Source organism: Citrobacter sp. 21OH12SH02A-Citro (genome assembly GCF_027919895.1).
In the GTDB taxonomy this organism is placed as follows: Bacteria; Pseudomonadota; Gammaproteobacteria; order Enterobacterales; family Enterobacteriaceae; genus Citrobacter; species Citrobacter braakii.
This window is the reverse complement of sequence record NZ_CP114801.1, coordinates 1,614,421-1,672,091: the sequence shown is the minus strand read 5'-3', so window position 1 is coordinate 1,672,091 and position 57,671 is coordinate 1,614,421. Positions and strand designations below refer to the sequence as shown.

Sequence of the window (57,671 nt, the reverse complement as noted above, 5' to 3'; positions counted from 1 at the left end):
TCGGCGTTCCTGCTTGTCGCATTTCTGACGGGTATCGCCGGTGCGTTGCAGACGCCAACCCTCAGCCTTTTTCTGACGGATGAAGTCCATGCCCGTCCCGGCATGGTCGGGTTCTTTTTTACCGGTAGCGCCGTAATCGGCATTTTGGTGAGTCAGTTTCTGGCCGGACGTTCAGATAAAAAAGGCGATCGCAAAAACCTGATTGTGTTTTGCTGCGTGCTGGGGATGCTGGCCTGCGTGCTGTTCGCCTGGAACCGTAACTATTTTATTCTGCTATTTGTCGGGGTATTCCTCAGCAGCTTCGGTTCGACCGCCAACCCGCAAATGTTTGCTCTCGCCCGCGAGCACGCCGACCGTACGGGTCGGGAAGCCGTCATGTTCAGCTCGATATTACGTGCGCAGGTTTCGCTGGCCTGGGTGATTGGCCCGCCGCTGGCCTACGCGCTGGCCATGGGGTTTAGCTTTACGGTGATGTACCTCAGCGCGGCGGTGGCGTTTGTTGTCTGCGGCGTAATGGTCTGGCTGTTCTTACCCTCGATGAGTAAAAACGTGCCTCTCGCGACAGGCGCGGTAGAAGCCCCGCGCCGCAATCGACGCGACACGCTGCTACTGTTTGTTATCTGCACGTTAATGTGGGGGACTAACAGTCTCTATATCATTAATATGCCGTTGTTTATTATCAACGAACTGCATCTGCCGGAAAAGCTGGCGGGCATCATGATGGGAACTGCCGCGGGGTTGGAAATCCCAACCATGTTGATTGCCGGATACTTCGCGAAGCGTCTGGGCAAACGCCTGTTGATGAGAATCGCCGTTGTCGCCGGATTTTTCTTTTATGCCGGCATGCTGTTGGCCCACTCTCCGGCGATATTGCTTGGCTTACAGCTGCTGAACGCGATTTACATCGGCATCCTCGGCGGGATTGGCATGCTCTATTTCCAGGATCTGATGCCGGGACAAGCGGGTTCAGCCACAACTCTCTATACAAATACCATTCGCGTGGGCTGGATTATTGCCGGATCGTTGGTGGGTATTGCCGCTGAAATCTGGAACTATCACGCGGTATTCTGGTTTGCGCTGGTGATGATCGTCGCCACCGTCGCGTGCCTGACGCGCATCAAAGACGTTTAAGGTGCGGTCAGCGCCTCGAGCTCGATGAGATAGACCATGGCCTGGTGCGTCGTCTGTCCGCACATTTCCGCACTGGGCTGTAAACCGGCGCACACTTTTGGCCGCAGAGGCGAAGCAAAAATTTTACAGCGCAGGGATTCATCCAGCTGAACGCATGGTGTATTAGCGGGCTTGCCATCAGGCATGCCGGGGATGGGACTGGAAATTGAAGGCGCGGTGCAACATGCACCACAATCCGGACGGCATTCCATACAGTACTCTCTTTATCGTAAACCATCGGATTGTGCAGGAAGCGCACAGTAACACCTTTTTTGCACCAGCAAAAGCATCAATTCCGCTTGCCTGAATGCCCCGGCGCGAGTAGTTTTACGCGATATTTTAGACACTCCTCATTACAGGATTTTTTCGATGCCAAGAGCGAACGAAATTAAAAAAGGTATGGTACTGAATTACAACGGCAAACTGCTGATTGTAAAAGATATTGATATTCAATCACCAACCGCACGTGGCGCCGCCACGCTGTACAAAATGCGTTTTTCTGATGTTCGTACCGGTCTGAAAGTTGAAGAGCGCTTCAAAGGCGATGACATCGTTGATACCGTCACCCTGAGCCGTCGTGGCGTTGATTTCTCCTATGTCGATGGCAACGAATACGTCTTCATGGATAAAGAAGACTATACCCCGTATACCTTCACCAAAGACCAGATCGAAGAAGAATTGCTGTTCATCCCGGAAGGCGGAATGCCGGATATGCAGGTACTGACCTGGGACGGTCAGTTGCTGGCGCTTGAACTGCCGCAAACGGTAGACCTGGAAATCGTTGAAACGGCACCGGGCATTAAAGGCGCGTCAGCAAGTGCGCGTAACAAACCAGCGACCATGAGCACCGGTCTGGTTATCCTGGTTCCTGAATATCTGAGTGCAGGTGAAAAAATCCGTATTCATATCGAAGAACGTCGCTATATGGGCCGCGCAGACTAACTTTTCTGCTGCGACACCGGCGAAAAGGGACAGCATTTGCTGTCCCTTTGTTTCTTTTCAGCCCTGGCTGCTGAGGTAAAAATCATCCACCAACAGAGATTCCAGATACAGCTCATCCTCACGCATAAAATGCGTTATGACGTTAACCGCCTGAGGATAAACCCCCTCTTCGTCCCGGTGTAAACAACTTTCCCGTAGCAGGGGTGCCCAGCACATAATGTGATGATGCAAAAAGTAATATTGCGCCGATAACGTCTCCTTTTTGGTAACCATTCTCGCCATCAGTGCCAGCTGTACAGCAATATGGTCGGCAGGCTCGTTGTCCTGCGGGGTCAGCCCATACTCGACTAACAGCACATTCATTTCCTTGCGTTCATCAGGCGCGGTCGTATGCGGATAATGCCCCGCATAGGGAGAAACGCCGCCGGGAGGTGCCAGCAAAAACAACGAGGCATAGTCCGCCGCCAGCTCCAGCTGTCGGCTTTCCCGGCGCAGCGCCCGAACGAGACTACGTTCCAGGTTTTTGACATCAACGGATAACCCAGGGATAGCCGTCAACGACGCCAGCCACTTTCGGCTTTCCCCACTTTCCAGGCGGATGAGTTGCTCCTCGTCCAGCTCGCGGAACAGCAGTTGCGAAAACCACTGGTACACCGCCGCCCGCTGTCGATGAATATGATTATGCTGCACTTGCCCCCTCCTCTTTCACAACCTCCGGCCCGCCGAAGCCTGTGACCTGCGGGGCATTCTCCTGGTACCGCTCCACCTCGACCAGCACCGTATGCGCCGAAGGCCCCTGCGCCAGTTGTGATGTACAGATATCCGCACTCAGCACATTCGGATCGCCATAAGTGCATAATGTGCCCGCTTTCCCGCCTTCCTGCGGCGAATACCACGCGCCTTCATGAATCCGGACGACGCCAGGCGCGTAATCCGGGCTGATCACCACCCCGGCCAGCACCTGGCCTCTGGCGTTAAACACGCGCGCAATATCCCCGGCTTTCAGGCCACGTGCGCGGGCATCCGACTCGCTCATGTACAGCGGCTCTCTTCCTGCCACCGCATAGGTGTTACGAAACGCCTCGCTTGAGCACAGCTGGGAGTGCAGACGTTTATCCGGATGGCAGGACTGCAGATGCAGCGGATATTTATCTGTTTTGCTGCCATGGGTACGCTCAAAGGGTTCCATCCACACCGGATGCCCCGGGCAGTCATCGTAGGCAAAGCCCGCGATGGTTTTGCTGTAAATTTCAATCAGACCAGAGGGTGTTCCTAACGGGTTGATATCCGGCTGTTCGCGAAATTCTCCGTGACGCACCCACGGCTTCCCGGCAGGATATTCAATGTATCCTTCGCCCTGCCAGAAGCTCTCGAAGTTCGGCATACTCACGCCAAGGGACGCTCCCGTTTTCGCGCCCTCATCATAAATGGCTTTTATCCACTGCATTTCATCCCGCTTTTCGCGGTATGTCTCTTCCTGACCAAAGCGTTTGCACAGACCGGCAAAGACATCAAAGTCATGTCGCGCTTCAAACTGCGGTTTAACCACCTGATGTATCGCCATCAGCCCTTTATTCGAGTGTGTACCGAACTGCTCAATGTCATTACGCTCAAAGCGCGTGGTCACAGGCAGGACGATATCGGCAAAACGACAGGATGCTGTCCACTGATGATCCAGAACGACCACGGTTTCCAGCTTCTTCCACGCTTCGATCATGCGGTTACGATCCTGCTGCGCATGGAACGGATTGGCGGCGCTGAAAATCGCCATTTTGATATCAGGGAAAGTTAATGTTTCACCGTTGAAAGCGATCTTTTTGCCTGGCGCCAGCAGACAATCGATCATTCGCGAGGTAGGAATATGCTCTGAAGCGCCGCGGAAATCCGCTTTGTATTTCGCGGCCGGGGGATTGTTGATGCTCCCGAGGCCGGACAGGACGGGACCGGCAGAGGTGACCGTCCCGCCGCCGTTATAGTGCCAGCCAAACCCTACTCCGCCGCCCGGCAAGCCAATTTGGCCAACCATGCTGGCCAGCACCACCAGCATCCACGGATACTGCTCGCCATGGTGCATACGCTGCACGCACCAGCCGCCCATAAACTGTGTCCGGCCTTTGACCAGCAGGCGGGCGAAGTCGCGGATCTGCTCCGCCGTCAGACCGCAGATTTCCGCCGCCCATTCGGCGTTTTTCGGCTGCTTGTCGCTTTCCCCAAGCAGATACGGCAAGAACTGTTCAAAGCCCACGGTATAATCGTTAATGAACGCCACGTCATACAGTTTTTCTTCGTACAGGGTATGCGCCAGCGCCAGCAATAACGCGACATCCGTTTGCGGTCGCAGCGCCAACTGCTCACAGCCAAGATAGTTTTGCGACTTGCTACGCACCGGATCAACGCTGATAACGCGCATCTTACCCTGCGCAACCGCTTCTTTAATCTGCTGCCAATAGCCAAACGCATCGTGATCGGGAACCAGGAACTCGATCTGCAGATTCTTGATAGGATCGCAGCCCCACAGCACGATGGTTTGGGTATTTTCGATAACCATCGGGAGTGACGTTTGCTGCTCATAAACTTCCAGCGAACCAATCACATGCGGCAAAATCACCTGCGCTGCGGCTGCCGAGTAGTCGCCGACGGTCGTTACATAGCTACCGTGCAAGCCGAGTCCCCGATCCATCGCGCCGCCGGCCTTATGAAATTTGCCAACAATTTGCCAGTCCGCCAGCCCGGTAAAGACACCAGAAGATCCGTAGGTCTTTTGTACCCGCTCCAGCTCTTCATAAACCAGATCCAACGCCTGATCCCAGCTCACACGGACAAAGCGATTATCGCCGCGCTGGTTGCGATCTGACTTTTCACGCTTGCGCAGCCAGTCCAGCCGCACCATCGGGTAGCGCACGCGCGATGGGTTGTAGACCACTTCACGCACCGCATTTAGCATATCGCAGGGGTATTTGTCATGTTTGAAGGGGCGGGTATCGACCCATTCACCGTTCACGACTTTGGCTTCAAAAGCGCCAAAGTGCGAGCCAGACTGGATCCATTGCTCCGGGTTTTCACCCGCTGCCCAGACCTTTGAGATCAGTGGATTTGGCCCTAAAGCGCTGACGGCACCGACTGCCAGCATTCCGCTTAAAAACCGTCGACGTGACGGATTAAAATCATGAATATCCATAAATTATCCTTTTGAATTGTTAGGTTGAGGTATATCGCTGGCGTGAGTCTGGAGATATTTCAACAACGTACGGTCTTCCACCGGATTAAGCCGGTAGTAGGTGGACATGGATTTCAGTCCGGCGATCCAGCCATTCGCGGAATAACGGGTCGGCGGCGGCGTGCTGTGGCAAGCGCTACAGGTGGATTGCAACATCTGATCGGCGTATTGCCAGAGGGGGTCAATATTGTCGGTAAAACCCTCCGCCGAACTCCAGGCCATCACGCTGACCTGCTGCCACTCCTGATGTGACTCCGGATCAACCTGTGTTTGCTCAACCTTCACATTGCTCATCAGCGAGGCATCTAATACGGCAGCAAAAACGCGTTTACCCATATACTGGGTAATCACCCGTCCACGTCCTTTGCTTTCCCGCCAGCCGGTCAGCTCTATCTGAACGTTTTTTCCTTCTCTTTTCAGCACACGCACTTGCGTTGCCGGGTACAGCATGGCTTTACCTGCCGGGCTCTCTGCTGTCACAGTCAGTGATTTTTCGCCTAACGAATACAGCGTCGTCGCCGTGGGTAACTGCTCTCCCTGACGCTGCAACTGCTTGTAACGATCGCGAAAACCGCTGCTCATATCGGGTTTGTGATGGGCAATGCCTTTGTGACAATCGATACAGTTACTGTCTTTTGCCGCCGCCGCGGTCATTTGCGCCGCTGCATTTGCCGATTGCTTACCGTGATCCATCGCCTCGTAGCTATGGCAGGATTTACACACCGCTGAATTATTCGCGCTCATGCGCGCCCATTCTCGCTGGGCCAACTCCGCCCGCTTTGCGGCAAATTTTTCCGGGGTATCGATCGAAGGAGAGATAAAGGTGTGGTAGAGGTCGTTTAAGGCTTGCGTTTTACGAACCAGCGTTGGGACGATGCCTGGCGGAATATGACAATCCTTACACTCCGCACGCACACCAGAAGCATTGCGAAAATGCATGCTGGTTTTATACTCCTCGCCAGATATGCGCATCGAGTGACACGATAAACAAAACTCGGTAGAACTGGTGTAATGAACGCCTTGCCACGTTCCCCAAATAGCCAGGGCCATTGCTACCGCCCCGGCGAATGCGCACCATAGTGCGTTTTTTCTTATCCACGACATGCTTGCCTCCATTTTTTTAATAGCGACACGCTAAGGGATAATAAAAATCAAAAATAGAGACAGCGAAGGCAGATTATAGGAACAGCATCCACTCTATGAGGTTCGTCAAATAGTAAAGAGCAGAAGTCCGTAATATAATTACCATCTATAAATAAGGAATTTATCATGCTCAAACTGACTCTCGATAGAGAAAGCCGGACTCCGCTGCAGTTGCAGATATTTCAATTTTATTTACAGGCCATTCAGCGGGGGGATTTGCTGTGTGGAGATAAACTCCCCTCTATTCGCGAGCAGGCTCAGGCATTGAACATTGCCAAAATAACGGTAGTGATGGCCTATGATAAGCTGATGGCGGCTGGATTAATTAAGAGCCGACACGGCATTGGCTATGAGGTGATATTCACCACGCCTGTACGTGTAACCCCAGCGCATGTGTCCGTACCCCAGGGCTCTCCGCCAGTAACACCAAAAGCGGCCGGGGTCTCTACCGATGTTTACGCAGAGCCTGGGCGGGAGTGCTACTGCCGGATGGGCGTCCCCGATCCCAATGCTTTTCCCTGGGCAAGCTGGCGAAAATGGAATAACGCGCCAAGCGTACTTAAAGAGCAATTGTTTACCCGATATCATTCATCAAATGGATTATTTTCACTGCGTGAGCAACTAGCCAGGTACCTTAATTTATCTCGCGGCATTAATACCCGGGCGGAGAACATCATCATTACCAATGGGATTCAGGAAGGATTGTCGCTGCTCAGTCAAATATTTATTGTTCATCATGCCGTCAGTCAGCAAAAAAAGTGCCACGTTGTGGCCGAATCCCCTTGCTATTCTGGCGCATGGCATCTGTTTAATTATTACGGTGCAGACATTACGTCAATTGCTGTAGATAACCACGGGCTGCAAACAGATAAATTACCCGAATATGAAACCCAGCTTTGCTATGTGACTCCGGCTCACCAGTATCCAATGGGAAGCGTCCTTTCGCTAGAGCGCCGTCAGTCATTATTGACGTGGGCGCAGCGCGTCGGCGCTTATATCCTTGAAGACGACTACGATGCTGTTTTTACCTATGGCGAGAACCCCCTTCCTGCACTGAAAGCTATGGATTATCACAACCGGGTTATCTACATGGGGACATTTTCCAAAACGCTGGGGCCGGGAACGCGTCTTGGCTATCTCATTTGTCCTGATGAACTGCTCCCGGCAGTAAAGAATATGAAAGCACTCAATAACAATGGCAGTCAGTGGTTATTGCAGCAATTTTTAGCCGAATTAATGCAAAATCAGGTGTTTTACTCGCACATCAGCAAGCTGGCCTGCAACTATGCGGCGCGCCTCAATCTGTTACGCGATGGCCTTTCTGTTCTGTTTCCGTCAGGGAAAATCGCTGGCGCAACGGCGGGTCTGCACCTCTCGTTACGCGTTGACAGACACCCAGATATGATCGCCAGACTGCAACAGCGCTGCCTGCTGGCAGGGATCCGCTTTGACACTCTGCCAGATATAGAAAATGGCTCAGGAGCCGCATGGCGTAGGGAGAACAGCGATGCTGTTATGTTTTTCGGGTTTGGCGGATTGCAGATACAGCAGATCAAAAAGGTGCTGTCGGTACTGGAGCAGGCGCTAGCGCAGCCTTGATGAATTTCAGGGATCGCGCCTGCGGCACAATCCCTGTTGTTAACCTTACAGCAGATCGCGGAACTGCGTTTGTTTTAACGCCAGTTCAACGCCGCGAACTTCCGCCAGCCCTTTCAGGCGACCAATCGCGGAGTAGCCTGGGTTGGTTTTCTTGTGCAGGTCGTCAAGCATCTGGTGTCCGTGATCCGGACGCATCGGGATAGGACGCAAATCGCCCGCCTTTTTACGGCGCTGTTCTTCGCTCAGGATGGCAGCAACCACCGATACCATATCCACATCGCCTTGCAGGTGCGCACCTTCGTGGAAGGTTTTCGGGTTATCTTCACGGCAGGTGGAGCGCAGATGCGTGAAGTGGATTCGATCGCCAAAGGTTTCGATCATTTTCACCAGATCGTTATCGGCGCGCACGCCGTAGGAACCGGTGCACATGGTGAAACCGTTATTGATGCTGTCGACGGTTTCTTTCAGCCACTGCATATCTTCGATAGTCGAAACAATGCGCGGCAGGCCGAGGATCGGACGCGGCGGATCGTCAGGGTGGACAGCCAGACGCACGCCGACTTCTTCCGCCACAGGCACAATCGCCCGCAGGAATACCGCCATATTATCGCGCAGATCGTCTTTGCTGATGCCGTCATATTCAGCGAGACGCGCACGGAACTGATCCAGCGTATAGCCCTCTTCCGCACCGGGCAGGCCGGCAATGATATTGCGGGTCAGCTTTTCGATATCGGCATCGTTCATAGCATTGAAGTAATTCAGCGCCTGGCGTTGTTCTTCTGCGGTGTAATCCGCTGCGGCGCCTGGGCGCTGAAGAATATGCAGTTCGAAGGCCGCAAAAGCAATCTGGTCAAAACGTAGCGCTTTGGAGCCGTCCGGCAGCTGATATTCGAGATCGGTACGCGTCCAGTCGAGGATCGGCATGAAGTTATAGCACACGGTATCGATGCCGCAGGTCGCCAGATTACGGATACTCTGCTGATAATTGGCAATCCACGTTTGGTACTGGCCTGAACGCGTTTTGATATCTTCGTGGACAGGAATACTTTCCACCACCGACCAGGTCAGCCCTTTTTCAGCCAGAATAGCCTGACGCTGTTGAATCTCTTCTACCGGCCACACTTCACCGTTGGGAATGTGGTGCAAGGCGGTCACAACACCCGTTGCGCCAGCCTGACGCACATCATCAAGCGATACCGGATCGTTAGGTCCGTACCAACGCCAGGTTTGTTCCATTGTTTCACCCCACAAGTTGTTATACCAAATTAAACTACCTGAATGACGACTACCATACAGCCATCCTGGGGATGTTCAACAGATGGCCTATCATTGATTGATCCAGCTCACATTCCCCGGATAAATGAGGCACACCAATTCAATTTGCTGTCATATAACTTTATACTGCCATTGTTAATTAATGGTTAATCAGGTGTATTTAATGAAAACTATTGCCTCAGCGCCTCTGGCGGAAAATGTCATGATGCCGCAGTACGACCGCCAACAATTAAAAACGCGGATTGTACATTTTGGTTTCGGTGCTTTTCACCGCGCCCATCAGGCGTTATTAACCGACAGGGTGCTGAATGCGCAGGGCGGAGACTGGGGGATTTGCGAGATCAGTCTGTTCAGTGGCGATCGGCTGATGCGTCAGCTTCGCGAACAGGATCATTTATTTACCGTGTTAGAAAAAGGGGCTAACGGCAACCAGCCTATTGTTATCGGTGCCGTTAACGAATGCCTGAACGCCACGCTGGATTCGCTGGCGGCCATTATTGAAAAATTCTGCGAGCCTCAGGTCGCGATTGTCTCGTTAACCATCACGGAAAAAGGCTACTGCATCGATCCGGCGACGGGTTCGTTAGATCTCTCTAATGCGCGTATTATTCACGATCTGCAGACACCGGCTGAACCGCACTCCGCCCCCGGTATAATCGTAGAAGCGCTGCACCGCCGACGTGAACGTGGACTGCAGCCATTTACCGTCCTCTCCTGCGATAACATCCCGGACAATGGCCATGTGGTAAAAAATGCCGTACTGGGGATGGCGGAAAAACGCTCTCCTGAGCTGGCGCACTGGATCCAGGAACACGTCAGTTTCCCGGGTACTATGGTGGATCGGATTGTTCCCGCCGCCACCGAGGAGTCGCTGGCTGAAATCGCCCACGAGCTGGGCGTTGCCGATCCTTGCGCAATCAGCTGCGAGCCGTTTATTCAGTGGGTGATTGAAGACAACTTTGTCTGTGGTCGTCCGCAATGGGAATCTGCGGGTGTCCAGATGGTTGAAAACGTCTTGCCGTGGGAACAAATGAAACTGCGGATGCTGAACGGCAGCCATTCGTTTCTCGCTTATCTCGGCTATCTGGCCGGATTCCAGCACATCAGCGACTGTATGCAGGATAGCGCATTTCGTGAAGCCGCTTACCGGCTGATGCTCACCGAACAGGCCCCCACGCTGCAAATTACTGATGTTGATTTAAACCAGTATGCCTTAAGCCTACTGGACCGCTTTGCCAACCCGGCGCTGAAACACAAAACCTGGCAAATCGCGATGGATGGTAGCCAGAAATTACCCCAGCGAATGCTGGAAGGGATCCGCGTGCATTTAGCACGTCAAAGCGAGTGGCCGCTGTTGGCGCTCGGCATCGCAGGCTGGATGCGCTACGTGAGCGGTGTGGATGATTCAGGCGCTACGATTGATATTCGTGACCCGCTCAGTGAGAAAATTGCCGCTCTGGTGGCACAGAGCACTGAATCAGAACGCGTCAACGCCCTGCTTTCTCTGCATGAGATTTTCGCCGCCGATCTCGTACTGAATCCGCAGTTTGTCGCGGCCATTCAACAGGCCTGGCAACGTATTGCCCAATACGGTGCGCATCAGGCTGTCATTGAAACGTTAAAAAATTAACGATTTCTGCCATTAAACAGGACGAAGCACGTCTTCGTCCCCTCCCCCCTTCTCTTTTTCCCCATTTTTCGCCAGGATTGTTAAATGCCATTACGGTAATTTATGATTCTGGAGTAATTGTGACTAAAACCAATCTCATCACTGGTTTTCTCGGCAGTGGCAAAACCACCTCTATTCTTCATCTATTGGCGAACAAGGATCCCGCAGAGAAGTGGGCCGTGCTGGTCAATGAGTTTGGTGAAGTAGGTATTGATGGCGCCCTGTTAGCCGACAGCGGCGCATTGCTAAAAGAGATCCCCGGCGGCTGTATGTGCTGCGTTAACGGTCTACCGATGCAGGTTGGCCTCAATACGCTGCTGCGTCAGGGAAAACCCGATCGATTGCTGATTGAACCCACTGGCCTCGGACACCCTAAACAAATTCTGGATTTACTCACCGCACCGGTTTACGAACCGTGGATCGATCTGCGCGCGACCCTCTGTATTCTTGACCCCCGGCTGTTAATGGATGAAAAAAGCGTCGCCAATGACAATTTCCGCGATCAGCTGGCCGCCGCAGATATCATTGTTGCCAATAAAGCCGACCGCGCCACAGCGGAAAGCGAAAACGCCTTGCAAACCTGGTGGCAACACTACGGTGCCAATCGCCAGTTGGTTCATGCCGACCATGGGCAAATTGACGGGCAGTTACTGGATTTACCCCGACTAAACCTGGCAGAGCTTCCTGCAAGCGCAGAGCACGCCCATAGCCATGCAGACAAAAAGGGACTGGCGGCATTGAGTCTGCCGTCACAGCAGCGCTGGCGGCGCAGCCTGAACAGCGGCCAGGGCCATCAGGCCTGCGGTTGGATTTTTGACGCCGATACGGTGTTCGATACCATCGGTCTGCTGGAATGGTCCCGTCTTGCCCCCGTGGGGCGCGTGAAAGGTGTCATGCGTATAAAGGAAGGGCTGGTGCGCATTAACCGCCAGGGAGACGACTGGCATATTGAGACGCAAAACGTCGCGCCACCGGATAGCCGTATTGAACTCATCGCCGATACTGAGACCGACTGGAATACGCTACAGAGTGCATTGTTGAGACTTCGTTTAGACGCTAACGCGTAAGGTTGCCTTCGTTTTTATAGCAATGGTAAACGATGATGAAAACCCGATACCCTCTTATTCTCCTACTCAATATTGCGGGGCTGGCGCTGTTTCTGTCCTGGTATCTTCCTGCCGGACATGGGATCTGGTCTTCATTGGATACGGGCGTTTTCCGCTTCTTTAACCAGAAACTGGTGGAAAGCCCGCAGTTCTTGTGGATTGTTGCTATTACCAATAACCGGGCATTTGATGGTTGCTCATTGCTGGCAATGGGAGCCTTGATGCTGCATTTTTGGCTGAAAGAAACGTCGGAAGGTCGCCGACGCATTGTCGCTATTGGCCTGGTTATGCTGCTCACCGCAGTGGTATTAAATCAGTTAGGCCAGGCGCTTATTCCCGTTAAACGCGCCAGCCCTACTCTGATGCTGGATAATATTTATCGCGTCAGCGAACTGCTGCATATTCCGACTAAAGATGCGTCCAGAGACAGTTTCCCCGGCGATCACGGTATGATGCTGCTTATTTTTTCCGCATTTATGCTGCGTTATTTCGGAAAAGTCGCCGGAATAATCGGCCTTATTATCGCTGTGGTTTTTGCCTTTCCACGCATAATGATTGGCGCTCACTGGCTCACCGATATCGTGATCGGTTCCATGACTGTCGTCTTGATTGGTCTGCCCTGGTGGCTAATGACACCGTTAAGCGACCGATTAGTCACTCTGTTTGCGAATTATCTGCCCGGTAAAAACAAACATTTTTTAAACAAATAACGCACAGTAATTAACATCATCAGGGAAAACTCTGATTCCCTGATGATGCTTGTCGATATTTCATCATTCTGGCTGCCATTCTCCCGTCATCTTATTCATCTTTAAAATGATTGGGTTGCGTCTTTTTTATCCCGATTGTTCTTAATTTAGGCAATGCCGGTTATTCACTTTCTGTATCAATTTTTCTTATAAGAAATCACGTAAATTCACTCGCAATGACCGGACCGATCGGGTAATCTCGAACTCGTTTTGCCTCGCGGGATAATTATTCTCTTCAGGAATAAATTTGTGCGTTCTGCCACAGATTTGACCTTAAAGAATTGTCTCATCGTGCGATGGTAATTAGTCTCGTCACGTTTGGCATTTTTTATAACGATATTTATCGTTAAGGACTTCAAGGGAAAACAAACAAAATGGTCAAATCTCAACCGATTTTGAGATATATCTTGCGGGGCATACCCGCGATAGCAGTTGCGGTTCTGCTTTCTGCATGTAGCACAACGAACACCGCCAGGAATATGCATTCTGAGACGCATGCTGTGGGCAATGGAGATAACTCTTCACTGCAAGCCTCTCAGGATGAATTTGAAAATATGGTCCGTAATATCGATGTTAAATCACGTATTATGGACCAGTATGCTGACTGGAAAGGCGTGCGTTACCGCCTTGGCGGCAGCACCAAAAAAGGCATTGATTGTTCAAGCTTCGTACAACGTACGTTCCGCGAGCAATTTGGTTTAGAGCTTCCTCGCTCAACCTACGAACAACAGGAAACGGGTAAATCCGTTTCGCGCACTAACCTGCGCACAGGCGATCTGGTTCTGTTCCGTGCTGGCTCCACTGGCCGTCACGTCGGTATTTATATCGGCAACAACCAGTTCGTACACGCCTCGACCAGCAGCGGCGTTATCATTTCCAGCATGAACGAACCTTACTGGAAAAAACGTTACAACGAAGCTCGCCGGGTCCTGAGCCGCAGTTAATTTCGTTTGGCAGCTATCCCTTGGCTATCCTGATGAGACATTTTGAAAAGCACTGCTTCGGCGGTGCTTTTTTTTGCTTTGTCTTGTGACTAAGAAAAATCTCACAAGGTGAGTCATTTCAGGTTATATTCATACAGAATAAGCGGTTAACTCAGGTAAACATAAGGAACTATGTTTAAACGCTCCTCTTCATCCAATCAGAAAATCCTGCTTTCCTGTATGTTAACGGGGCTTATCGTCGCGCTCCTGGTGAGTACCCTGCAATTTTTCGTGACCTGGCATAAACGAGACATTAAGTACGACACGCTCCTTTCCGATATCCAGAATTATGTCAGCAGCTACTTCGCCGATCTCAAATCCACCACAGATGACCTTCAGCCACTGGTCGCCAACAGTTGCCAACAAGTCGCTGCTCAACTGACCTCCAGCGCGGCCTTTAGCCTCAACGTTCGCGCATTTTTACTGGTCAAAAACGGCATTGCTTTCTGCTCCTCCGCAACGGGCGCAATGTTCACCCCGATTTTAGATCTGGTCCCAAGCCTCGATATCAGCAGAAATATTGATGTGGAATTACTCCCCGGTACGCCCATGATGCCGAACAAGCCGGCGATAATGATTTGGCACCGGAACCCATCGTTCACTGATAGCGGCGTGTTTACCTCACTGAATATTAATCTGGCCCCTTATCTGCTTTATACCGCCCGACAGGATGATTTTAACGGTATTGCCATAGTCGTCGGTGATAACGCGATTTCAACATTTTCATCACGGATTATTGATGCCTCCGCTCTGCCCCACTCTCACTGGCGGCAGGCGACCCTGGAAGGTATTCCGCTACAGATTCGTTTATATGCCGATGAGTGGACCTATACCGACATCTGGTATTCGATTATGTTGGGATGCATGGCGGGGATTATTGCTGCACTTCTTCTCTGGTACTACATCTACACCATCCGTTTACGTCCGGGCAAAGATATCCTCAACGCTATCAAACATAACCAGTTTTATGTGGTGTACCAGCCCGTCGTTGAGGTGCAGACACTGGAGGTGAAAGGTGTAGAGGTGTTATTACGCTGGAATCATCCGACAACGGGTGAGATCCCACCGGATGCTTTTATTCACTACGCCGAATCCCAGAAAATGATTGTCCCGCTGACCCAGCATCTCTTTAAGTTGATAGCCCAGGACGCACCGATGCTGCAAAAAGTGTTACCCGCTGGTGCAAAATTGGGGATCAATATCGCGCCAACGCATCTGCACGGCGAGACGTTTAAAGACGACATTCATCACCTGCAGGCCTCGCTTCCCGCAAACCATTTCCAGATGGTGCTGGAGATCACCGAACGGGATATGCTTAATCAACACGAGGCCACAAAGCTTTTTGAATGGCTTCATTCCGCAGGTTTTGAAATTGCCATTGATGATTTTGGCACCGGTCATAGCGCGCTGATTTATCTGGAACGCTTTACCGTTGACTACCTGAAAATCGATCGCGGGTTTATTAACGCCATTGGAACAGAGACCCTGACCTCTCCGGTTCTGGACGCCGTGTTGACACTCTCTAAGCGTCTTAATATGCTGACGGTGGCTGAAGGGGTTGAAACGCCTGAGCAAGCCCGTTGGCTGCGCGATCGTGGGGTGCATTTTTTCCAGGGATACTGGATTAGCCGACCATTAAAACTTGCTGATTTCGTGCGTTGGATGGCGCAGCCCAATAAGCCGACGTGGTGATCGCAGTATGCGAATCATATACTCTCACTCGCCGCCACATCCCTTATCTTTCAGGCATGATGCCCGTCGGGTTGTGGCAGGAAAAGGAAATCGCTTTTAATGATCCCTCGCGTATTGCTGCTGTTTATCGCCCTTATCGGGTTTAGCGCCGAGGCGCAGTCCATCAAAGAAAGCTATGCTTTTGCCGTACTGGGCGAACCGAAGTACGCGTTTAACTTTAATCACTTTGATTACGTCAACCCTGCGGCCCCCAAAGGCGGGCAAATCACCCTCTCCGCCATCGGCACATTCGATAACTTCAACCGCTATGCGATGCGCGGTAACCCCGGAGCACGTACCGAAACGCTTTACGATACGCTGTTTACTACCTCTGACGATGAACCTGGCAGCTATTATCCGCTCATCGCCGACAGCGCACGCTATGCTGATGACTATTCCTGGGTAGAAATCGCCATCAATCCGCGAGCGCGTTTTCACGATGGCTCCCCCATTACCGCCAGCGATGTCGCATTCACCTTCCACAAATTTATGACTGAAGGCGTGCCGCAATTTCGCCTGGTCTACAAGGGAACAACGGTAAAAGCGATCGCGCCATTAACTGTACGTATTGAATTAGCCAAACCGGGTAAAGAGGACATGCTCAGCCTGTTTTCATTACCCGTGATGCCAGAGAAGTACTGGAAAGATCATAAGCTCAGCGATCCCTTATCATCGCCTCCGCTCGCCAGCGGTCCTTATAGCATCACGAAATGGAAGATGGGTCAGTACATTGTCTATTCGCGCGTCAACGATTATTGGGCCGCTAATCTGCCCGTCAACCGTGGCCGCTGGAACTTTGATACCATCCGCTACGACTACTATCTGGATGACAACGTCGCCTTTGAAGCGTTTAAGGCCGGGGCGTTTGACCTGCGTCTTGAAAACGATGCTAAAAACTGGGCGACACGTTATACCGGTAAAAATTTCTCGAATCATTACATCATCAAAGATGAGCAAAAAAACGAATCCGCCCAGGATACGCGTTGGCTGGCGTTTAATATTCAGCGCCCGGTGTTCAGCGACCGACGGGTGCGAGAAGCCATCACCCTGGCATTTGATTTTGAATGGATGAATAAAGCTCTGTTCTATAACGCCTGGAGTCGGACCAACAGCTATTTTCAGAATACCGAGTATGCCGCTAAAAATTACCCCGATGCGGATGAACTGGTGATACTTGCGCCCTTGAAAAAAGATCTCCCTCCTGAGGTCTTCAGCCAAATTTATCAGCCGCCGAAATCAAAAGGCGATGGCTACGATCGTGACAACCTGTTGAAAGCCGATGCCTTACTGGAGCAGGCCGGATGGGTACTTAAGGGACAACAGCGCGTAAACAGCGCCAACGGTAAACCCCTGAGCTTTGAACTGTTGCTCCCGGCGGGCAGTAACAGCCAGTGGGTGCTGCCGTTCCAGCACAACCTGCAGCGCTTAGGCATTACAATGAACATCCGCCAGGTTGATAACTCACAAATCACAAACCGGCTGCGCAGTCGTGACTATGACATGATGCCGAGATTGTATCGCGCAATGCCGTGGCCAAGTTCGGACCTGCAAATTCTCTGGGCCTCTGAATATATTGACTCCAGCTATAACGCCCCGGGCGTGCAAAGCCCGGTGATTGATAAACTGATCAACCAAATCATCGCGGCGCAGGGTGATAAAGCCAAACTAATCCCACTCGGTCGGGCACTGGACAGGGTATTAACCTGGAACTACTACATGTTGCCGATGTGGTTTATGGCAGAGGATCGCATCGCCTGGTGGGATAAGTTTTCGCATCCAGCTATTCGCCCCATTTATACCATTGGTCTCGACAACTGGTGGTACGACGTTAACAAAGCGGCGAAACTGCCAGCAGCCAGACGGCAGGGAGAATAAATGGGCGCTTATCTGATTCGACGTCTGCTACTGGTGATCCCAACGCTTTGGGCCATCATCACCATCAACTTTTTTATCGTGCAGATTGCCCCCGGTGGTCCGGTTGAGCAGGCCGTCGCCGCCATTGAGTTCGGGCAAAGCGGGGCATTACCCGGCGCGGGTAGTGAAGGCATTCGCGCCAGCCACGCGCAAACCGGCGTCGGCAATATCAGCGACAGTAATTACCGAGGTGGCCGTGGTCTTGACCCGGAAGTGATCGCCGAAATCACTCGCCGTTACGGGTTCGATAAGCCCATTCATGAGCGTTATTTCAAAATGCTCTGGGACTATATTCGTTTCGATTTCGGCGACAGTCTGTTTCGTAGCGCCTCAGTGCTGACGCTTATCAAAGACAGCCTGCCTGTTTCCGTCACGCTGGGGCTATGGAGTACGCTCATTATCTATCTGGTGTCGATACCGCTTGGGATCCGCAAAGCCGTTCACAACGGCAGCCGATTTGATGTCTGGAGCAGCGCATTCATTATTATTGGCTATGCCATACCGGCCTTTTTGTTTGCGATTTTACTGATCGTCTTTTTTGCCGGGGGCAGCTATTACGACCTGTTCCCGCTTCGCGGACTGGTTTCCGCCAATTTTGATTCCCTGCCCTGGTATCAGAAAGTGACCGACTACCTTTGGCATATTACCCTGCCCGTGCTGGCGACGGTGGTTGGGGGGTTTGCCGCGCTAACCATGCTGACCAAAAACTCATTTCTGGATGAGGTACGCAAACAGTATGTCGTCACCGCGCGCGCCAAAGGGGTCAGCGAGAAAAACATTCTGTGGAAACATGTGTTTCGCAATGCCATGTTGCTGGTAATCGCTGGCTTCCCGGCAACATTTATCAGCATGTTTTTTACCGGTTCGCTGCTGATTGAAGTGATGTTTTCGCTTAACGGTCTGGGACTACTGGGTTATGAATCCACCGTATCACGTGACTACCCGGTAATGTTTGGCACGCTCTATATCTTCACCCTGATCGGTCTGCTGCTGAATATCCTCAGCGACATCAGCTATACGCTGGTCGATCCCCGTATTGATTTTGAGGGACGCTAATGTCGCGATTAAGCCCCGTCAATCAGGCCCGCTGGGCGCGTTTTCGCCATAACCGTCGCGGCTATTGGTCGCTGTGGATCTTTCTACTGCTCTTCGGCCTTAGCCTGTGTTCAGAACTGATTGCCAATGATAAGCCGCTACTGGTGCGCTACGACAGTAGCTGGTATTTCCCCCTGTTCAAAAACTACAGTGAAAGCGACTTCGGCGGACCATTGGCGACCCAGGCTGATTATCAGGATCCGTGGTTACAGCAGCGCCTGGAAAACCGGGGCTGGATCCTGTGGGCGCCGATACGCTTTGGAGCCACCAGCATTAACTTTGCCACTGATAAGCCCTTCCCTTCCCCGCCTTCTGCACAAAACTGGCTGGGAACGGACGCCAACGGTGGTGATGTGCTGGCACGGATCCTCTACGGCACACGTATTTCTGTCCTGTTCGGATTAATGCTAACCCTGTGCTCCAGCGTGATGGGGATCATGGCTGGCGCAATCCAGGGCTATTATGGCGGCAAGGTGGATTTGTGGGGGCAACGATTCATTGAGGTTTGGTCAGGTATGCCAACGCTGTTTTTGATCATACTGCTGTCGAGCGTGGTCCAGCCAAACTTCTGGTGGCTACTGGGCATTACCGTGCTGTTTGGCTGGATGAGCCTGGTTGGCGTGGTACGCGCGGAATTTTTACGTACCCGAAACTTTGATTACATTCGTGCCGCTCAGGCGCTCGGCGTGAGCGATCGCAGTATTATTCTGCGCCATATGCTGCCCAATGCGATGGTCGCCGCCCTGACCTTTTTACCGTTTATATTATGCGCCTCGATCACCACTCTGACCTCGCTGGATTTTCTTGGCTTTGGCTTACCGCTTGGCTCGCCATCGCTGGGAGAACTCCTGTTACAGGGTAAAAACAACCTGCAGGCACCGTGGCTTGGTATCACCGCGTTCATCTCCGTTGCCCTGCTATTATCGCTACTGATATTTATTGGTGAAGCGGTACGCGACGCGTTCGATCCCAACAAGGCGATTTAAGATGACACAACCACTGTTAGCTATTGAAAATTTATCGGTAGGTTTTCGCCAACAGGAGACCGTGCGCACCGTGGTCAATACCCTCTCACTGAGGGTTGATGCCGGGCAAACTCTGGCGCTGGTGGGCGAGTCCGGTTCGGGTAAAAGCGTGACCGCACTTTCTATTCTACGGTTATTACCGACCCCTCCCGCAGTCTACCTTTCCGGCGACATCCGTTTTCATGGCGAATCATTGCTTCATGCCGATGAGCAGACGCTTCGCGGCGTTCGCGGGAATAAAATCGCCATGATTTTCCAGGAACCAATGGTGTCGCTAAACCCGCTTCACAACCTTGAAAAACAGCTGTATGAAGTGCTGTCGCTGCATCGGGGAATGCGTCGGGAGGCCGCGCGGGCAGAAATACTGACCTGTCTGGATCGGGTCGGCATCCGTCAGGCGGCCAAACGTCTCGCAGACTATCCGCACCAACTGTCCGGCGGCGAACGCCAGCGCGTAATGATCGCCATGGCGCTGCTTACGCGACCGGAGCTGCTTATTGCCGATGAACCGACCACCGCGCTGGATGTATCCGTACAGGCGCAAATACTACAGCTGCTGCGGGAGCTACAGCGCGAGCTGAACATGGGATTACTGTTTATCACCCACAACCTCAGCATTGTGAAAAAACTGGCCGATACCGTTGCGGTGATGCAAAACGGCCAGTGCGTTGAGCAAAATCGAGCAGCACAGCTGCTCACTGCGCCAACGCATCCCTACACGCAGAAATTGTTAAACAGCGAACCTTCCGGCGATCCGGTGCCTGTACCTGCCGGGCAAGCGCCATTGCTGGAAGTGGAAAAACTCTGCGTTGCCTTCCCCATCCGTAAAGGTATCCTGAAGCGCGTGGTGGACCATAACGTTGTGGTTAACAACGTCAGTTTTTCCCTCCGACCCGGTGAAACGCTGGGGCTGGTCGGGGAGTCAGGATCGGGGAAAAGCACTACCGGGCTGGCGTTACTGAGGTTAATCACCTCACAGGGAAGCATTGTGTTCGATGGCCTCGCGCTGCATACCTTAAATCGCCGCCAGCTGTTACCGGTACGTCACCGCATTCAGGTCGTGTTTCAGGATCCCAACTCCTCGCTGAACCCGCGCCTGAGCGCGCTACAGATTATTGAGGAGGGACTGCGCGTTCATCAGCCAACCCTGTCAGCCGAGCAGCGCGAAGCGCAGGTGAAAGCGGTAATGGCGGAAGTGGGACTGGATAGCGAAACGCGGCATCGTTACCCGGCGGAGTTTTCAGGCGGTCAACGTCAACGCATAGCCATTGCCAGAGCCTTGATTCTCAAGCCTTCCCTGATCATTCTGGATGAACCAACATCGTCGCTCGACAGAACCGTACAGGCGCAAATCCTGACGTTGTTAAAGTCTTTACAGGAAAAGCATCGCCTAGCTTATATCTTTATCAGCCATGATTTGCACGTAGTACGCGCGTTATGCCATCAGGTTATTGTGCTAAGGCAGGGAGAGGTCGTGGAGCAAGGACAATGCGAGCACGTATTTAATGCGCCACAGCAGGCATATACGCGTCAGCTGCTCGCGCTAAGCTGACGCTCAAAACGGATTGTTATTTGAAAACGGCTCTGCGATGGCCACGCCGAAATTTTTCAGTCTGCAGGTCGCGGCAAATTCATCCTGACGATTCACAAACAGGCACGGCTCCCCTTCGCATTCCAACACGGAACAAGGTACCTCAATGTCGCTGAGGGCCTGGCTGAGTTTATGCATGACTGACCACGCGCTGTCACCATCAGGGCTAAGCAATTTGAGCGCCACCAAGCTGTTCTCATTGCTCTGACCGTTTTGCGGAATCGGTTCAACCTTTGAACCTGCGAAACCCACCGACCAACGATAGCACTGTGGCAGACGATGAACGATTGAGAGTTGTAATGTCATCACTTTCTTTCCCTGGAAGTACAATCACTTCACAATTATTTTACATCAATATTAACACATCATTGACAATACGTCTTTAAACAGTTCGTAAACGTTTACACCCTGACTTTATGCTGCTTTCCGAACCAAATATTTAAATTTATTCAACGGTTCTGGCATATTTCCGCGCTATATGTACTCGTTTCTGCGATCTAACTCAACCTTTTTAACTACAATGATGTGACTTTTTACATAAATTGATTTTACATAAAATAAACATAAGCGGGGAAATTGATAGATTTTCGGTTGATGTACATCAACTCTGGAGGCCCTATCGCCCCCAGGTTGTGTAATAGATCACCGTTTTTTGGCGCGGCTGGCGTAGAGATAGAAGAGAATTGAGCAGGTAGCGCAAAACGCTATCGACCAGATCATCGGCCAGGCCGAGTTAAAAGTCGCCAGTGACAGCAGCGCCCCAACGATGGCGCCAATGCCAAAACGGAACGTCCCTGCCAGCGATGACGCCGTTCCCGCCATATGCGGAAATTCATCCAGAATGACTGCCATGGCGTTGGATGACACCATCGACACGCAGCCAACAAACGCCGCAACGCCCACCACCAGCGCCCAGAAACCAACCCCGAACAGCGCGCTAAAGACCATCCAGCCCGCCATCACGAACTGGATCCACAGGCCAGCACGGAACATATTCAATGCCCCAACCCGACGAACAAAGCGGCTGTTGATGATGGTCATCACGAACAGGAAAACAATGTTCAGCGCGAAGTAATAGCCGAAATGCTGCGGTGAAACGTGGTTAATCTCAATGTAAACAAAAGGTCCGGCGCTCAGGAACGAGAACATCCCGGCAAAACTAAACCCACTGGCCAGCATATAGCTCAGTACACGCTTGTGGCGAAACAGCGAGGCAAAGTTGCCGAGAGTAGTACGCAAGCGAAACGGCTGGCGGCGCTCAACCGGCAAGGTCTCTTTGATCAGCGTAAAGATCATCACCGACGCCAGAATAGCCGCCACGGCGAGGATCCAAAAGATGTAGTGCCAGCTCAGCCATACCAATACCCAGCCGCCCACGATGGGTGCCAGTAAGGGTGCAATTGTCGTGACCAGCATGACAAAGGACATCATGCGCGAAAACTCTTCCTTCGGATAGATATCGCGCATCAGGGCGTTGATAACCACGCTCGCCGCAGCCGCAGCCAGACCATGGAAGAAACGCATCACGATCAGTTGATCGATAGTTTGTGCCAGCGCACAGGCAACTGCCGCCGCCGCAAACACCAGCGTCCCGCCCAGAATCACCGGCTTGCGCCCAATGCTGTCAGCCATTGGACCATAGAGTAACTGCCCCACCGCGAACCCAAGAATATAGGTACTGAGGGTCATCTGCGCGCTACCTGCAGGCACACCAAACTGTTCAGAGATAACAGGTAGTGCCGGAAGATACATATCAATCGACAACGGCATCAGCATGGCTAACAAGCCAAGGATAAAGACAATGGCAATTGACGAGTTCTGCCGGGTGGTCACATTTAGCTCCTGAAATTAACGCGGGGTTAAGTTAACGCTGGCGATTTCTTCTTCGGTCAATGGACGGTATTCACCCGGCTCCAGATCCTCATCAAGCTTGATGTCACCAATCCGTTCACGGTGCAGTTCCACAACGTGGTTACCGACGGCGGCAAACATACGTTTAACCTGATGATAGCGCCCTTCGCTGATGGTCAATCGCACCTGAGTTGGCGTAATAACCTCCAGCACGGCCGGTTTGGTCAGGTCTTTCTCATTATGCAGTTGTACGCCATGGGCAAACTGTTCGGCGGTGTCATCTGCCACCGGCGACTCCAGCGTCACCAGATAGGTTTTCTCACAATGGTGACGTGGCGAAGTGATGCGATGCGACCACTGTCCGTCATCGGTCATCAGCACCAGTCCGGTGGTGTCGATATCCAGGCGACCTGCCGCATGCAGTTTGTAGGCAACCGGCTCATCAAGGAAATAGAGCACGGTCGGGTGATCCGGGTCATCCGTTGAGCAAACATAACCCTGAGGTTTATTCAGCATAAAATAGCGCGGGCCATTTTGTTGAATCAGGGAATTGCCGTCATATTCTACGTCGTGTTCTGGCAGCAGCTTAAAGGCACTGTTTTTGACGATTTCACCGTCGACGGTAACGCGGTTAGCACGGATCTCACGCCCGGCAATAGCGCGGCTGACGCCGAGTTGCTGAGCGATAAATTTATCAAGTCGCATGAGTGTGATTTTTGCCTGTAAAAAACAAGAAGCGGGATTGCGCCCGAAAAGTGGGACGATTATCCGCCCAGTATAGCGGCGTTACACCATCCCTCAAGGGAAATGATTCATGGCATACTATACATTGTTGCTGCTTACCTTAATGAGCCCATGATTTTTACTCTTCGCCCGTACCAAAAAGAAGCCGTGGATGCCACGCTCAACCATTTCCGCCACCATCGCACGCCAGCGGTTATCGTCCTGCCAACCGGTGCGGGAAAAAGCCTGGTGATTGCTGAACTGGCCCGCGTGGCGCGTGGTCGCGTGCTGATACTGGCGCACGTTAAAGAACTGGTCGCGCAAAACCATGCCAAATATCGCGCGCTGGGGCTGGAAGCCGATATTTTTGCCGCAGGTCTGAAGCGTAAAGAGAGCCACGGGAAAGTGGTATTTGGCAGCGTACAGTCGGTAGCGCGTAATCTTGACGCCTTTCAGGGAGAATTCTCGCTGCTTATCGTCGATGAATGTCACCGTATTGGTGATGATGACGAGAGTCAGTATCAGCAAATCCTCACTCACCTGACCAAAGTAAATCCCCACTTACGCCTGCTCGGGCTTACTGCCACTCCTTTTCGTTTGGGCAAAGGCTGGATTTATCACTTTCATTATCACGGTATGGTGCGCGGCGATGAAAAAGCGCTGTTTCGTGACTGCATTTATGAATTACCGTTGCGTTACATGATTAAACACGGCTACCTGACGCCGCCAGAACGCCTCGACATGCCGGTAGTGCAGTATGACTTCAGCCGCCTGCAGGCGCAGAGTAACGGCCTGTTTAGCGAAACGGATCTGAATCAGGAACTGAAAAAGCAGCAGCGAATAACGCCGCATATCATCAGCCAGATTGTCGAGTTTGCCCAGACGCGCAAAGGGGTGATGATTTTCGCCGCCACAGTGGAGCACGCCAAAGAAATTCTGGGCCTGCTGCCTGCTGACGATGCCGCGCTAATCACCGGAGACACGCCTGGCGCTGAGCGTGATGTGCTGATTGAAGAGTTCAAAGCCCAGCGCTTTCGCTATCTGGTGAATGTGTCGGTCCTGACCACTGGCTTCGATGCCCCGCACGTCGACCTTATCGCCATTCTGCGCCCGACGGAGTCAGTTAGCCTTTACCAACAAATTGTCGGTCGCGGCCTGCGCCTGGCGCCGGGTAAAACCGACTGTCTGATCCTCGATTATGCCGGTAACCCGCACGATCTTTACGCGCCGGAAGTGGGGGCGCCGAAAGGAAAAAGCGATAACGTTCCGGTGCAGGTGTTCTGTCCCGCCTGCGGGTTTGCAAACACCTTCTGGGGCAAAACAACGGCAGACGGCACGCTGATTGAACACTTTGGTCGCCGCTGTCAGGGGTGGTTTGAAGATGATGACGGCCATCGCGAACAGTGCGATTTTCGTTTTCGTTTTAAAAACTGCCCACAATGCAACGCGGAAAATGATATCGCCGCCCGCCGTTGTCGGGAGTGCGACACGGTGCTGGTTGACCCGGATGACATGCTGAAAGCCGCGCTCAGGCTCAAAGATGCGCTGGTCCTGCGCTGTAGCGGCATGGTGTTACAAAACGGCCAGGATGAAAAAGGCGAATGGCTAAAAATCACCTATTACGATGAAGATGGTGCCGACGTTAGCGAACGCTTTCGCCTGCATACTCCCGCGCAACGTACGGCTTTCGAGCAACTGTTTATTCGCCCGCACACCCGAACGCCCGGCATTCCCTTACGCTGGATAACCGCCGCCGATATCCTCGCCCAGCAGGCGCTGTTACGTCATCCTGATTTCGTGGTGGCGCGCATGAAAGGTCAGTACTGGCAGGTCCGTGAAAAGGTCTTCGATTATGAAGGACGCTATCGTCGGGCACATGAATTACGCGGTTAATCGTACTTTTGATTGATGTACCAGCCGTTTAAGTATAGAATCTCGCCCGCTTTTGCATACGCAAAGCAGATCACTTACCTGTTGCTGGGTCGCCTGTAGCAGGAATTATAAAAGAGAGATTTAAATGTTTACTATCAACGCTGAAGTACGTAAAGAGCAGGGTAAGGGTGCGAGCCGCCGCCTGCGTGCCGCTAACAAGTTCCCGGCAATCATCTATGGTGGCGCAGAAGCCCCGGTTGCTATCGAACTGGATCACGATGCAGTTATGAACATGCAAGCTAAAGCTGAATTCTACAGCGAAGTTCTGACCATCGTTGTTGACGGTAAAGAAGTGAAAGTTAAAGCTCAGGCTGTACAGCGTCACCCGTTCAAGCCGAAGCTGGCACACATCGACTTCGTTCGCGCGTAATCGCCTACAAGTTGAAGAAAAACCCCGCCTCGGCGGGGTTTTTTTATGGGATTTTGTTGGCGGTAAAGATGAATCACGCAAGCCGGATAAGGCGTTAACGCCCCCATCCGGCAAACGGCTTTATTTCCCGCCCGAGGTACGACGCTGTAGCTGATCGCGCAGGTTCGGCGGCGTACCTTTGATGGTCAAAGTATCTGTGGCTGGATCCCAGAAAATACGCTCACCCAATAACATGGCGTCGAAGTTGATGGTTAACCCGCCGCCGCTTCCGGCAAATTTGGTTAACTGGCGCAGCGTGCTGCGATCTGCCGGGAAGCTCTCTTCCAGTTCGTAGCCTTTATCAGCGGTAAATTCGCTGAAGCTGACTTCACTGACGCCGGAAAGCTCTTTGGACAGCGACTCCAACTCGATCTCTTCACCGGCCTGCAGTTGCTCGTTGCAGTAGCTGTACACCTGCTGACGCACGTTCTGGCGTTCAGCTTTATCGAGTTGCGCCTCGGCGGTAAAGTCATCGACCGCCTGCAACAGGCCGCGGTTTTGCGCTTTGGCGTTAAGCCCCTCGCTGGCGCCCAGGAAGTCCATAAAGAAATCGGCGACTTTGCGCCCTACCCGCCCTTTCAGGAACGTCAGATAGCGCGTGGACTCCGGGTTGGTTTCCCACTCGGTTAAATCAATACGCGCCACGATATCCGCATGATTGATATCCAGATAGTGTGTCGGGTTGATATCCAGATTTTCATTGACGCGCATACTGCTTAAATTGTTCAGCACGGCGACCAGCAGATACTCTACCGCCAGATAGCGGTAATGGCAGAACAGGACAATGCCGCCATCGGCAAAAGGATATTTCGCCAGTTCGTCCCGCAAGCGCCCTGTCGCTGCACGACTAAAGGCCAGAAAATCCTCTTCGCCCTGACGCTGTAAACGCAGCGTTTGCGCCAGTTCACTCTCTGCGCTAAACAGGCCATAAGCTTTATTCTTGGCGCTGTATACCCGATGCAACTCAGCCATCATATCGACAACGGTCGCTGTCGGTTCCAGTAATGAATCGCGCAAGACCAGCTCAAGGTTCTGCTCGTCACGTTTGATAAGCTGGTGCAGGGCAATCTGGTTGATATCCAGACTCATGATAAACTCTCCTTTTAGACCGGGCGGTATTCAACCACCTGCCGGGCAGTGACGCAATAGAAGATAAAAAAGCAGAAAAAAAACTGTCTGTACGGTAATATGTTGCCCTTTCATGAACAGACTGATTTCGATTTATGCCACAAATTTCCCGCTATAGTGACGAACACGTTGAACAACTGCTGAATGAGATGCTCAACGTACTGGAAAAACATAAGGCGCCGACCGACCTTTCCCTGATGGTACTGGGAAATATGGTGACTAACCTTATCAATACAAGCATCGCACCGGCCCAGCGCCAGGCGATTGCCAACTCTTTTGCCCGCGCATTGCAGTCTTCGGTAAACGACGACCAAGCGCATTAAGAGCCTGCTCCGGGGAAACGAACAACAGTTTATGGTAACTCATCGTCAACGCTACCGTGAGAAAGTCTCCCAGATGGTTAGCTGGGGGCACTGGTTTGCCTTGTTCAACATTCTGTTGGCCATGGTGCTCGGTAGCCGTTACCTGTTTGTCGCCGACTGGCCGACAACCCTTGCAGGTCGTGTTTATTCCTACCTGAGCGTTGTCGGGCATTTTAGCTTTCTGGTGTTCGCCACCTATCTGCTGATCCTGTTTCCCCTGACGTTTATCGTCATGTCCCAGAGGCTGATGCGATTCTTATCAGCTATTCTGGCGACGGCTGGCATGACGCTGTTGCTAATCGACAGCGAAGTTTTCACCCGCTTCCACCTGCATCTCAATCCGATCGTCTGGGAACTGGTCATCAACCCAGACCAGAATGAAGCGGCGCGTGACTGGCAGCTGATGTTTATCAGCGTACCGGTTATTCTGTTAATTGAAATGCTGTTTGCGACCTGGAGTTGGCAAAAGCTGCGCAGCCTGACGCGTCGTCGCCATTTTGCCAAACCGTTAGCAGCATTCTTCTTCGTTTCCTTTATCGCCTCGCACGTGGTGTATATCTGGGCGGATGCCAATTTCTATCGCCCGATTACCATGCAGCGTGCGAATCTGCCGCTCTCCTACCCGATGACGGCACGTAAATTCCTGGAAAAACATGGCCTGCTGGATGCGCAAGAGTATCAGCGACGCCTGATCGAACAGGGCAATCCGGAAGCGGTTTCCGTGCAGTACCCGCTCAGCGAACTGCGCTATCGCGATATGGGCACCGGTCAGAACGTGCTGCTGATTACCGTCGACGGTCTGAACTACTCACGCTTTGAAAAACAGATGCCTGCGCTGGCTGAATTCGCCGGGCAGAATATCTCGTTTACGCGTCACATGAGCTCAGGCAACACCACGGATAACGGCATCTTTGGCCTGTTCTATGGTGTCTCGCCAAGCTACATGGACGGCATTTTGTCGACCCGTACGCCTGCGGCGCTGATTACTGCACTGAACCAGCAGGGTTACCAGTTAGGGCTATTCTCCTCGGATGGCTTTACCAGCCCGCTGTATCGCCAGGCGCTGCTGTCAGACTTCTCCATGCCAAGCGTACAAACGCAATCTGACGAACAAACCGCAAGCCAGTGGATTAACTGGCTGGGACGCTACGCGCAGGAAGATAACCGCTGGTTCTCGTGGGTCTCCTTTAACGGGACGAACCTTGATAACAGCAACCAGAAGAACTTTGCCAAACGCTATGCCAGCGCCGCTCAGGATGTGGATGCCAATATTAACCGTATTCTTAGTGCCCTGCGCGACTCCGGTAAACTGAACAACACGGTGGTGATTATTACCGCAGGTCGGGGCGTGCCGCTGACTCAGGAAGAGAACAATTTTGCCTGGTCGCGCGGTCATCTGCAGGTTCCGCTGGTTATTCACTGGCCGGGAACGCCTGCCCAACGCATCAATAGCCTGACCGATCATACAGACCTGATGACAACGCTCATGCAGCGCCTGCTGCACGTCAGCACGCCTGCTAACGAATACTCGCAGGGGCAGGATCTGTTCAATGCAAACCGCCGCCATTACTGGGTTACCGCCGCCGACGGCAGCACGATGGCCGTTACCACGCCAGAGATGACGCTGGTGCTGAACAACAACGGTAATTATCAGACCTATGATTTACGCGGCGAAAAAATAAAAGATCAGAAACCGCAGCTAAGCCTGCTGCTACAGGTTCTGACGGATGAGAAACGATTTATTGCTAACTGATTAATTATAAATCACTTAGCGATGCTTCCCCTTGCATTCGCAGCGGAAAGCAGTAGTATTAGCAGCCATAGCGTCGGCACGTAGCGCAGCCTGGTAGCGCACCGTCATGGGGTGTCGGGGGTCGGAGGTTCAAATCCTCTCGTGCCGACCAAAAATCCCAGAAAAACCAACCTTCATGGTTGGTTTTTTTATGCCCGCGATTCCACGTTCCTTATTATTACCCCGGCCTTTAGCACAGGTTTTACTACTTACCCATGCACAAATTGGGGTAAAATTTACCCTCTCATCAGCGCGATGAAACTAGACGAGTGATGCGCTGAAAACAATAATGATACTAATAAAAACTCAGGAGAATAGTATGCCTGAAGCAACGCCTTTTCGGGTGCTGATTGTCGACGACCACCCACTAATGCGGCGAGGAATTAGTCAATTATTGCAACTGGATCCCGCATTTAACGTAGTCGCGGAAGCAGGTGACGGTGCCAGCGCTATCGATCTGGCTAACCGTCTGGACCTGGATGTGATCCTGCTGGATCTCAATATGAAAGGCATGAGCGGACTGGACACCCTGAACGCGCTGCGCCGGGATGGCGTCACCGCGCAAATTATTATTCTTACCGTCTCGGATGCAGCCAGCGATGTGTACGCCTTAATTGATGCCGGCGCGGATGGTTATTTACTCAAAGACAGCGATCCTGAAGTCTTGCTGGAGGCCATTCGCAGTGGCGCCAAAGGCGGTAAAGCTTTTAGCACACGCGTCAGCGAATATCTGCGCGAACGCGATCTGTTCGGCGCACAAGAAGATCCCTTCAGCATTCTCACCGAACGTGAACTGGATGTATTGCATGAACTGGCTCAGGGGCTGTCGAACAAACAGATTGCGTCAGTGCTGAATATTTCCGAACAGACCGTGAAAGTGCATATTCGCAACCTGCTGCGCAAACTCAATGTGCGCTCTCGCGTTGCTGCCACTATCCTGTTTTTACAAACGCGTGGAATGCAGTAATCCATGAAGAGGCCGGATAGCCCCGATATGCGAAGCGCTATCGGGGCTATTCTGGATACTTATTTCTCCTGCGGCGTTAGCTGCTCCATCGCCTGCTTAATGCTCCGTTCTATTACCGCCCGACGGGTATCGTTGGCAGGTAATAGTTTCAGCATAATCTCCCACGCCGCAACCGCCTCGCCGAAGCGCTGCTGTTCAAAGGCGTTGAAAGCGTACATGCTGAGAACTCGCACGTTGGCATGTTCGCCACGCACCAGTTGGCGTAACAGCTCCCCTCCCCGACGGTTATCATCAGGATCGGAAGAACGGGTCAGCGCTTCCGCATAGCCCAGCGCCGCATCGCTGTTTTTAGGATCCAGTCGATAGGCATTGGCATAGGCTTCAGTGGCCGTACTGGCGTTACCGAGAACCATGCCAATGCGTCCAAGCATGATCCAGCCTTCAACATTTGCGGGATCGGCTTGTAAACGTGTGCGCAGCCCCAGCGCCAGACGCGCCATATCTTCTTCATTGAGCGGCTCCGCTTTCGGATCCAACGCCCGCTCCAGCAGCGCCGGAGCCTGAGCGGTGGCCTGCTGCCAGACCTGAACCTGCTTATAGCTGCCGGTTTGGTAATAGCTTACTGCGCCAACCACCAGCGCCACCACGATACCAGGCACAAACAACCCGAATCCACCGCGCTTGCCATTCGGAATAACATCGTCAGGAAACTCTTCCTGTTTCACCCGAACGCGTCGGCGAGTACGGGCGAAAATAATCCAGCCCCCCAGACCAATCGCTACCACCGGCATCACCCACAGCAGCACGGTGAGCGGCGTTAACGGCGGATCGTAAGTGACGAAGTTGCCGTAGCGCGCCACCATGTAATCGACAATTTCTTTCTGGCTTTTTCCTTCCTGCATCAGTTCGTACACTTTCTGACGCAGGTCGGTGGCAATCATCGAGTTAGAATCGGCAATGCTGTTGTTCTGGCATTTAGGACAACGCAGTTGTTCAGTAAGCTGGCGGAACTGCTGCTCCTGCGCTTCGTCCTTAAACTGCATCACGTCGATAGTCGCAAGCGCAGATCCCGAGATAACCAGCATTAGCAGGCCCAGTAAAAATCTCATTGCGCAGCCTCCTTACTGTACTTGTCCCATAACGGTTTGATCTCGCTCTCCCACACCCGGGCGTTCAGATCGCCGGCATGGCGATAGCGAATAATGCCTTTGCCGTCGATTAGGAACGTCTCAGGAGCACCGTACACGCCAAGATCCAGACCGAGCATACCGTCGCCGTCAAACAGACTTAATGAGTAAGGATTACCCAGCTCTTTCAGCCAGACAATGGCTTTCTGACGATCATCTTTATAGTTCAGACCCACTACCCGCACGCCTTGCGCAGACAGCTGATTCAGATACTGATGCTCGGCGCGACAGGTCGGGCACCAGGTCGCCCAGACGTTCAGCAATACCGGTTTGCCCTGCGTCAGCACATCGGCCTGATAGTGCTGACCCGGATTTTCCAGTGACTCCAGGCGGAATGTCGGAACAGGTTTGCCGATCAGCGCCGATTCCAGATTAGTGGGATCGTCCCCCTGAGCGTTACGCGCGAGCTGCCACAACAGCGCCGCCGCAATGATGAGAAAAATAATAAACGGAATTAACAGTGCGTTGCGCTTCATACAGCCTCCGACGCATTTTTTTGCACCGCGGCGCGAGGACGCGTCCGCTGGCGATAGCGTGGATCAAACAGGCAGAACAACCCGCCCAGCGCCATCAGCAATCCTCCGGCCCAAATCCAGCGAATAAACGGTTTGTAGTACAGGCGTACAGCCCATGCGCCATTATCCAGTTCTTCACCCAGCGCAGCGTACAGATCGCGCGTGAATCCGCCGTCAATTGCCGCTTCGGTCATCATCGAACTGGTGCTGTTATAGAAGCGTTTTTCCGCATGCAGCGTGGCTTCCGGCTTACCGTCTCGGGTAACGCCAATAATGGCAACGCCGCCCCGGTAGTTTGGCCCGGTAATATCTTTCACTTCGCGGAAAGTGAACTGATAGTTATGGATACTAACGCTATCACCCGCTTTCATGCGCACATCGCGTTCAACGCTGTAGTTCTGGCTAAAGGCAATACCAACAATGGTAATCGCCAGCCCAACGTGACCCGATACCATGCCCCAGTAGCTTGGCGTCAGCTTTGTCCCACGGGAAATACGCAGGAACGCTTCGGACATCGCCAGTACGAATATCCAGCACGCCATCGCCAGCCCCACCACTGTCATGGCGGCAATGCGATCCTCAAGCAGCCACGGCAGCAGCAGCGACAGAACAAGGGTGGTGACAAACGCGATAAGCAATAACGTTTTCAGTTTACGCGGTCGGTCACGGCCCCAGCGCACTAATGGCCCAATCCCCAACAACAGTGCGAACGGCGCCATCAGCCAGGTGAACATGGTGTTGAAAAACGGCTCGCCAATCGAAATGCTGCCCAGCCCCAGCTGTTTGTGCACCAGCGGCAGCAGCGTGCCCAGTAGCACCACCAGCATGGCGGCAATCAGCAGGACGTTATTCCCCAGCAGCAGCGATTCACGCGACCACAGCGCGTTGTTTACCCGTGAGCGAACCTTGTGACCGCGCACCGCAAACAGCAGCAGAGAGCCGCCAATTACCAGCACCATAAAGGCCAGAATAAACATCCCGCGCGACGGATCGGAGGCGAAAGCATGCACCGACACCAGTACGCCGGAGCGCACCAGGAAAGTACCTAACAGACAAAGTGAGAATGCGCAGATTGACAGCAGCAGCGTCCAGGCTTTAAAGCTGGCGCGCTGCTCGGTTACCGACAACGAGTGCATCAGCGCCGTTCCCACCAGCCATGGCATAAACGAGGCGTTTTCAACCGGATCCCAGAACCACCAGCCGCCCCAGCCCAGCTCGTAATAGGCCCAGGCCGAACCGAGCACAATGCCCAGCGTCAGAAACACCCACGCCGCCAGCGTCCACGGACGCGAAAAACGGGCGAATGTGCTGTCCAGTCGTCCGCTCATCAGCGCAGCAATCGCAAACGCAAAGGCAACCGAGAAGCCGACATACCCCATGTACAGCAGCGGCGGATGGAAAATCAGCCCCGGATCCTGCAACAGCGGGTTCAGGTCACGTCCTTCAATCGGGAAGTTCGGCAACGTGCGGGCAAACGGGTTGGAGGTAAACAGAATAAATAGCAGGAAACCGACGCTGACCATTCCCATGACCGCCAGCACGCGGGCGACGATATCCAGCGGCATGCGCTGGCTGAACGCCGCAACGGCGAACGTCCAGCCGCTCATCAGCAGCACCCACAGCAGCAACGAGCCTTCATGCGCCCCCCACGTCGCCGCCACCCGGTACCAGACCGGAAGCTGGGTGTTGGAGTTGCTGGCGACGTAGGTCACGGTAAAGTCATTAACCACGAAGGCGTTGACCAGAATCAGGAACGCCCCCATCACACAGATAAACAGTACCCAGGCAAAGGGACGCGCGGAGGCCATCATCCGCACGTCGCCGCGCGCTACGCCCCACAGCGGATAGACCGACAGCAGTAATGCAACGCCAAGCGCAAGGCACAACAGCGCATTGCCAATTTCAGGCATCATGACGTTTTATCCTTATAAACACTTTCCGGGCGACGGTGGTTTTCCTGCATCGCTTTTTCGACTTCCGGCGGGGTGTAATTTTCATCATGTTTAGCAAGCACTTCTTTGGCCTGCACATGATTTCCCCCGTCCAGTTCGCCCTGAACGACGACGCCCTGCCCTTCGCGGAACAGATCCGGCAGAATGCCTTCATAGGTGACATCCACCACACCTTCGGCGTCATAGATGCTGAAATTCACCTTCAGCGACTGCGGATCGCGCTTTACGCTGCCAGGCATAACCATACCGCCCACGCGCAGGCGCTGGCCGACTTCAGGCATTTGCTGCGTTTCGCGCTTACCGTAGAGTATTTCTCCCGGCGTATAGAACAGGTCGATATTGGAACGCAGCGCGTAGAGCACCAGCGAAATGGTCAAAGCCAGACCTGCCAGGACCGCGCAGGCTATCCATAACCGATTTTTACGTCGAATATTCACGCCGCCTCCCGTTGCACTTGCGCCGCACGCATGCGCGCTTCTCTCGCCCGCTGCTGCGCGACACCGCGTAAGATTGCACGATGCTGTAACGCAGAATGCAGCACCAGCGCCACCAGCGGGATAACGCTCATCGCCACAGCCAGCCAGACATACAAGGCGTAACCGCCCATCGCGAAAAAATCACTCCATGATGCAAATGCAGGGGTCATTGGCGGCCTCTTTTTAAGATCAGTTCGCTCACCCACGGGCGGCGTTTTTCCATCATCAAAATCAGGTTACGCATGCGCATCAGCGCCAGCGTGACAAACAGTAACAGGTAGCCGACGATCGCCAGACGCAGCGGCGCGCGCATTGCCGGATCGATACTCTGCTGCATACGAGTCGACCCCTGATGCAGCGTATTCCACCACTCGACCGAGTAGTGAATAATCGGCAAGTTGACCACGCCAATCAGCACCAGAATGCCGGCAGCGCGACCAGCCAGACGGCGGTCGTCAAAGGCATGCCACAGCGCAATGGCGCCAACGTAGAGAAACAGCAGCACCAGTTCAGAGGTGAGTCGGGCATCCCAGACCCACCAGGTGCCCCACATCGGTTTGCCCCATGCAGAGCCCGTCACCAGCGCAATAAAGGTAAACACGGCACCAATGGGCGCCATCGCGGCCAGCGCCAGATTGGCCATTTTCATCTGCCAGACCAGGCCAATAAACGCGGCAACGGCCATCGATGCATAAATACCCATCGACCAGATTGCCGCCGGAACGTGCAGATAAATAATGCGATAGCTCTGCCCCTGCTGATAATCCGCAGGCGCGAAGCCAAAGCCCCAGATCAACCCGGTTATCAGTACCACCGCGCTGGCAATCGCCAGCCACGGGATAAACCAGCCGCAGATCTGATAGAGCCGAGGAGGCATCGCCAATTGATGAAGTGTTTTCCACATAGTTCAGTCACCAGACTCCGTAAATTAATATCCATTGTGCCGGAGCACCTTGCCCGGCCTGCATATCTCAACTGCGCTACTGCACGCTTATCCGTAACGCCGCAGCTGTGGCAAACGGGCTTAGCGTGGCGCTGCCGACCAGCAACGCGCCCAGAATCGCCATGTACCCTTCAACCGGTAAGTGCATGGAAGCCGCATCCATCGCCGCGGTCGCAAAAATCAATAAGGGTATGGTGAGCGGGAGTACCAGCACGCTTAACAGCACGCCGCCACGCTTTAAGCCCACCGTCAACCCCACGCCCGGCGCGCCGAGGAAGCCCAGCGTCGGCGTCCCGAGTAACAAGGTCAGCGCCATAATTTTCCAGCCGTACATATCCATGCCCAGCAGCAACGCCACCAGCGGCGAGAGGATCAGCAGCGGCAGGCCGGTCACGACCCAGTGCGCCATCACTTTCGCCAGCACCACTGCCGGCAGCGGCAGCGGCAGCAGCATCAGTTGCTCAAGGCTGCCGTCCTGCAGATCATCACGAAACAGGCGCTCCAGCGCCAGCAACGACGCCAGCAACGCCGCAACCCAGATGATGCCCGGTGCAATACGCGCCAGCAGTTGCGGCTCCGGCCCAATGCTCAGCGGGAACAGCGTAATAACAATCAGGAAGAACCATAAAGGATTGGCGATTTCCGCACTATGACGAAACGCAACTCGTAGTTCTAAACGGAAGATTCGCCACATCATTGCGTTGCCCTCTCGCTGGTCAGCGCAATACGTCGCACTTTATCGGTCTCTACATTGAGCGGTTGGTGGGTGGTGAGAATAACAATACCGCCCTGCTCCGTATGCTGCGCCATACGCTGAGTCAGTCGCTCAACGCCGTTCACATCAATGGCGGTAAAGGGTTCGTCGAGGATCCACAGCCGGGCGCGGGTCAGCCACAAACGGGCCAGCGCCACGCGCCGCTGTTGTCCGGCGGAGAGTTGATTCACCGGGATATCTTCATATCCGGCAAGCCCCGCCTGCGCCAGCGCAGCCAGACACTGTGCGACGTCGCCGTCATGGTGGAAGAAACGCAGGTTTTCCAACGCCGAAAGCCGGGTTTTTATCCCCGGCTGATGTCCGATCCACAGCAGTTGTTGATGGTAGCTGTCCCGCACGTGATGCAGCGGTTGCTCTTGCCAGCAAACTTCCCCTGCGTCGGGACGCGCCAGCCCGGTAAGTAACCGCAGCAAAGTGGTTTTCCCTGCGCCGTTGCTGCCGGTAATTTGTACCCATTCCCCTGCGTTGACGCGAAATGACAAATCGCTGAACAGTATTCTGTCATCCCGCTCGCAAAGTAATTCTCTGGCTTCAAGCATACCTGGTTATCTACATCCTGTTAAAATCCCGGTTTGACTTCGCGCATATCAGGCAGTTTGTGCGCTATCCCTTTATGACAGTCAATACAGGTTTGCCCGTCTTTCACGGCCTGGTCGTGCATTTTGGCCGCAACGCCTTTCTGGGCGGTTAAATCCATAAACTCGAAGTTGTGACAGTTTCGACACTCTTGCGAATTGTTATCTTTCATACGCCGCCACTCATTTTGCGCCATCGTTAAACGATGGTCTTCAAATTTCTGCGGTGTATCTATCAGCCCCAGTGCTTTCGCGTACAGCTCTTTACTGGCCTTGATCTTACGAATCATTTTCGGACCCCACTCATGTGGGACGTGGCAATCAGGGCAAGTCGCTCGCACACCACTACGGTTGTTGTAGTGTACGGTTTCCATGTATTCCTGGTACACCGTATTGCGCATTTCGTGACAGCTAATGCAGAACTCTTCTGTATTGGCCTTTTCCATACCGGTATTAAAGCCGCCCCAGAAAATAATGCCGCCCACAAAGCCGATTAACAACAGCGTGCCGAGCGCCAGACGGCTGGGGCGACGCCACCATTGCCAGACGCGCTTAATCCAGCCTAGTTTACGGTTAGAATTTTCCATAATGACCTCTTATTTCCCGTAACCTTTCGAGGGGGTGAAGGTATTTTCAACAATCGGCGCGGCGTCAGCCTGCGGAACGTGACATTGCAGGCAGAAATAACGACGCGGCGCGACTTCAGCCAATACCTTACCGTCGCTGTCCATAAAGTGCGTCGGACTGATGCGCGGCGCACCGGTGGTGCGATAGCTTTCCACACCGTGACATTGCAGGCAGCGGTTAGTGTTAGTCGTCACCTGATACCCTTCAACGCTGTGCGGAACCATCGGCGGCTGATTCACATAGTTCAGCGGCATACGCACTTGCTCTTTCGGCATGCGAATCGCCCCTTCTTGTGTCCCTGAGACTTCCGGTGACTGACTCAGATCCACTCCGTTTGCAGCCCAAACGGCCCCACTGACTACCAGGGCCAGCGCAGCCGTCCATTGACTCAGCGCTTTAATCAGGTCATGGCTTTTCATGATTTCGCTCCCGAACTCCATCGTGTTGTTATTGTAAAAACATCCTCAGAACAGACATCCACACAGCGACCGCAGGCCATGCAATCGCGGCTGGTTACCTGCACCGGACTTTGCTCATCCAGCACCGGCGCACGTAGCACATGCGGTTCCGGGCAAACATGAAAACAATCCATACAGCGGTTACATCTGTTACGTTCTTTTGCCGAAACGGTTAATGCACCTTTACTCCCCACCACGCTATACAGCGCACCCAGTGGGCAAAGATGCCCGCACCAGCCATGCTCAACGACCAGTAGATCAAATAAAAACAGCGCGAGGATCAGCAGCGCCCCGCTGCCAAATCCCATGACCAGGCTCCGTCCGAGCAGAGAGACTGGATTTATCCACTCCCACAGCAGCGTACCGGTCAGCGCGGAACCGACCAGGATAACCACCAGCAGGACGTACCGTATATGGCGCGGCAGGGTTGCAGACTGATTCAGGTCAAACCTTCTGCGCAACCAACTGGCTAAATCGGTGACAGGGTTCATGGGACAAACCCAACTGCAAAACAGTCGCTTACCCGCCAGGGCATACAGCACCGTGATGATGACCGCCCCCGTTAACGCAACCGTCGCCGGCAGGTGTCCGCTGGCCAGGCTTTGCAGGGTAATCAGCGGATCGGTGAACGGGATGGAGTCCAGCAACAGGCTGCTACTGTAATTGCCATGCAGGATCCAGACGCCAAGCCACGGGCCGCTAAGGAACATCGCCAGTATCAGAAACTGGCTCAGACGACGCAGCACCAGCCAGCGATGACTCTTCCACCATCCTTTTTTTACCTGCGCTTCACGCCCGGCGTCACGTTTACGATTTGCCATTGTTCCCCTCCAGCCAACCGAAGCGGTAATGGTGTCCTAACTCCCCTTTCGCCAGCGACAGGGGCAGCACTTTTATTGCTGGCTGCTCCAGGACGCAGACTTTTTCGCATTTCCCGCAGCCGGTACAGGCGTCGCTGTGTACGGTCGGAATAAACCGCGCATGCTTGCCGGTACGCATGTTGCGGTCCAGCTCCAGGGTGATAGCCTCATCGATTTTCGGGCATTCGCGATAGCAAACGTCGCAGCGTAATCCCTGATAGTTGAGGCAGTTTTCGTGATCCAGCAGTACCGCCAGCCCCATGCGTGAATCGTCAATAGATTCAATGTCCCTGTCCAACGCACCGCTGGGGCAAACTTTGGCGCATGGAATGTCTTCACACATTTCGCAGGGAATATCACGCGCGACAAAATACGGCGTACCGGCAGCCAGCCCTGAGGCCAGCGTCGCCAGCTTCAGCGTGTCATACGGGCAGGCCTGAACGCACTGACCACAGCGCACGCAGGCACTGGCGAATGCCTCCTCGCTCAGTGCGCCTGGCGGGCGTAGCCGCACGCCGGTTGCACGTGCGGTTTGCTGTTGCAACCCCAGCGCCACGCCAACGACGGCCAGTCCGCCCGCTGCGCGAACCATATCGCGCAGAAAGCGGCGGCGGCCATTTTGGGGTTTTGCTGACCGGGACATAACGCGTTACACCTTCGCCAGTTTCACAGCGCACTTCTTGAAATCCGTCTCTTTGGAGAGCGGATCCGTCGCATCCAGCGTCAGGTTGTTCACCAGCTGTGCGGCGTCGAAGAACGGCATGTAGACCAGCCCCTGCGGTGGACGGTTACGCCCGCGCGTTTCAACTATCGAGATAACTTCACCACGACGGGAAACCACTTTGACTTTGTCGCCACGGCGCAGATCGCGTGCTTTTGCATCCAGCGGATGGATAAACAGCACAGCTTCCGGGAAAGCACGGTGCAGCTCAGGTACGCGACGCGTCATGCTGCCGGTATGCCAGTGCTCCAGCACACGTCCGGTAGACAGCCACAGGTCGTACTCTTTATCCGGCGCTTCTGCGGCAGGTTCAAATGGCAGCGCGAAGATGACCGCTTTGCCGTCCGGCTTACCGTAGAACTTGTAGCTTTCACCCGCTTTCACGTAAGGGTCGTTGCCTTCGCTGTAGCGCCACTGGGTCTCTTTGCCCTCAACGACCGGCCAGCGTAAACCGCGCGCTTTGTGGTAATCGTCAAATGGCGCAAGGTCATGCCCGTGACCGCGACCAAACCAGGCGTACTCTTCGAACAGCCCTTTTTGCAGATAGAAACCCAGCTCGCGGGATTCATCGTTCAGCTGATCTTCAGCCAGTTCAGCCACCGGGAATTTCGTCACTGCAGGCGTGGCAAACAGTACGTCATACAGCGTTTTGCCGCGCAGTTCCGGTTTCTGTGCCAACAGCGCTTCCGGCCACACTTCTTCTGTTTTGAAGCGACGAGAGAACTGCACCAGTTGCCACAGATCCGATTTCGATTCACCCGGCGCTTTAATCTGCTGACGCCAGAACTGTGTACGACGTTCCGCGTTACCGTAAGCACCTTCTTTCTCTACCCACATCGCGGTCGGCAGGATCAGGTCGGCCGACAGAGCGCTGACCGTCGGGTACGGATCGGAGACGATGATGAAGTTGCGCGGATCGCGCCAGCCCGGCATACGCTCTTCGTTGATGTTCGGACCGGCCTGCATGTTGTTGGTACACATCGCCCAGTAGACATTGAGCTTGCCATCTTTCAGCGCACGGTCTTGCGCCACGGCATGCAGACCGATTTTTGCCGGAATGGTCCCCGCCGGAATATTCCAGTGCTTCTCGCAGATATCGCGGTGTTTTTCGTTCGTAACCACCATGTCCGCAGGCAGACGGTGGGAGAACGTACCGACTTCACGCGCGGTACCGCAGGCGGAAGGCTGACCGGTCAAAGAGAACGGACCGCAGCCTGGCTGGGAGATTTTACCGGTCAACAGGTGCAGGTTATAGACCAGGTTGTTGGCCCACACGCCGCGGGTATGCTGGTTGAAGCCCATCGTCCAGTAGGAGATGACTTTTTTCTTCGGATCGGCATACAGCTGCGCCAGCTGTTCCAGCTGATCTTTCGGTACGCCGGTCATTTCGGCGGTTTTATCCAGCGTGTACTCGGCAACAAAGGCTTTGTAAGCCTCAAAGCTCATCGGCTCAGAGGCATCGGATCCCGGGTTTTTCGCCGCTTTTTCCAGCGGATGGGTTGGACGCAGACCGTAGCCGATGTCCGTCACGCCTTTACGCAGATTAACGTGCTTGCTAAAGAAATCCTGGTTGATCGCATTGTTTTGAATGATGTAGTTAGCGATGTAGTTGAGGATCACCAGATCGGTTTGCGGCGTGAAGACCATGCCGTTATCCGCCAGCTCAAAGCTGCGGTGCTGGAAGGTGGAGAGCACCGCGACATTAACATTGGGATCGGACAGACGACGGTTGGTGATGCGCGACCACAGGATCGGGTGCATCTCCGCCATATTCGCGCCCCACAGGACGAAAGCATCTGCATGCTCGATATCGTCATAGCAGCCCATCGGTTCATCCATACCGAAGGTACGCATAAAGCCGACGACCGCTGATGCCATGCAGTGACGCGCGTTCGGGTCGATGTTATTCGAACGGAAACCCGCTTTAAACAATTTGGCAGCGGCATAACCTTCCCAAATCGTCCACTGACCCGAGCCGAACATACCGATAGACTCCGGGCCTTTCTCTTTCAGGGACGTTTTGAATTTCTCTTCCATCACGTCAAAGGCCTGGTCCCAGCTAATCGGGGTGAACTCGCCTTCTTTGTGATACTTACCGTCCTTCATGCGCAGCATCGGCTGCGTTAAACGGTCTTTTCCGTACATGATTTTCGGCAGGAAGTAACCTTTGATGCAGTTAAGCCCACGGTTAACCGGCGCATCCGGATCGCCCTGGCATGCTACAACACGCCCTTGCTGCGTCCCGACCAATACGCCACAGCCCGTCCCGCAAAAACGGCACGGGGCTTTGTCCCATTTGATGGCTTCTTGCTGACCGACTACCGCACGGGCTACGCCCGGCACGCTTAACCCGGCAGCCGCCGCAGCGGCCGCAACGGCGTTAGCTTTCATAAAGCTACGACGACTGAGTTTCATGGTGTTTCCTCACCTTGCTCATCCTGCTGGTGATAAACCAGCGACACCGCCAGCACGCCCGCAACGTTGCGCACTGACTCAATAGTTTTCATTAACGTTTCGCTGTGCTCAGCTTCCACCACCACGATCAGTTGACCGCTTTCCACATCGCTGAGTGCAACTTCGCAACCTGGGAACGAACGCAACTGCGTGGCGATATCATTGATATGCTGACTTTTGGCCTGAACGACCAGGCTGCAGACCTGCCAGTTATTGTCCATGGTTGTACTCCGCGTTAATGGCTGATACCGGGCAGATAGCGACACATGCGCCACATCCGTTACAGTCCTGATTGTCGAGCTGCGGCTGATAAATGCCGGACAGCGTGGGACGAAAGGTTATGGCCATGGGTTCACAGCTATCCTGACAGCGATGACATTCAACGGACTGATGTGCGAGACAGTTTTCCCCAATCGTAAAATTCAGATCCCATGCCCTGGTGTGGCGCGGAAGAAAAAGGGATTCAGAACAGGCCTCTGCGCAGGCATAGCAAAAGCTACACTCGCCGTGTTTGAAATTTACGCTCGGGTAACCGCCCTGGCCTCGCTGCAGGATGTCGGTTTCACACGCCTGGATGCAGGCGTCACAACGAAGGCAATGGGCCAGAAAGTGAGAGTCTTCCTTGCTCCAGGGCGGACGGATCCCTGAGTTGGCGTTTCGCCAACTGCCTGTCAACATGCCTCGACGGGATAAATCAACCATGACATTGTCCTTCCATAATGACGCCCTCCGCTGGTGGGTTGAACGCCATAAAAAACTGCACTATTTATGAGTAGTTATTTTTAGTCGTAAGATATTTCAGGATGTGTTAGAGGTGCATACCCCAATCGGGGTAAATGCTGTTGCCGGATCAAAGGAGTGTTGAGTTGGCGGGAAAAAATGCGCTTTTGCTCACATTTCAATGAGTTATATAACACTGTATATAACGAACAACTCAAAAAGAGAATGATCTTATAATTAAGATTATTCTTAGAATATATCGCTACCCTGAAAGCAGACCTCTACCAAATACACTTAAAATATAAGTAAATCCAGATTAATCGATTATGTAAATATGTTAACCTGCCCCAGACTCGTTCATAAGACAGAAGAAAGGAAACACTGTGAACAATAAGATGAAAACAATTGTCCCTGCCGTACTTTTCGCCGCCTTTGCCAGCGCCTCTGCATGGGCTGCCAGTAACGATGCCGGCGCTCAGCCGCTGGAAAAAGTCGCCCCTTATCCTAAGGCGGAAAAGGGTATGAAGCGCCAGGTTATCCAGCTTACTCCTGAGAAAGATGAATCTACTCTGAAAGTAGAACTGCTGATCGGACAAACGCTGGAAGTTGACTGCAACCAACACCGCCTGGGCGGAGAACTGGACAGCAAAACGCTGGAAGGTTGGGGATATGACTACTATGTCTTCGACAAAGTGACGTCTCCGGTTTCAACCATGATGGCCTGCCCGGACGGTAAGAAAGAGAAGAAATTTATTACCGCGTATCTGGGTGATGACGGCATGCTGCGCTACAACAGCAAGTTACCGATTGTGGTCTATACGCCGGAGAACGTGGAAGTGAAATACCGTATCTGGAAAGCGGAAGAGAAGATTCAGGACGCAGTCGCACGATAAGTGAGAATGTGCCGGAGGGCGGCGTACCGCCTTATCCGGCATTTTATTTACAGTGCGATATCCGCTACAGCTTTCTGCTCAGGCTGCGGTTGCGCCTGAGGTTTCAGCTGAGGTTTCGGCGCTTCATCAGCAGCCTGCGGCTTGTCATATTTCAGCCCCAGAACATCACTGGTGTATTGCAGCTCTTGTTCCGTAGCTTCAACGTTACCGTTCAGCTTGGTACCATAAGACGGAATAATGGTTTTCAGTTTCGCCTGCCATTCAGGGCTGGCCACTTTATCTTTAAACACTTTTTCCATCAGATGCAGCATAATCGGCGCCGCGGTTGATGCACCCGGAGAAGCGCCCAGCAGCGCGGCAATGGTGCCCTCTTTATCGCTGACGACTTCGGTACCCAGACGCAGTACACCGCCTTTCTCCGCATCACTTTTAATGATCTGCACACGCTGGCCCGCCTGCCATAAACGCCAGTCTTCTTTTTTCGCCTGCGGATAGTACTCTTGCAGCGCGGCAAAACGGTCGTCATCGCTGAGCATCACCTGGCTTACCAGATATTTCACCAGATCGAAGTTATCCAGACCCACGTTGACCATCGGCATAAAGTTCGAGGTGGTGGTCGAGCTGAGCAGATCCCACAATGAACCGTTTTTCAGGAACTTGGTGGAGAATGTCGCGAATGGCCCAAACAGTACGACGCGTTTGCCATCAAGGATACGGGTATCGATGTGCGGCACGGACATCGGCGGCGCGCCAACGGAGGCCTGACCGTACACTTTCGCCAGGTGGCGATTCACCACGTCCGGATTATCCGCAACCAGGAACTGCCCGCCAACCGGGAATCCGGCATAACCTTTCGCTTCAGGAATGTCGGTTTCCTGCAACAGCTTCAGCGCAGCGCCACCGGCACCGATAAAGACAAACTTCGCCTTGATATCGTGTTCCGCTTCGTTATTTTTCAGATCGGCGACCGTGACGGTCCAGCTATTGTCGGCATTGCGTTTAAAGCCACGCACTTCGGTACTCAGCTGCAGCGCAAAGTTGGGCTTTTTCTGCAACGAGGCAATCAGCTGGCGCGTGATTTCGCCGTAGTTTACGTCAGTACCAATCTCGGTACGCGTTGCCGCGACTTTCTGCTTCGGATCGCGGCCTTCCATGACCAGCGGCGCCCACTCTTTAATCTGCGCGTGATCTTCGGAATAACGCATGCCACGGAATAACGTGCTCTGCTGCAGTGCGGTGTAACGGGCACGCAGGAAGTTCACGTTCTCGTCACCCCAGACAAAACTCATGTGCGGAACGGTGGTGATAAATGAGCGTGGTTCATGCATTACGCCATTATTGACCTGATAGGCCCAAAACTGGCGGGAGATCTGGAAGGCTTCGTTGATTTCGACTGCCTTTTCAATGCTGATGCTACCGTCGGCCTTTTTAGGCGTGTAGTTCAGCTCCATCAGTGCGGAGTGGCCTGTTCCGGCGTTATTCCAGCCGTTTGAGCTTTCCTGCGCTACACCATCCAGTCGCTCAACCATGGTCATTGACCATTGCGGTTCCAGCTCCTGTAAATAGGTTCCCAGCGTGGCGCTCATGATGCCGCCGCCAATCAACAGTACATCCGTTTCCTGCTCTTCCGCCGCTTTCGCTTTTGCCGCCATCGAGACAACATTCAGCCCAACGGCCATGGTGAAGAGCATGGCAGTCACTTTTTTCATAATGTTAATGCCTTACTTTTAGTATCGCTTTTTTGCTTTTAATGCAGGTGAAAATCGAGCGGTATCAACGTTAACACTTAAGTAAAAATATTTAAATATTGTTTATAAATTATATTTAATTTTTAAAAATGTTATTAATACGTTGATAGTTTATACGGTTATTGACAATCATTTCTGGAAACCGGTCCGTCAGACAGGTACTATGCTGCGCTTTGCTATTCACCGCACGGATGCCTGTCGGTCTGCTTTACCGGGCCATTTTTGACCTAAGAGTAACGATGTCTGCAACTCAACCCTCCTCTGTCGCAGTAGCGGAGCACGCGACGCGCGCAGTGCTGCGCCAACCCCGTTTACTGGTTCGCGAAACGCTGGCCGGTGTGGTAACCGCCCTGGCGCTGATCCCGGAAGTGATCTCTTTTTCCGTTATCGCCGGCGTCGATCCTAAAGTCAGCCTGATAGCCTCAGTCGTACTGTGCCTGGCAATGTCATTTTTAGGTGGCCGTCCGGCAATGGTTACCGCAGCGGCAGGATCGGTCGCGCTGGTGATTGGCCCGATGGTGCATCAACACGGCGTCCAGTACATCCTGCCTGCGGTGGTGCTGGCCGGGATTATTCAGATCCTGTTTGGCGTATTGGGGATGGCGCGTCTGATGCGATTCATTCCTACAGCCGTCATGACCGGTTTTGTGAACGCGCTGGGTATTTTGATTTTCTTTGCCCAGGTCCCGCATTTCTGGGGTAAAAGCCCGCTAATCTGGGGGCTGTTTGTCCTGACCCTGTTGATTGTGCTGTGGGTTCCGCGTTTTATTAAAACGATCCCCGCGCCGCTTATCGCCATCGTGCTGCTGACGGTGTTCACTGTCACCAGCGGACAACTATTACCGACCGTCGGTGACGAAGGTTCAATGCGCGGCGGCCTGCCGGGATTCACGCAGTTATTGGTACCGCTCAACCTGCAAACGCTGGCGATTATCTGGCCCTGCGCGCTGAGCATCGCTTTTGTCGGATTAATGGAGTCGCTGTTAACCGCCCGTCTGGTGGATGACCTGACGGCTACGCCGTCGAATAAGAATCGCGAGAGCGCCGGGTTGGGGATAGCCAATATTCTGGCCGGTTTTTATGGCGGCATCGCCGGGTGTGCGATGATTGGTCAAACCATCGTTAACGTCGAGATGGGCAAAGGACGCAGCCGCATCTCGACGGTCGCCGCCGGGCTGGTGCTGTTGTTGCTGGTCACTGGGTTAAGCGAAGTAATGGCGAAAATCCCCATGTCGGTGCTGGCGGGAATTATGGTGATTGTAGCGGTGAAAACCTTCAGTTGGCACAGCATCCAGCCCGCTACGTTGCGGCAACTCCCCGTTACTGAAACGCTGGTGATGCTAATGACCGTCGCGGCAACGGTGTCAACCGGCAACCTGGCGCTTGGCGTGGTTGCCGGGGTGATGACGATGCTCATTCTGCCGCGTATCGTCAGAGGCAAACGTGCGGCTACATCAGAAACAGCGTTGCCAGACCGAGAAAAATAAAGAAACCACCGGTATCGGTGATTGCCGTAATCATGACGCTCGAGCCGACCGCCGGGTCGCGCCCGAGCTTCACCATCGTCATCGGAATAATAACGCCCATCAACGCCGCCATCAGCAAATTGAGCATCATCGCCAGGGTCATCACGCCGCCGAGCGCCATGTCATCGTACAGCCACCAGGTAATGCCGCCCATAATTCCGCCCCACACGAGGCCATTAATCAACGCCACGCCCATTTCGCGCAGGATCAAAAACGTCAGGTTTCCCGGCTGAATATTTTGTAGCGCCAGCGCGCGAACAATCATGGTGATGGTTTGATTCCCGGTGTTGCCGCCGATCCCCGCCACAATCGGCATCAGCGAGGCCAGCGCGACCAGTTGCGAAATTGTATGTTCAAAGCCGTCGATCACTCGCGAAGCGATAAAGGCGGTACAAAGGTTAACGGCCAACCACGCCCAGCGGGTTTTTACCGCTTTCGTGACGGGGGCAAACACATCCTCTCCGGCGCTTAAGCCGCCCATTCGACGCAGATCGGTATCGGTTTCTTCATAGACCACATCGACGATCTCATCGATGGTTAAACGGCCCATCAGTTTACCTGAAGAGTCAACGACCGCGGCACTGACCAGGTCGTCACGTTCAAAGGTTCGCGCGGCGTGTTCGGCGATATCTTCCGGAGAAAAGGTGAGCGGATCATCTTCCATCACCTCGCTGACTTTTCGCTGAACGTCATTGAGCAGAATACAGGTGAGCGTCAGTTCCCCGACCAGCACTTTATTGCGGTCGGTCACGAAGAGTTTATCGGTGTTCTCCGGCATTTTTCCCAGCCGCCGCAGGTAGCGTTGCACCACTTCCAGCGTCACGTCCGGACGCACGGTGATAACTTCGAACTCCATAATCGCACCGACGCGATTCTTCTCGTAGTGCAGCACCTGGCGGACGCGCGCCCGCTCCTCGGCCGGTAACGTCGCCAACAGTCGACCCGTGAGGTTACGAGGGAGATGCTGAACCAGATAAATCTGTTCGTCGATATCAAGGTATTGCAACGCATCCAGCAGCTCACGGTCGCTCATCTCATCGATCAGGTCGTCCCAGACGTTTTCTGACGCCTCAAGCAGGACGTTACCGCGCTTTTCACTTTCGACCAGTCGCCACAGGGCGTGACGCTCTTCAGAAGGTAATGCTTCGAGGGTATCCGCCAGATCGGGCGGCGGCAGGTGGGCGACCAGCGCCCCTACCTCAGCAATATCGTCGGCTAACGTGCCGACGTCATATTGCTCAGCCAGGGTAAGCTTGCCCAATAGCGTTGAAACAACGGCTTTATCAGTGGTCAGCAGCCAGATAAGACGCGCACGCTCTTCATCACGCAGTCTGGCGCTGTTTTTGTTTGTTACAGGCATTAATCATAAATCCATGATATGAAATATCATTAATCATGATGCCGATTTATGTAAATAACAATAAACAGTGCCGCCGGGTGGATAAAAAACCGGCGGCATGTGGGATCATGCGGTGCGAGCCACCGCGTCACGCGAGGCGGCATCACGCTCATCGCCCAGCAGTTCACTCAACTGTCCGTTACGCATTTCCAGCAGACGATCGGCGTGAATAAAATAGTGATCGTCATGGCTAATGGCGAAGATAGTTTTACCCATTTCTTGCATCAGCGGTAACAGGACCTGATAGAACTCACGACGGAAATGGGGATCCTGATCGGCAGCCCATTCATCCAGCAGAATGATGTCGCGCTCCTCCGCCAGAGCCAGCAGCAGCGCCACGCGTTTCTTCTGCCCTTTCGACAGCTTCAGATTGAGGATGCGGCCATCGTTCATCTCCAGCTTGTGACCCATCTTAAGATGTTCCAGCCACTTCGCTACCAGCTGCGGATTGGCTTCTTTACCTTCCGGCCCCAGCAGTTTGTCGAATAGCCAGACGTCGGTAAACACGGCGGAGAACAGCTTGCGATAATCTTCCGGCTTTTCAACGGCAACGGCCTTACCATCAAGCAAAATTTCACCTGACTGCGGCTGGTATAGCCCGGTCAGTAACATCGCCAGCGTAGATTTCCCGCTGCCGTTGCCGCCAATCAGGAAGATCAGTTCACCGCGATGAATCGTCAGATTGACCGGCCCTACGGAAAAGGCATTATCCTGATAGTGGAAAACCACGTTACGCAGTTCCAGCGTTTGCCAGTTTGGAAAAGCGGTTGGGCGCGGGAATTCGGCCTTAAAAGGTGCCAGTGCGAATTTATTCAGCTTGTTGAAAGCCACCTGCGCAGTGAGCAGGGTTGGTAGCGCGCCAACGGCAGAGAGCAGCGGTGTACGCAGGAATAACAGCGTCAGTGAGTAAGTCGCCGCCACGGCGGTATCCGCCCAGCCCAGACTATTCGCCATCCAGAACACCAGACCAATGGCGCCCAGCATCATAATGTTTGACCAGTTGACCGCGCTCAGGTGGAAGGTATCGGCGCGAATAATATGGTGACGGTACTCTTTGGCATCCGGGACGTACATCTGATTAAAGATATGCTCGGCGCGCTCGCGGTTGAGCGTCAGCTCTTTGCGCCCTTCCAGCACCGTCTGATAATCGTTGTACAACTTGTCTTCGGTTTCGCGCAGGGTAGCCATGTGCTTATACACCCGCGCCACCAGCACAAATCCCCCCCAGATGGTGATTGCCATCCAGATTGCCGTCACCAGCAGCATTTTGGTCGACAGCATCGCCAGATACGCCGCCGATCCGATGGTCAGGATAATCCCCTGCACCAGCTCAGGCAGACGAACAAAGGCGATGGTGATGTTGCGAATATCGCTGGTTAAACCGGCCAGCAACGAGGCGCTGCCAAGCTGTTCAATACGCTCGACGTGGGTATCCAGAATACGTTTGATAAATTCGCTACGCAGGCGGTAGACAAAGTGGTGGCCGAGCGTGGTCAACGCCAGCTGAGAGCCGAGAGTGACAACCATCAATAGCAGCAACAGGCCAAGAAACTCCGGCAGCACCATCAGCGTGGTGTCGACCGTTTCAATCAGACGCTGGTTGATAAACGCAATCAGCCCAATCCCCAACGCGGCGCTGGCGAGGCTGAGCGCCATGACGCTGATAAATGGCCAGCGATACTGCCGCCAGACAAGAAGTAAAAGTTCCATGCGAACAACCCGGACAAGTAATAACAGCCCGCAGTTTAAACATCTCTTCGCTGACAGCAATAATAATTCTTATTTTTATTCTTTTTTACCCGCCTGACGAAACGTCAGATTGTAGCGACAGTCTCCGGTCAACGGATGATACCCCGTCTTAAGCGGCTGGATCCCATGATAAAACAGCCGCGAAGTACCGCCCCACACCACCACATCGCCATGTTCCAGCAGCAAACGCTTTAAGGGGTCATTACGGCGCAAGCCGCCAAATTGAAAGATGGCCGGCAACCCTAGCGACACCGAGACAATCGGCGCCCGCAGGTCGGGTTCGTCTTTATCCTGATGTAAGGACAGTTTTGCCCCAGGCGTGTAGCGGTTAATCAGACAGGCATCGGGTTGAAAATCAGCATAGCCCGCCGCCGTCGCTGCCTGTTGGTACAGGTCAGCGAATGCATCCGGCAGCGGCGGCCAGTGCGCGCCGGTTAGCGGATCAAAAGGAGAATAAAGGTAACCATGTTGATCCGTTGTCCAACCCAGACGACCGCAGTTGGTCATTGCCACCGACATCGTGTAGCCGCCGGGCGTCACCATCTGGCGAAACGGCGACTGTCTGGCGATAGCCGCTATCGCCTGCAGCAGAGACGGTGCGCAGTCAAAAGCGAAGCGTCGCAGAATAACCGCGCCTGACGCCAGCGGCTCCTGCCAGGGTTTCGCATCCGCAAAGAGATCGAGCATTATGTTTCCTCGCCAGTCGTTTCACGTTGCAGTAACTGTGCTTTGCGCGCAATGCCCCACCGGTAGCCCGAAAGCGCGCCATCGCCGCGGATCACCCGGTGACACGGGATGACGATTGCCAGTTTATTCGCCCCACAGGCGCTGGCCACCGCACGCACCGCCTTCGGTTTGCCGATGGCGCTGGCCAGTTGCTGGTAGCTCATCGTTTCGCCGCACGGAATTGCGCGCAACGCCTGCCACACCTGCTGCTGAAATGCGGTTCCGCGGATATCCAGCGGCAGCGATAACGGCGCGTCACGCGCATTGATTGCGGCGATCACTTCGCGCACGCGCTGCTGAAAATCGGCATCTGCTGGCACATCCTGAGCGGCGGGAAACAGCTCATGCAGATCCGCAACCAACGTAGCGTCATCATCACCAAGTAAGATCGCGCAGATACCGCGTTCGCTTTCCGCCACCAGACAGCGACCCAGAGAACAATCTGCCAGGGTATAGCGTACAGAAACGTTGTCACCACCTTTACGAAATTGCTTTGCGGTCATGCCTAACGTCTGATCCGCTTTTCGGTAGTAGCTGCTGCTGTCGGGAAATCCGGCGTTGAGAATTGCCTGCGTTACCGGAACGCCTTTCGCCAGCGCATCGCGCAGACGACGGGCGCGCCAGGACTGCTGCCACGCTTTGGGGGTCATGCCCGTTGTGGCTTTGAACAGGCGATGTAAGTGATACGGGCTCATCGCCACCTGCTGCGCCAACTCGTCCAGCGTGAGGGGAGATTCCTGCTCCAGCAACTGGCAGGCGTGGGCTATTTTCTCCAGCCGATGCTGGTGGGCGCTGTCTTTATCCGGCTGACAACGTTTACAGGGACGAAAACCGGCGGCCAGCGCCTGCCGGGCATCGGCAAAGAAAGTGACATTTTTGCGCAGCGCATGTTTCGCCCGACAGGACGGACGGCAGAAAATGCCGGTGGTCTGGACGGCGAAAACAAACTGACCGTCAGCGTCGGCGTCACGATCCACAACGGACTGCCAGCGGTCATCATCAGTTATGTGTAAACGATTTTTCATTATGGACTCCTTTGTTAAGCATAGCGCTTAGCCTCAGTGTGTCCCCATAGCCGGATACGAAAACCCGCAATCTTGCTTTTTAATTTTTTTCGCTGAGCAGGAAGCTTTTAAACTGCGGCGACATCCAGGTTTTAAACCCCTCGCCCTCTTTTATAATCATATAGACCGCGAGTCCTTCACGACGCACCACCTCTTTGGCCTTTTCCGGGCCGAGAACCATCAAACCGGTATCCCAACCGTCAGCCTCCAGCGCCGTTGGTGCGATTACCGTTACAGATACCAGGTTGTGTTCAATCGGACGACCGGTTTGCGGATCGATAACATGGGAAAGGCGCTTACCATCCAGCTCATAATAGTTACGGTAGCTGCCGGAGGTGCTAATGCCATGCCCGTTAATGTCGACGATCGCCTGTACCGCGTTTTCGCGATCGGTCGGTTTCTGAATCGCGACTCGCCACGAAAGCCCATCTGCATTCATACCGCGGCTGTTCAATGCTCCACCAACGGATACCAGATAACGGGCGATCCCTTCCTGCTCCATTAATCGTGCCAGATGATCGGCGGCATAACCTTCGCCAACGGTCGAGAGATCCACGTACAGCTCGGGCAAATCTTTTTGCAGGTAGTTCCGATGCGCCTCATTAACAACCTTCAGATGTGAAAGCCCGGTTTGCGCTTTTGCGGCGTCAATTTGCGCCTGAGTGGGAATATGCACCGGTTGCTGATCCGGGCCAAAGCCCCACAGATTGACCAACGGTCCCAAGGTAATATCCATGGCCCCACCGGTTTTTGCGCCAATGCGCAGCGCGGAAGTCACGATATCGGCCATAGCATCATTAACCGGCCATGGCGACAGGCTTTTCGACAGGTTAAAGCGCATTAACGCAGAATCATTTTTATAGGTAGAGAGAAGCTGATCGTCGGCATCCAACTGAGCCTGGATCTTCGCCTGCAGTTCCCCGGCGCGTTTGGCATCTACGCCCACCGCACTGACCCGCCAGAAAGTGCCCATGGTTTTACCTTCCAGAACGGTGGCAGGTTGTGTGGTCTGGGCAGGTTTCGGGGCTTCATCGCACCCGACAAAAAAGATCGTCACAGCCAGTAGTGCTGCGCGATAGAAATTCACTTCCATACGTAATTATCCTCATGCGAACGGGCGCAAGAGTACACCAAAAATCGTTGTTTGTACGACGAAAAAACGGCATTAAAAAAGGCCCCGCAGGGCCTTTTAACGACATGAGCGCAGATTAGAACTGGTAAACCAGACCCAGCGCTACGATATCATCGGTAGCAATACCTGCTGCCTGGGTAAACGCATTGTCATCCAGCAGGTTGATTTTGTAATCAACATAGGTAGACATGTTTTTGTTGAAGTAGTAAGTCGCGCCAACATCAACATATTTCACGATATCCTGGTCACCGTAGTTGGTGAAGCCATTGCTGATGTCTTTGCCTTTTGACTGCAGGTAAGCCACGGAAGGACGCAGACCGAAATCGAACTGGTACTGTGCCACAACTTCAAAGTTCTGTGCTTTATCTGCGAAGCCATATGCAGCAGTCCGGTTGCTACCGTTAGAGGTACCGAAACGGGTTGCGTTATAGGACTGGGAGTACTGTGCAGCCAAGTAAACGTTGTTAGCGTCGTATTTCAGACCACCGGTATAAACCGTTGCACGGTCACCATTACCGTACACGCCAAGAGCATTCTGATCAGCGGTACGTTTAGAGGTAGTGATCGCACCACCGATACCAAAGCCAGAGCCGAGATCGTAAGTCAGAGAGCCGCCGTAACCATCGCCATTCTGGGTCAGCAGGCTACGACCACCTTCGTTTTCACCACTTACGCTGCCGTTTTTACCCTGGTACTGCAGGGCAAAGTTCAGACCATCAACCAGGCCAAAGAAATCTGTATTACGGTAGGTCGCATAACCGTTACCACGCTGCTGCATGAAGTTGTCCGCACCGTAGGTGTCACCGCCGAATTCTGGCAGGACGTCGGTCCAGGACGTTACATCATAAGTTACACCGTAGTTACGACCGTAGTCGAAAGAACCTGCATCAGCGAATTTCAGGCCTGCGAATGCCACACGCGTCCAGGCGTCGTTGCTGGATTCACTCTGGTTGCCTTGAATCTGGTATTCCCACTGGCCGTAACCGGTCAGTTGGTCGTTAACCTGGGTTTCGCCTTTGAAGCCGATACGCATGTAAGTCTTATCACCATCATCACCTTTGTTATCGGAGAAATAGTGCAGACCGTCGACTTTGCCGTACAGGTCTAATTTGTTGCCGTCTTTGTTATAAATTTCAGCCGCATTTGCTGCGCCTGCTACCAGCAGTGCTGGTACCAGGAGGGACAGTACTTTAACTTTCATGTTATTAACCCTCTGTTATATGCCTTTATTGCTTTTTTATGCCACTGCATACTGATTAAGGTCATTAACCAGTCGGCAACTTCATTCTCCGCAAAAACACAGAATAATCCAACACGAATATGATACTAAAACTTTTAAGGTGTTTCATTTATCGACATAGATGTTTCAAAATATTAATAAGAGGGAACTTTTTTAAAATCAAAAAACAGGCAAAATAAGCACAAATAATCAAGAACTGTTTTAATTAAATTTAAAATCAATAAGTTACATTGAAAATAGTTATAGCACTGAATGACAAAACAAAATCTTCACTCGCAACTAAAATAGACCCGCTATCATCATTAACTTTATTTATTACCGTCATTCATTCATGAATGTCTGTTTACCCCTATTTCAACCGAATGCTTCGCGTTCGGTTTTTTTTTACCCTTCTTTACACAAAACTTACCGTTCTGTGCTACCGATGCAAAACTATAACAACTATTAACTATCTCATTGCGTCGTATTCAGATATAAATCTGATTAATAATTTCTTGTTATTTAATGCTAAATGTATACATTCCGTATAAATATTTGTACCCGCCTTTATCCACTGTACACCTTTGGATAGTGATGGCTGCAACAGAATGGAGCGTAAAAAATGCGGGCCATCCGGCGTGGTGTAAGTGTGGCAATTCATATATTACCCTTTATACTGCCCCATCATCTTTCGCGTCGTTTAACAGGTCATAAACACGAATGAGTCAGTCTGACACAACGGCTTCTACCCGATTCTCCCTGCTACCGGGAAGTATTACCCGTTTCTTCTTATTACTGATCGTTGTGCTGTTGGTGATGATGGGCGTTATGGTCCAGAGCGCCGTCAACACCTGGTTAAAGGATAAGAGCTATCAGATTGTCGATATCACCCATGCCATTCATAAAAGGGTCGATACCTGGCGATACGTGACCTGGCAAATCTATGACAATATTGCCGCTACGGCCAGTTCACCTGGTGCAGAAGGACTGCAGGAAACGCGTCTGAAACAAGACGTCTATTATCTTGAGAAACCGCGCAGAAAGACCGAGGCGCTGATTTTCGGTTCCCATGACAGTTCTACGCTGGAGATGACCCAACGCATCTCAACCTATCTTGATACGCTGTGGGGCGCGGAAAATGTTCCGTGGTCTATGTATTACCTGAATGGTCAGGACAATAGCCTGATCCTTATCTCAACGTTGCCGCTAAAAGATCTGACTTCCGGTTTTAAAGAGTCGACGATTGGTAATATTGTCGATTCACGGCGCGCGGAAATGTTACAACAGGCCAATGCGCTGGATGAACGTGAAAGCTTCTCTTCACTGCGCCGTCTGGCGTGGCAGAACGGGCATTACTTCACGCTACGCACGACCTTTAATCAGCCTGGACATCTGGCAACGGTTGTCGCCTTTGACCTGCCGATTAATGACTTGATCCCACCCGGCATGCCGCTGGACAGCTTCCATCTGGTTCCAGATGCCACGTCAACAACCGAGCATCTGAATGAAAAAGAGTCGCCTGACAGTGTCAGCATTAATTTCAACAACAGTAAAATTGAGATCTCTTCGGCGCTAAACTCAACGGATATGCGGCTGGTGTGGCAGGTTCCGTTTGGCTCATTGCTGCTCGACACCTTACAAAGCATTCTGCTGCCGCTGTTACTCAACATTGCTTTGTTGGCCCTGGCGCTGTTTGGCTATACCACCTTTCGCCACCTCCCTGCCCGTTCCACCGAAGTGGCACCAAACCTTGCGGCAAATAATGAACTGCGTGTTCTGCGCGCCATCAATGAAGAGATTGTGTCCCTGCTGCCTCTGGGCTTGCTGGTGCACGATCAAGAAGCAAACCGCACGGTTATCAGCAATAAAATTGCCGACCACCTGTTACCGCATTTAAATTTGCAAAACATTACCAGTATGGCGGAGCAGCATCAGGGGGTGATTCAGGCCACCATCAATAATGAGCTGTATGAAATCCGGCTGTTCCGCAGCCAGATCTCCTCGAGAACGCAGATCTTTATTATTCGTGACCAGGACCGCGAAGTGCTGGTTAATAAGAAGCTGAAACAAGCGCAGCGACTGTATGAGAAAAACCAGCAGGCCCGGGCGGCCTTTATGCAGAATATCGGCAGCGCACTGAAAGACCCGGCGAAAACACTTGCCGCTAATGCTGCCGCACTGAATAGCCCGGACAGCCAGAAACTGGCCAATCAGGCAGACGTTCTGGTGCGTATGGTAGATGAAATCCAGTTGGCCAACCTGCTGGAAAGCGACGCCTGGAAAAGTGAATCGACGCTGTTTTCCGTGCAGTCGTTAATTGATGACGTGGTTCCGGAGGTTCTGCCAGCCATTAAACGTAAAGGGCTGCAGCTACTGATTAAAAATCACCTTAGCGCCCATGATGAACGCCGCGGCGACCGCGATGCCCTGCGCCGTATTTTGCTGTTGCTGATCCAATATGCGGTAACCACCACGCAAATTGGCAAAATCACGCTGGAAGTCGACCAGGATGAATCGGAGACTGAACGCCTGACCTTCCGCATTCTGGATACCGGGCAAGGTGTCACGTTGAATGAAGTTGATAACCTGCACTTCCCGTTCATCAATGACACCCAGGGCGATCGGTATAGCAAGGCCAACCCGCTGACGTTCTGGTTATGCGATCAGCTCGCCCGCAAGCTAGGTGGACACCTGAACATTAAAGCGCGGGAAGAACTTGGAACACGTTATATAGTCCATGTTAAAATGCCGCTGCACGATCAACATGCTGAAAGTGAAGAGCGTTTGTTAGATGACGTCTGCATAATGGTTGATGTCACCTCTAATGACGTACGCAGCATCGTATTACGCCAACTGGAGAACTGGGGAGCAACCTGCATCACGCCTGATGAGCGGTTGAATAGTCAAGAATATGATCTCTTTTTAACAGATAATCCGTCTAATCTTACTGCCTCAGGCCTTCTTTTAAGCGATGATGAGTCTGGCGTGCGGAAAATTGGCCCTGGTCAGCTGCGCGTCAACTTTAATATGAGCAATGCTATGCAGGAAGCTGTCCTCGAGCTGATAGAAGAGCAGCTGGCACAAGAAGAGATCCAGGAACTCCCCCTCGGCGGAGATGAAAACGCCGAACTTCATGCCAGTGGTTACTATGCACTCTTTGTAGACACAGTACCGGATGATGTTAAGAGGTTGTATACTGAGGCAGCAACCAGCGATTTCGCTGCGTTAGCCCAAACGGCCCATCGCCTGAAAGGCGTGTTTGCCATGCTTAATCTGGTACCCGGCAAGCAGTTATGTGAAGCGCTGGAACATCTTATTCAAGAGAAAGATGCTCCAGGTATAGAAAAATACATCAGCGACATTGACGATTACGTCAAGAGCTTGCTGTAGCAAGGTAGCCCAATACATGAACACTATGAACGTAATTATTGCCGATGACCACCCGATTGTACTGTTCGGTATTCGTAAATCACTTGAGCAAATCGAGTGGGTAAACGTTGTCGGCGAATTTGAAGACTCCACTGCACTGATCAACAATTTGCCTAAGTTAGATGCTCATGTGTTGATTACCGACCTCTC

52 protein-coding genes and 1 tRNA gene (2 of these 53 only partly in view) are annotated in these 57,671 nt (G+C 53.1%); 22 read left to right on the top strand and 31 right to left on the bottom strand.

Annotation, left to right across the window (positions count from 1 at the left end; all coding sequences use genetic code 11):
• A protein-coding gene (gene setB / locus O6D90_RS07965; protein WP_016156989.1) for a sugar efflux transporter SetB crosses the window boundary here: on the top strand, positions 1-1,131 show its 3' portion. It extends 51 nt beyond the left edge of the window; 1,131 of the gene's 1,182 nt are visible here — the last part of the coding sequence; its start codon lies off the left edge, out of view; the stop codon is at positions 1,129-1,131.
• Here the strand turns inward: setB and O6D90_RS07960 are convergent.
• On the bottom strand, positions 1,128-1,382 hold the full coding sequence (locus tag O6D90_RS07960; protein WP_016153739.1) for a YkgJ family cysteine cluster protein: 255 nt from the start codon (positions 1,380-1,382) through the stop codon (positions 1,128-1,130). The two genes, setB and O6D90_RS07960, sit on opposite strands and share 4 nt — an antisense overlap.
• 157 nt (positions 1,383-1,539) lie before the next feature.
• Between O6D90_RS07960 and yeiP the strand changes: the two genes are divergently transcribed.
• Positions 1,540-2,112 carry an elongation factor P-like protein YeiP gene (gene yeiP, locus O6D90_RS07955; RefSeq protein WP_016153740.1) on the top strand — a complete coding sequence of 191 codons (573 nt, stop codon included), beginning with the start codon at positions 1,540-1,542 and terminating at the stop codon, positions 2,110-2,112.
• 57 nt (positions 2,113-2,169) lie between these two features.
• On the opposite strand, the gene torD is transcribed toward yeiP, so the two are convergent.
• Genes torD through torC form a run of 3 tightly spaced genes read right to left on the bottom strand, consistent with a single transcriptional unit; the run spans position 2,170 to position 6,433 of the window.
• Complete coding sequence (torD, locus tag O6D90_RS07950) at positions 2,170-2,802, bottom strand: molecular chaperone TorD (protein WP_016156990.1); 633 nt, start codon at positions 2,800-2,802, stop codon at positions 2,170-2,172.
• The gene (gene torA, locus O6D90_RS07945; protein ID WP_016156991.1) at positions 2,792-5,290 is read right to left on the bottom strand and encodes a trimethylamine-N-oxide reductase TorA; all 2,499 of its coding nucleotides are present in this window, start codon (positions 5,288-5,290) and stop codon (positions 2,792-2,794) included. Before torA ends, torD begins: the two co-directional genes overlap by 11 nt.
• A 3-nt stretch (positions 5,291-5,293) precedes the next feature.
• Positions 5,294-6,433, bottom strand: coding sequence for a pentaheme c-type cytochrome TorC (torC, locus tag O6D90_RS07940; RefSeq protein WP_016156992.1), 1,140 nt, complete (start codon positions 6,431-6,433; stop codon positions 5,294-5,296).
• Between the two features lie 165 nt (positions 6,434-6,598).
• Between torC and O6D90_RS07935 the strand changes: the two genes are divergently transcribed.
• Positions 6,599-8,071 carry a PLP-dependent aminotransferase family protein gene (locus O6D90_RS07935; protein ID WP_016156993.1) on the top strand — a complete coding sequence of 491 codons (1,473 nt, stop codon included), beginning with the start codon at positions 6,599-6,601 and terminating at the stop codon, positions 8,069-8,071.
• A gap of 45 nt (positions 8,072-8,116) precedes the next feature.
• Here the strand turns inward: O6D90_RS07935 and uxuA are convergent, their stop codons facing one another.
• Positions 8,117-9,307 carry a mannonate dehydratase gene (uxuA, locus tag O6D90_RS07930; protein ID WP_065554080.1) on the bottom strand — a complete coding sequence of 397 codons (1,191 nt, stop codon included), beginning with the start codon at positions 9,305-9,307 and terminating at the stop codon, positions 8,117-8,119.
• 202 nt (positions 9,308-9,509) lie between these two features.
• Between uxuA and O6D90_RS07925 the strand changes: the two genes are divergently transcribed.
• The 9 genes from O6D90_RS07925 (at position 9,510) to yejF (ending at position 21,170) form a co-directional block, all read left to right on the top strand.
• On the top strand, positions 9,510-10,976 hold the full coding sequence (locus O6D90_RS07925) for a mannitol dehydrogenase family protein (RefSeq protein ID WP_016156995.1): 1,467 nt from the start codon (positions 9,510-9,512) through the stop codon (positions 10,974-10,976).
• 119 nt (positions 10,977-11,095) lie between these two features.
• Complete coding sequence (locus O6D90_RS07920) at positions 11,096-12,082, top strand: CobW family GTP-binding protein (RefSeq protein WP_016156996.1); 987 nt, start codon at positions 11,096-11,098, stop codon at positions 12,080-12,082.
• Between the two features lie 35 nt (positions 12,083-12,117).
• Positions 12,118-12,831 carry a phosphatase PAP2 family protein gene (locus tag O6D90_RS07915; protein ID WP_019077242.1) on the top strand — a complete coding sequence of 238 codons (714 nt, stop codon included), beginning with the start codon at positions 12,118-12,120 and terminating at the stop codon, positions 12,829-12,831.
• 413 nt (positions 12,832-13,244) lie between these two features.
• Positions 13,245-13,814 carry a bifunctional murein DD-endopeptidase/murein LD-carboxypeptidase gene (mepS, locus tag O6D90_RS07910; protein ID WP_003027474.1) on the top strand — a complete coding sequence of 190 codons (570 nt, stop codon included), beginning with the start codon at positions 13,245-13,247 and terminating at the stop codon, positions 13,812-13,814.
• 171 nt (positions 13,815-13,985) lie between these two features.
• Positions 13,986-15,545: a cyclic di-GMP phosphodiesterase gene (locus O6D90_RS07905; protein ID WP_016156997.1), complete on the top strand. Its 1,560-nt coding sequence runs from the start codon at positions 13,986-13,988 to the stop codon at positions 15,543-15,545.
• 99 nt (positions 15,546-15,644) lie between these two features.
• The gene (locus O6D90_RS07900; protein WP_016156998.1) at positions 15,645-17,459 is read left to right on the top strand and encodes an extracellular solute-binding protein; all 1,815 of its coding nucleotides are present in this window, start codon (positions 15,645-15,647) and stop codon (positions 17,457-17,459) included.
• Positions 17,460-18,554, top strand: coding sequence for a microcin C ABC transporter permease YejB (locus O6D90_RS07895; protein WP_016153751.1), 1,095 nt, complete (start codon positions 17,460-17,462; stop codon positions 18,552-18,554).
• Positions 18,554-19,579 (top strand): ABC transporter permease, encoded by a 1,026-nt coding sequence (locus O6D90_RS07890; RefSeq protein ID WP_016153752.1) that lies wholly within the window; start codon positions 18,554-18,556, stop codon positions 19,577-19,579. The genes O6D90_RS07895 and O6D90_RS07890 overlap by 1 nt, the downstream gene beginning before the upstream one ends.
• Position 19,580: 1 nt before the next feature.
• Positions 19,581-21,170 (top strand): microcin C ABC transporter ATP-binding protein YejF, encoded by a 1,590-nt coding sequence (gene yejF, locus O6D90_RS07885; protein WP_016156999.1) that lies wholly within the window; start codon positions 19,581-19,583, stop codon positions 21,168-21,170.
• Positions 21,171-21,173: 3 nt separating this feature from the next.
• Here yejF and O6D90_RS07880 read toward each other — a convergent pair whose 3' ends face one another.
• The 3 genes from O6D90_RS07880 to rsuA form a co-directional block, all read right to left on the bottom strand.
• The gene (locus O6D90_RS07880) at positions 21,174-21,518 is read right to left on the bottom strand and encodes a YejG family protein (protein ID WP_029139605.1); all 345 of its coding nucleotides are present in this window, start codon (positions 21,516-21,518) and stop codon (positions 21,174-21,176) included.
• A gap of 333 nt (positions 21,519-21,851) precedes the next feature.
• On the bottom strand, positions 21,852-23,042 hold the full coding sequence (locus O6D90_RS07875; protein ID WP_016157000.1) for a Bcr/CflA family multidrug efflux MFS transporter: 1,191 nt from the start codon (positions 23,040-23,042) through the stop codon (positions 21,852-21,854).
• A 15-nt stretch (positions 23,043-23,057) separates the two neighbouring features.
• Positions 23,058-23,765 (bottom strand): 16S rRNA pseudouridine(516) synthase RsuA, encoded by a 708-nt coding sequence (gene rsuA, locus O6D90_RS07870; protein ID WP_016153756.1) that lies wholly within the window; start codon positions 23,763-23,765, stop codon positions 23,058-23,060.
• Positions 23,766-23,915: 150 nt separating this feature from the next.
• Here rsuA and O6D90_RS07865 point away from each other — a divergent pair, with 150 nt between their 5' ends.
• Both O6D90_RS07865 and rplY read left to right on the top strand, forming a co-directional pair.
• On the top strand, positions 23,916-25,676 hold the full coding sequence (locus O6D90_RS07865; RefSeq protein ID WP_032931694.1) for a DEAD/DEAH box helicase: 1,761 nt from the start codon (positions 23,916-23,918) through the stop codon (positions 25,674-25,676).
• Positions 25,677-25,800: 124 nt separating this feature from the next.
• Positions 25,801-26,085 carry a 50S ribosomal protein L25 gene (gene rplY, locus O6D90_RS07860; RefSeq protein ID WP_016153758.1) on the top strand — a complete coding sequence of 95 codons (285 nt, stop codon included), beginning with the start codon at positions 25,801-25,803 and terminating at the stop codon, positions 26,083-26,085.
• A 120-nt stretch (positions 26,086-26,205) separates the two neighbouring features.
• On the opposite strand, the gene yejK is transcribed toward rplY, so the two are convergent.
• The gene (yejK, locus tag O6D90_RS07855) at positions 26,206-27,213 is read right to left on the bottom strand and encodes a nucleoid-associated protein YejK (RefSeq protein WP_016157002.1); all 1,008 of its coding nucleotides are present in this window, start codon (positions 27,211-27,213) and stop codon (positions 26,206-26,208) included.
• A 134-nt stretch (positions 27,214-27,347) separates the two neighbouring features.
• Here yejK and O6D90_RS07850 point away from each other — a divergent pair, with 134 nt between their 5' ends.
• The 4 genes from O6D90_RS07850 to narP all read left to right on the top strand — a co-directional run bounded on the left by O6D90_RS07850 (position 27,348) and on the right by narP (position 30,373).
• Positions 27,348-27,575 (top strand): YejL family protein, encoded by a 228-nt coding sequence (locus O6D90_RS07850; protein ID WP_003027506.1) that lies wholly within the window; start codon positions 27,348-27,350, stop codon positions 27,573-27,575.
• A 31-nt stretch (positions 27,576-27,606) separates the two neighbouring features.
• Positions 27,607-29,367 carry an LPS biosynthesis-modulating metalloenzyme YejM gene (yejM, locus tag O6D90_RS07845; RefSeq protein WP_016153760.1) on the top strand — a complete coding sequence of 587 codons (1,761 nt, stop codon included), beginning with the start codon at positions 27,607-27,609 and terminating at the stop codon, positions 29,365-29,367.
• 74 nt (positions 29,368-29,441) lie between these two features.
• A tRNA-Pro gene (locus O6D90_RS07840) sits at positions 29,442-29,518 on the top strand.
• Between the two features lie 207 nt (positions 29,519-29,725).
• Positions 29,726-30,373 carry a nitrate/nitrite response regulator protein NarP gene (gene narP, locus O6D90_RS07835; protein WP_016153764.1) on the top strand — a complete coding sequence of 216 codons (648 nt, stop codon included), beginning with the start codon at positions 29,726-29,728 and terminating at the stop codon, positions 30,371-30,373.
• Positions 30,374-30,432: 59 nt separating this feature from the next.
• Here the strand turns inward: narP and O6D90_RS07830 are convergent, their stop codons facing one another.
• The 15 genes from O6D90_RS07830 to napF form a co-directional block, all read right to left on the bottom strand.
• The gene (locus O6D90_RS07830) at positions 30,433-31,482 is read right to left on the bottom strand and encodes a cytochrome c-type biogenesis protein CcmH (protein ID WP_016157003.1); all 1,050 of its coding nucleotides are present in this window, start codon (positions 31,480-31,482) and stop codon (positions 30,433-30,435) included.
• Positions 31,479-32,036 (bottom strand): thiol:disulfide interchange protein DsbE, encoded by a 558-nt coding sequence (gene dsbE, locus O6D90_RS07825; RefSeq protein WP_003834613.1) that lies wholly within the window; start codon positions 32,034-32,036, stop codon positions 31,479-31,481. Before dsbE ends, O6D90_RS07830 begins: the two co-directional genes overlap by 4 nt.
• Positions 32,033-33,988, bottom strand: a complete 1,956-nt coding sequence (locus O6D90_RS07820) for a heme lyase CcmF/NrfE family subunit (protein WP_016153766.1) — start codon at positions 33,986-33,988, stop codon at positions 32,033-32,035. Before O6D90_RS07820 ends, dsbE begins: the two co-directional genes overlap by 4 nt.
• Positions 33,985-34,464, bottom strand: coding sequence for a cytochrome c maturation protein CcmE (gene ccmE / locus O6D90_RS07815; protein WP_016153767.1), 480 nt, complete (start codon positions 34,462-34,464; stop codon positions 33,985-33,987). The genes O6D90_RS07820 and ccmE overlap by 4 nt, the downstream gene beginning before the upstream one ends.
• On the bottom strand, positions 34,461-34,673 hold the full coding sequence (ccmD, locus tag O6D90_RS07810) for a heme exporter protein CcmD (protein WP_016157004.1): 213 nt from the start codon (positions 34,671-34,673) through the stop codon (positions 34,461-34,463). The genes ccmE and ccmD overlap by 4 nt, the downstream gene beginning before the upstream one ends.
• Positions 34,670-35,407: a heme ABC transporter permease gene (locus tag O6D90_RS07805; RefSeq protein ID WP_016153769.1), complete on the bottom strand. Its 738-nt coding sequence runs from the start codon at positions 35,405-35,407 to the stop codon at positions 34,670-34,672. Before O6D90_RS07805 ends, ccmD begins: the two co-directional genes overlap by 4 nt.
• A gap of 76 nt (positions 35,408-35,483) precedes the next feature.
• The gene (gene ccmB / locus O6D90_RS07800) at positions 35,484-36,143 is read right to left on the bottom strand and encodes a heme exporter protein CcmB (RefSeq protein ID WP_003027542.1); all 660 of its coding nucleotides are present in this window, start codon (positions 36,141-36,143) and stop codon (positions 35,484-35,486) included.
• Complete coding sequence (gene ccmA / locus O6D90_RS07795; protein ID WP_016153771.1) at positions 36,140-36,760, bottom strand: cytochrome c biogenesis heme-transporting ATPase CcmA; 621 nt, start codon at positions 36,758-36,760, stop codon at positions 36,140-36,142. Before ccmA ends, ccmB begins: the two co-directional genes overlap by 4 nt.
• A gap of 20 nt (positions 36,761-36,780) precedes the next feature.
• The gene (gene napC, locus O6D90_RS07790) at positions 36,781-37,383 is read right to left on the bottom strand and encodes a cytochrome c-type protein NapC (RefSeq protein WP_016157005.1); all 603 of its coding nucleotides are present in this window, start codon (positions 37,381-37,383) and stop codon (positions 36,781-36,783) included.
• 9 nt (positions 37,384-37,392) lie between these two features.
• Entirely contained in the window at positions 37,393-37,842 is a 450-nt protein-coding gene (gene napB, locus O6D90_RS07785; protein ID WP_016153772.1) for a nitrate reductase cytochrome c-type subunit, read from the bottom strand.
• Positions 37,839-38,702: a quinol dehydrogenase ferredoxin subunit NapH gene (gene napH / locus O6D90_RS07780; protein WP_016157006.1), complete on the bottom strand. Its 864-nt coding sequence runs from the start codon at positions 38,700-38,702 to the stop codon at positions 37,839-37,841. The genes napB and napH overlap by 4 nt, the downstream gene beginning before the upstream one ends.
• Complete coding sequence (gene napG / locus O6D90_RS07775; protein ID WP_016153774.1) at positions 38,689-39,384, bottom strand: ferredoxin-type protein NapG; 696 nt, start codon at positions 39,382-39,384, stop codon at positions 38,689-38,691. The genes napH and napG overlap by 14 nt, the downstream gene beginning before the upstream one ends.
• A gap of 6 nt (positions 39,385-39,390) precedes the next feature.
• Positions 39,391-41,877, bottom strand: a complete 2,487-nt coding sequence (gene napA, locus O6D90_RS07770; protein ID WP_016157007.1) for a nitrate reductase catalytic subunit NapA — start codon at positions 41,875-41,877, stop codon at positions 39,391-39,393.
• Positions 41,874-42,137 (bottom strand): chaperone NapD, encoded by a 264-nt coding sequence (napD, locus tag O6D90_RS07765; protein WP_016153776.1) that lies wholly within the window; start codon positions 42,135-42,137, stop codon positions 41,874-41,876. Before napD ends, napA begins: the two co-directional genes overlap by 4 nt.
• Positions 42,127-42,618 carry a ferredoxin-type protein NapF gene (gene napF, locus O6D90_RS07760; RefSeq protein WP_016157008.1) on the bottom strand — a complete coding sequence of 164 codons (492 nt, stop codon included), beginning with the start codon at positions 42,616-42,618 and terminating at the stop codon, positions 42,127-42,129. The genes napD and napF overlap by 11 nt, the downstream gene beginning before the upstream one ends.
• A 413-nt stretch (positions 42,619-43,031) precedes the next feature.
• Here napF and eco point away from each other — a divergent pair, with 413 nt between their 5' ends.
• Positions 43,032-43,529, top strand: coding sequence for a serine protease inhibitor ecotin (gene eco, locus O6D90_RS07755; protein WP_029139607.1), 498 nt, complete (start codon positions 43,032-43,034; stop codon positions 43,527-43,529).
• A gap of 47 nt (positions 43,530-43,576) precedes the next feature.
• On the opposite strand, the gene mqo is transcribed toward eco, so the two are convergent.
• The gene (gene mqo, locus O6D90_RS07750; protein WP_016153779.1) at positions 43,577-45,238 is read right to left on the bottom strand and encodes a malate dehydrogenase (quinone); all 1,662 of its coding nucleotides are present in this window, start codon (positions 45,236-45,238) and stop codon (positions 43,577-43,579) included.
• Positions 45,239-45,516: 278 nt separating this feature from the next.
• On the opposite strand from mqo, the gene O6D90_RS07745 reads away from it, so the two are divergent.
• Entirely contained in the window at positions 45,517-46,764 is a 1,248-nt protein-coding gene (locus O6D90_RS07745; RefSeq protein WP_016157010.1) for a SulP family inorganic anion transporter, read from the top strand.
• Here the strand turns inward: O6D90_RS07745 and mgtE are convergent.
• The 6 genes from mgtE to O6D90_RS07715 form a co-directional block, all read right to left on the bottom strand.
• Positions 46,727-48,163: a magnesium transporter gene (gene mgtE / locus O6D90_RS07740; RefSeq protein ID WP_016153782.1), complete on the bottom strand. Its 1,437-nt coding sequence runs from the start codon at positions 48,161-48,163 to the stop codon at positions 46,727-46,729. The genes O6D90_RS07745 and mgtE overlap by 38 nt on opposite strands.
• Before the next feature lie 105 nt (positions 48,164-48,268).
• Positions 48,269-49,912 (bottom strand): multidrug ABC transporter permease/ATP-binding protein, encoded by a 1,644-nt coding sequence (locus O6D90_RS07735; RefSeq protein WP_016157011.1) that lies wholly within the window; start codon positions 49,910-49,912, stop codon positions 48,269-48,271.
• 75 nt (positions 49,913-49,987) lie between these two features.
• On the bottom strand, positions 49,988-50,638 hold the full coding sequence (gene alkB / locus O6D90_RS07730) for a DNA oxidative demethylase AlkB (protein WP_016157012.1): 651 nt from the start codon (positions 50,636-50,638) through the stop codon (positions 49,988-49,990).
• Positions 50,638-51,702, bottom strand: a complete 1,065-nt coding sequence (gene ada, locus O6D90_RS07725) for a bifunctional DNA-binding transcriptional regulator/O6-methylguanine-DNA methyltransferase Ada (protein WP_016157013.1) — start codon at positions 51,700-51,702, stop codon at positions 50,638-50,640. The genes alkB and ada overlap by 1 nt, the downstream gene beginning before the upstream one ends.
• Positions 51,703-51,781: 79 nt before the next feature.
• Positions 51,782-52,834 (bottom strand): FAD:protein FMN transferase ApbE, encoded by a 1,053-nt coding sequence (gene apbE / locus O6D90_RS07720; protein ID WP_016157014.1) that lies wholly within the window; start codon positions 52,832-52,834, stop codon positions 51,782-51,784.
• A 115-nt stretch (positions 52,835-52,949) separates the two neighbouring features.
• The gene (locus tag O6D90_RS07715; protein ID WP_016157015.1) at positions 52,950-54,074 is read right to left on the bottom strand and encodes a porin OmpC; all 1,125 of its coding nucleotides are present in this window, start codon (positions 54,072-54,074) and stop codon (positions 52,950-52,952) included.
• Between the two features lie 738 nt (positions 54,075-54,812).
• On the opposite strand from O6D90_RS07715, the gene rcsD reads away from it, so the two are divergent.
• Positions 54,813-57,482: a phosphotransferase RcsD gene (rcsD, locus tag O6D90_RS07710; protein WP_016157016.1), complete on the top strand. Its 2,670-nt coding sequence runs from the start codon at positions 54,813-54,815 to the stop codon at positions 57,480-57,482.
• Between the two features lie 16 nt (positions 57,483-57,498).
• Positions 57,499-57,671: the start of a response regulator transcription factor RcsB gene (gene rcsB / locus O6D90_RS07705; protein ID WP_003027592.1), read on the top strand. Its footprint extends 478 nt past the window's final position; only the first 173 of its 651 coding nucleotides appear in the window; its start codon is at positions 57,499-57,501; the stop codon falls past the right edge of the window.

Bases quoted from the DNA above. Each gene is read 5' to 3' on its own strand.
- O6D90_RS07960 (WP_016153739.1), bottom strand. From the start codon at position 1,382: ATGGAATGCCGTCCGGATTGTGGTGCATGTTGCACCGCGCCTTCAATT.
- yeiP (WP_016153740.1), top strand. From the start codon at position 1,540: ATGCCAAGAGCGAACGAAATTAAAAAAGGTATGGTACTGAATTACAAC.
- torA (WP_016156991.1), bottom strand. From the start codon at position 5,290: ATGGATATTCATGATTTTAATCCGTCACGTCGACGGTTTTTAAGCGGA.
- torC (WP_016156992.1), bottom strand. From the start codon at position 6,433: ATGTCGTGGATAAGAAAAAACGCACTATGGTGCGCATTCGCCGGGGCG.
- O6D90_RS07935 (WP_016156993.1), top strand. From the start codon at position 6,599: ATGCTCAAACTGACTCTCGATAGAGAAAGCCGGACTCCGCTGCAGTTG.
- uxuA (WP_065554080.1), bottom strand. From the start codon at position 9,307: ATGGAACAAACCTGGCGTTGGTACGGACCTAACGATCCGGTATCGCTT.
- O6D90_RS07925 (WP_016156995.1), top strand. From the start codon at position 9,510: ATGAAAACTATTGCCTCAGCGCCTCTGGCGGAAAATGTCATGATGCCG.
- O6D90_RS07915 (WP_019077242.1), top strand. From the start codon at position 12,118: ATGAAAACCCGATACCCTCTTATTCTCCTACTCAATATTGCGGGGCTG.
- mepS (WP_003027474.1), top strand. From the start codon at position 13,245: ATGGTCAAATCTCAACCGATTTTGAGATATATCTTGCGGGGCATACCC.
- O6D90_RS07905 (WP_016156997.1), top strand. From the start codon at position 13,986: ATGTTTAAACGCTCCTCTTCATCCAATCAGAAAATCCTGCTTTCCTGT.
- O6D90_RS07900 (WP_016156998.1), top strand. From the start codon at position 15,645: ATGATCCCTCGCGTATTGCTGCTGTTTATCGCCCTTATCGGGTTTAGC.
- O6D90_RS07895 (WP_016153751.1), top strand. From the start codon at position 17,460: ATGGGCGCTTATCTGATTCGACGTCTGCTACTGGTGATCCCAACGCTT.
- O6D90_RS07890 (WP_016153752.1), top strand. From the start codon at position 18,554: ATGTCGCGATTAAGCCCCGTCAATCAGGCCCGCTGGGCGCGTTTTCGC.
- yejF (WP_016156999.1), top strand. From the start codon at position 19,581: ATGACACAACCACTGTTAGCTATTGAAAATTTATCGGTAGGTTTTCGC.
- rsuA (WP_016153756.1), bottom strand. From the start codon at position 23,765: ATGCGACTTGATAAATTTATCGCTCAGCAACTCGGCGTCAGCCGCGCT.
- O6D90_RS07865 (WP_032931694.1), top strand. From the start codon at position 23,916: ATGATTTTTACTCTTCGCCCGTACCAAAAAGAAGCCGTGGATGCCACG.
- rplY (WP_016153758.1), top strand. From the start codon at position 25,801: ATGTTTACTATCAACGCTGAAGTACGTAAAGAGCAGGGTAAGGGTGCG.
- yejK (WP_016157002.1), bottom strand. From the start codon at position 27,213: ATGAGTCTGGATATCAACCAGATTGCCCTGCACCAGCTTATCAAACGT.
- O6D90_RS07850 (WP_003027506.1), top strand. From the start codon at position 27,348: ATGCCACAAATTTCCCGCTATAGTGACGAACACGTTGAACAACTGCTG.
- yejM (WP_016153760.1), top strand. From the start codon at position 27,607: ATGGTAACTCATCGTCAACGCTACCGTGAGAAAGTCTCCCAGATGGTT.
- narP (WP_016153764.1), top strand. From the start codon at position 29,726: ATGCCTGAAGCAACGCCTTTTCGGGTGCTGATTGTCGACGACCACCCA.
- O6D90_RS07830 (WP_016157003.1), bottom strand. From the start codon at position 31,482: ATGAGATTTTTACTGGGCCTGCTAATGCTGGTTATCTCGGGATCTGCG.
- dsbE (WP_003834613.1), bottom strand. From the start codon at position 32,036: ATGAAGCGCAACGCACTGTTAATTCCGTTTATTATTTTTCTCATCATT.
- O6D90_RS07820 (WP_016153766.1), bottom strand. From the start codon at position 33,988: ATGATGCCTGAAATTGGCAATGCGCTGTTGTGCCTTGCGCTTGGCGTT.
- ccmD (WP_016157004.1), bottom strand. From the start codon at position 34,673: ATGACCCCTGCATTTGCATCATGGAGTGATTTTTTCGCGATGGGCGGT.
- O6D90_RS07805 (WP_016153769.1), bottom strand. From the start codon at position 35,407: ATGTGGAAAACACTTCATCAATTGGCGATGCCTCCTCGGCTCTATCAG.
- ccmB (WP_003027542.1), bottom strand. From the start codon at position 36,143: ATGATGTGGCGAATCTTCCGTTTAGAACTACGAGTTGCGTTTCGTCAT.
- ccmA (WP_016153771.1), bottom strand. From the start codon at position 36,760: ATGCTTGAAGCCAGAGAATTACTTTGCGAGCGGGATGACAGAATACTG.
- napC (WP_016157005.1), bottom strand. From the start codon at position 37,383: ATGGAAAATTCTAACCGTAAACTAGGCTGGATTAAGCGCGTCTGGCAA.
- napB (WP_016153772.1), bottom strand. From the start codon at position 37,842: ATGAAAAGCCATGACCTGATTAAAGCGCTGAGTCAATGGACGGCTGCG.
- napH (WP_016157006.1), bottom strand. From the start codon at position 38,702: ATGGCAAATCGTAAACGTGACGCCGGGCGTGAAGCGCAGGTAAAAAAA.
- napG (WP_016153774.1), bottom strand. From the start codon at position 39,384: ATGTCCCGGTCAGCAAAACCCCAAAATGGCCGCCGCCGCTTTCTGCGC.
- napA (WP_016157007.1), bottom strand. From the start codon at position 41,877: ATGAAACTCAGTCGTCGTAGCTTTATGAAAGCTAACGCCGTTGCGGCC.
- napD (WP_016153776.1), bottom strand. From the start codon at position 42,137: ATGGACAATAACTGGCAGGTCTGCAGCCTGGTCGTTCAGGCCAAAAGT.
- napF (WP_016157008.1), bottom strand. From the start codon at position 42,618: ATGGTTGATTTATCCCGTCGAGGCATGTTGACAGGCAGTTGGCGAAAC.
- eco (WP_029139607.1), top strand. From the start codon at position 43,032: ATGAAAACAATTGTCCCTGCCGTACTTTTCGCCGCCTTTGCCAGCGCC.
- mqo (WP_016153779.1), bottom strand. From the start codon at position 45,238: ATGAAAAAAGTGACTGCCATGCTCTTCACCATGGCCGTTGGGCTGAAT.
- O6D90_RS07745 (WP_016157010.1), top strand. From the start codon at position 45,517: ATGTCTGCAACTCAACCCTCCTCTGTCGCAGTAGCGGAGCACGCGACG.
- mgtE (WP_016153782.1), bottom strand. From the start codon at position 48,163: ATGCCTGTAACAAACAAAAACAGCGCCAGACTGCGTGATGAAGAGCGT.
- O6D90_RS07735 (WP_016157011.1), bottom strand. From the start codon at position 49,912: ATGGAACTTTTACTTCTTGTCTGGCGGCAGTATCGCTGGCCATTTATC.
- alkB (WP_016157012.1), bottom strand. From the start codon at position 50,638: ATGCTCGATCTCTTTGCGGATGCGAAACCCTGGCAGGAGCCGCTGGCG.
- ada (WP_016157013.1), bottom strand. From the start codon at position 51,702: ATGAAAAATCGTTTACACATAACTGATGATGACCGCTGGCAGTCCGTT.
- apbE (WP_016157014.1), bottom strand. From the start codon at position 52,834: ATGGAAGTGAATTTCTATCGCGCAGCACTACTGGCTGTGACGATCTTT.
- O6D90_RS07715 (WP_016157015.1), bottom strand. From the start codon at position 54,074: ATGAAAGTTAAAGTACTGTCCCTCCTGGTACCAGCACTGCTGGTAGCA.
- rcsD (WP_016157016.1), top strand. From the start codon at position 54,813: ATGAGTCAGTCTGACACAACGGCTTCTACCCGATTCTCCCTGCTACCG.